Origin of the sequence: Ensifer sp. 22521 (genome assembly GCF_052044795.1) — a bacterium.
Classification (GTDB): domain Bacteria; phylum Pseudomonadota; class Alphaproteobacteria; order Rhizobiales; family Rhizobiaceae; genus Ensifer.
Genome location: NZ_JBQENM010000037.1, coordinates 1 through 53,339, shown reverse-complemented (window position 1 = coordinate 53,339; position 53,339 = coordinate 1). Strand labels below are relative to the sequence as shown.

The following is a 53,339-nucleotide window of genomic DNA, read 5'->3' as shown; positions in this document are numbered from 1 at the left end:
TATCGTGGCCGTCGATCCTACCAGCGGCCGGCAAGTTCAGACGACTTCCCCTAAGGACAATATCGCTCGGTGGAGTTTCGCGTAATCTCAGCTGCGACGAGTTGCTTGAGCAGCCGCGCTTGGTTGCCGCTCCGGTCACCAGCGCAAAACCTAGGAAGGAGCATGACAATGAACCGTATTGCGACTTTTTCTATGATTGCCAGCCTCTCCGCCCTGAGCTTCGTTGGAATCGTGCACGGTCAAGGTGCCGCAATGGACTGGCCCAAAGAGATTGAGCAAACTGTGCGCAGCTACAGCGGCGACAAGATCAATGTCGTCGATGTAAGCACACTTGCGGAGCAGAACCAAACGCGCATGTGGGTCGAGCATGCCACGCCGGAACAACGTGCGGCGCTGCTCGAGGCGGTCAAAGCGAACAAGTCCTTGGCTGAAAAGCTGAAGGCGCAGAACGTCGAGATGGACAACATTGGCGGCGCTGAACAGGCGACTGACGGCGGGCTGACGATCTACGTTCGCTAACCCTCCCCGGGGTCAGTAAAGCGGGGTGCGGAACACCGATGGTACTCGCGCCGCACCCCGCTCCATCCGCGGCGGGCATAATTGCAATTATAGGACGCCCCTCACGCTAAATATGCCTTCCCCGTCGACTCCCGCAAGCTCGCCGACTATGGGGCCGGCTGCCTCAGGCGTAACGTCGAGCACCATCTCGTCTCCCACGGTTGGCGACATTCGCTCTTCCTTGAATCGCCGACATAGCTTCATAAATGGCGACTATCCAGGAAATGGCGGACCTTGCGTACGACCGAGGCCTGGTTCAGAAGGACCCCATTCCAGTCGATACATTATTCGATTTTGGAAGCCCAAAACGTGGACATCACGGCAACAAGCCGTAGCGGGCTCGTGGGAGCACGGTTCTGTCCGCCCCTAAGTCGACGTCCACGCTGTGAACGGCAGGTTTGCGCACCCATGTCGGTCGTAGAGTTCGTCATCGCGCGCGCCCGAAAACGGACATAGCTCCGCGGCGGCGTCATGTCTCCTGCGCGCCAATAGTGGTCGCCGAGGCAAGTCCTACAATCCTACAGCCGAGACAATCTGCCAAAAGACGTGTTTGGTATGTTTCACGCGTAGTGGTTGGCGTTCGCGTCGAGCTTGACACGGGCCACGTACAGGGCAATTTCATGACTACCATAATGGCACCTCAATCTGGCCTGCTCTCCAGATTACTCGAGCTTTGGTATAGGGACAAATGCTGCCCCAAACCGGGCGGTGAACCAATTTGCACCGAAACGCTGCAGCGCGCACATTGAGTCAGGACATCAACAATGAGACACGGAATCACAAAATTTTCATTCCAGCAGGTTGATGTCTTTTCCTCCAAAGTTTTGCTAGGCAATCCGCTGGCGGTTGTCATTGGAGCAGATTCTTTAACCGCATCTGAGATGGCTGCTTTCGCGCGCTGGACGAACCTTAGCGAAACGACTTTCCTTCTACAGCCGAACTCGGCAGATGCCGACTACCGCGTTCGCATCTTTACACCTGTTGCTGAGTTGCCCTTCGCGGGCCACCCCACTTTGGGGAGCTGCCACACATGGCTGTCTTCTGGTGGAAAGCCAAAGAGTGGCGAGATTGTCCAGGAGTGCGAGGTGGGACTAGTCCGCGTTCGGCGCAACAATGGACGACTTTCTTTCGAAGCCCCCGAACTGCGCCGAACAGGCCCTGTGGAACTCGACACACTGAAGCTAGTCCTCAAAGGCTTGCGGTTGACATCCGATGACATCGTCGACGCCAACTGGGTGGACAATGGCCCTGGCTGGCTCGCTGTCCAACTGCGCTCCAGAGCTGACGTCCTCGCGCTTCGTCCGGATTTCGCCATCCTGTCCGGATTACGGGTCGGTGTCGTTGCCCCCTGGGATCCAACAAAGGATGGGCGGGAAGCGGATTTCGAAGTGCGTGCCTTTACCGCGGCCGGTTTTGAAGACCCGGTAACCGGCAGCTTAAATGCAGGCATTGCTCAATGGTTGATTGGTAACGGCGTCGCTTCCTCATCATACATTGCCAGCCAAGGTACCGTCCTTGGACGGGAAGGACGTGTTCATGTGGAGCTGGTCGAAGATCGGATTTGGGTCGGTGGCGACGTTACAACTTGCATCGAGGGCGTCGCAGCCTTTTAAAGTGCTGGTTATAAGACTAGCTGGCCGCCACGATCGCATCGCTATCGATGATTTCCGCAAAGTCGGATTTGAGATGGGCTATCGTTACATCGAAAATCGCACGCGCGGATAGCTGCTCGTCCGGCATATCAAAGCCCATGACGGCATCACGGATGACGATCATCCTAAAGCCGAGGTCCGATCCAACTCGAACTGTGGTATTGACGCAAAAACCTGCAACTGCGCCCGTCACGACGAGGGTGCCGATGCCATTGTCGCGGAGATATTTTTCCATCCCGGTGGAAGCAAATGGCGAAGAAGTCGTCTTGACGAAAATCGGTTCGGCGTCGAGCGCTTCTGCGCAAGGCATCACCTGTTGAGCGGGTGAACCAAGGTGCATCGGGGATGTTGGATCAGGGTCGCTGTGGCGAACGTGGATCACCCTTTGTCCAGCCCTGCGGAATTCAGCAGCTAAGGCGGCGATCTTGGCCGGAGCATCACCGTGGACGTGATCGCGCCCTGCATCGAGACGATGCTGCATCAGCATCTGCATGTCGATAATTACAAGCGCTTGTTCCATTTTCCAATCCTCGCAGCCCCCGTGAGGCGACGAAAGGGGCCTACCATGGGCCAATCATGTCCGCAAAGGGCCAATCCCAGACCTCGATGGCAAGAGCTTAGATGTCCGCTTTCCGAGTTTGGGGTGTCCCAGCAGCGGAAGGTCGGCCATCGGCCCCAATTGAGACGCTCGGGTCGCACAGGCCAAGTATCCGCTCCTGACGCTTTCTGGGCATTCAGATCATGGGCAGCAACTCGAACTCTCCAACCGCCTGAGACGGACGGGAAGTCGGCAAAATGCCGCTCGGTTCGGATGTGTCCTATCCCTCGCCTTGAGTAGAATCGAACCCGCGGCCAGTCTTGTCGAGAGGCATGCGACTCCGTCCTTACCACTTTCAACACGAGGCGGCGGGCGCACCCGGGGATAAGCTCCCCAACATGCTTGCCGCCAGCGCTGGCCGGATACCGCGCATTGAGAAAGACGGGGTTTGTCTTCGACCTCATCCAGCAGGGCCCGATCATAGGGGGTCCTTCCACTTCTAAGCGGCGCGAGCGTCTTGAGCTGTTCGGCGATCATCGCAACTGACGGTCGTCGTGTTCACCTTGCGACAGCCGGATGTCCTGTAGGAATCGGAAGAGCGACCCCGCCAAGAAGCAAAGTGCCGCAACGAATAGTACGGCGGCGCCCGGTTCGTGACGATATCCCAAAAAGGCTACGACGAAGCCGAAGAGGAGCAGAAGCGTCACGCCGCTTCCGGCTAGAACTGCCAGGTACAATGCGCTGATTAAGAGGCGTTCACGCCGCCTCAGTTCCCCGATTTCCTTCTTCAGCGGGGCTCGGGCGACGTCACCGTCGTCGATCTCGCGGAGGTTTCTGATCCGCTCGGTTACGCCGGAAATCCGATTGACCAGGACCGCCACCATCGCCGCCACGCCATTTAGCATGAACGCCGGCGCGACCGCGTGATTGATCATCGTTGAAAGCTGATCGGGTTCGACTGACATACGGGCACCTTCGATCGGTACGGCACGAATGGACGACCGCGGCGCCGTGGTGGCGCTACGGAATGACATTGACTGCACGCGCAGCCACGAGCACGAGTGTCAGCAGTGAAATGGCACTTTCGAGCATCATCAGCCCCTTCGCACGCCGGGTGAGTGGCAGCACGTCGGTAGGACTGAAAGCGGTCGCCGTATTGAACGCCAACGACAGGTAATCGACGTAGAGCGGCCGCCAGTCTGGCGGCGCTAGTTCGGGAGCCGACGCCTGGGGAAACAGCCAGTCGGGTCTTCCCGCCATCCCACGCGCGATGCGCGACGGGCCACCCGCGTCGATCTGCCAGTAGAGTAGCGAGAAGGTGAGAACGTTGGTGACCCAAATGGTAAATGACGACGTCAAGAGCGAAACTGAGCGCGTCTCGGGAGGGTGCACGGTGATGATCCCGACCATATCTCCGAGTTCCGCCGCCGTATTCGCTGCGTAGACGCTGGCAAGCAGCATGACGGCGACGTGCTCGATCCGTAGCCACACAGCGTTGCCGGTCGATAGCGTTACTAGGACCATTGGAATGATAGCTGCTACCAGAACCACGTCCGATATCCATCGCGGCATGGCATAGACGTGATGCGGCAGCACCTCCAAGAAGACGAATACCGCAAGGATCGCCACCACCGGAGGCCAGCGTGGTTCGTCACGGCCTGCTTGGATGACATCGCTCATCGCTGCGCCGTCTGCGGACCTTGGGACATGCTGTCGTCACCCATGATGAAGAGAATGTTGGGTTTCCGGGTCTCCTGCGCGTGCATTGTAGCGGTACTCGCCAGCAGGCTGCCGGCGACGGCAGCCGCCTCTGTGAAGATCTTTGCAGTTCGTCTCATTTCTGATGCCTCCTTCAAGGGCCTCCGCGTGGATGGCCACGTTGGTTGAAAGACGTATCCAGGCAAAAAGAGAGACAATTCGGAGAGCTCCAAGTTGTGACGCAGCAAAATGGACAGAACATGGCGCTTCGTGGCGCGCATATTTGCCTCTCGACTTGCCGAACGAGGGCACTCCTACCTTCCATATGTATTCTACACTGTACTAGCGGGCGCAGATATTGCCCTTTAGGGAATCAGCATGGAAGCAATTCTCCTAGCGCGGCTCCACACGACGCATTAACTGCGGTACTGAGATTGGAGTGTGCACTTCAGGGTGCTGCCCAGATTTCGATGCGAACAAAATGTCCGAAGCCAACCGCGAATCTATCGCCTTGAACCGATCTGAACCACCGACCTCATAACTGGCAACGCATCTATTTTTGGCGGGATCCCGCCATATGAACGGGTTCGAAGCGATTACCCGCTGAGTGATAGGCTACCCGACGCGGTCTTCGCGAAATGTAATTGCCGATTTTGTGATGCCGGCTGCACCGCCGGAACTAGTATCCCGCGTCCCCGGTCAACGCGCTGCCTGTTCCGCCGTAAGTGCCCGTTCGCGGGTGCCGGAAACAATGATCTCCAGAATCTCGTGTTCGTCAGTGTGCTTGATATAGCGGTCGCCGACATACTGGCCGCGCTTCAGCACCATCACGCGATCGCCGACGGCAAAGATATCGACCAGCCGATGAGAGATGATAATCTGGGCTACACCCTGTCTCTTCAATTCCAGCATCGTTTCAAGCAGGCGGTCGGTCGCCATCACCGAAAGATTGGCGGTCGGCTCATCGAGGATTACGACCTGCGGCTCGAACGAGATGGCGCGGGCGATCGCTACGGATTGCTGGCGGCCACCCGACAAGCTTTCGACCTTCTGATAGACGGAGTTGACGTCGACCTTGAGCCGTTTCAGGACCTTGTCGGCCTCCGCATACATCTTCCGCCGATTGACGAACAGGCCTGTGAGCGGCCAGCGACCCAGAAAAATGTTCTGCCCGACGTCCAAGTTCCCGCACAGCGCGAAGTCCTGGTAGATCATCTCGATACCGACGTCTCGGCTCTCATGCGGACTCTTGAAATGCACCGGCTGTCCGGCGACGAAAATCTCGCCAGCGTCGCGCTGATATGCACCGGTCAGGATTTTCATTAGCGTCGATTTGCCGGCGGAATTGTCGCCGACGAGACCGAGGATCTCGCCGGGATAAAGCACCAGGTCGACCGAGCGTAGCGCCTGGACGGCACCGAATGCCTTTTCGATGCCCCGCATTTCCACGATCGGTGTGCCCTGGGGTTCAGCGGGCATGGGTGGCCTCCGATGCTTGTCCGCGTCGCGCCAAATAGGACCGCATGCGTCCGAAGATATTGGCCTGGCGCACCCAAATGTCGACGAGCACTGCCACGATAAGGATGACGCCGATGAAGACATTGATCCAGTGCTGCGGCATAGTGAACCCCTGGACATTCAATTGCAGCAGCGCCCGTACGAGCGTGATCGCTGCGGCGCCGGCAAGCGAACCGATGATGGTGCCGTAACCGCCGAAAATCGATCCGCCGCCGATGATAACCGAGGCGATGGCGTCCAGTTCGCGGAACTGCCCGGCGACGGGGTTGAAACTGCGGAAGTAGGCGACGTTGATGATCCCAGCCATGGAGGCGCAGAGCGCCGACAACAGGAGCGCGAGGAAGCGCACGCGGTGGGTGTTGATTCCCGCGTAAGCCGCGGCACGCAGATTGCCGCCGGTAGACAGGACCTTTAGCCCGAACGGCGTGTAAGCGAGCACGAGGCCAGCCATCAGGGCAACAAAGAACATCCAGATCGTCTGCACGCTGACGACTTCTGCGACGGTCCGAAGAAAGCCAGGCGGCAGCGACAAGCCGAAATGCAGGAGGACGTCGTTCGCCTTGCGGCCGAGCAGGTTGTAGCTTTCGGGCCAGCCCGTCAGTTGTTGGCCGGCGACGAACCAGGCGGCAAGGCCGCGGGCGATGTAGAACATACCCAGCGTAGCGATGAAGGCCGGCAGCTTGAAACCGACAGTGACGGTGGCGTTGACGAGGCCGGCTGCCATACCGACAAGCAGGCCCATCGCCACGGCGGTGATCGGGTCAGCGCCTAACACCTTCAGGAAATAGGCCGCGGTGCTGCCGGAAAGCGCAAGCACAGCGCCGACGGAGAGATCAATATCGCCGGCAGCGATGACATAGGTGAGCCCGACCGTGATGAGGGCAAGTTCTGTGTAGTTGAGCAGGATCGCGAACGTATTGGAGAGGTTCCACCAATAGTCGGGCCTGAGGGCGAGCCCCGTCAGCCACAACAGAACGGTCAGGATAATGGCAAGCGCGTCGCGGCGGGCGAGAAACTTGCCGAACCCGTTAGCCGTCAGCGCCAGGTCGCTCGCCATCGCTCCCTTGGTCTGGACGCCCTCCAGCGCCACGCCGCTCATTTCATAGGCGGGTGGCGGCGGGCGGCCACGCAGCCACGCCCAGAAGCGGCCCGCGACCTGGCGGCGGATGAGGTAGGGCTCTATCAGCACGGCAGTGACGAGAAGGAGGCCAAGGAAAACCAGCACCGCGCCCGCGGGCAAGGTAAACCTGGCATTGACCGCAATATTCTCGCCGTCGATGACGACGATGCGCGTGATCGGCCATCCCTCGCGCAAGACCTTGTCGATCAGCACGACGACCGCGGCCCCCAGGCAAGAGCCTAACACGCGACCGCGACCGCCTAAGATCGACGCGCCGCCAATGACCACGGATGCGATGACGGTGAGTTCCCAGCTGACGCCATAAAGGGGGGTTACGCCCTTATCCTGCGCCGCTGACAGGAGAGCCGCAAGGGTCGCGCAGAGCGACGAGATGAGGTAGGCGCGGATGCGCACCCAGCGCGTGGGAATACCGGCATAGACTGCCGCCTGTTCGTTGCCTCCGGTGGCGAGTGTCTCGTAGCCCCAGCGGGTCTTGCCAAGCACAAAGGCTCCGAACGCGGCAACGGAAGCGAAGACGAGGATCTGGTTGTTGAAGCCGAGGACATTTATTTCGCCCAGGTGGAAGAAGAGCGGAAATTCACCCGCCTTGCCGGAATAATAAATCGCCTGGCCGTGCGTGAGCGCCAGCACGAAACCGCGGCCGATGAAGAGGATCGTCAGCGTCGCGATGAATGCCGGCGCCTTCAGGATGGTCACGAGCACGCCGTTGAGCAGCCCGATCGCCATCCCCAGTAGCAGACAAAGAACGACCGAGGCCGTGATCCCGAGATCGAGAAAGCTCGGTGAAAAAAGCCGGGCGAACACCACCGCGACGATACCGTAGGTGGAACCTACCGACAGATCGAGGTCCTTGTTGACAATGACGAAGGTCATACCCACGGCGATGATCCCCACGCGAGAGGTGTCGCGCAGTAGGGCGTGAAGCGCGCCCGTCGAGGCGAAGAAGGTCGGATTGGCGACCACGCCGCCGACATAGAGCAGCACAAGGAACAGGAGGAGACCGGCCTCCCAGCCGCCGGCGAGCTGCGGAGGCGCGCGGCCGAGCGATGTCATCTCTACAGGCGCCATGGGTTTGTCCGGTTGACCTCTGCACTTGTTCGGGCGGCAGGACCGTTCAGCCCTCCCGCCCGTGTATCAGGCGGCTCGAGCGAAATCAGTTCTCGAAGCGCTTGCCGACATTGGCGACGGTCGCCTTCGTCACCAGTTGGGCCCGCGTGTCGAGATTGGCGGCCGAGATGCCGCGGTCGATCTGCAGGTAGAGCTGCATGACCGGCCAGAAGCCTTGCAGGAACGGCTGTTGTCCCAACGAGCCCGTAAGGTTCCCCGCGGCGATGCCCTCTTGCTGCGCCGGCCCCAGGTCGAAGCCGAAGGCGCAGAACTTGCCGGTCCATCCCATTTGCGCGACTGCCTTGACGAGGGGCGGCGTGAAGACATTGTTTGCAGTGAAGGCCCCGACGACGTCACCACGCGACTCGAAGAGCGACACGAGCGCGTTCACGGGATCGTTCGGGTTCGTGTCGATGCCGACATTCTCCGGCCCGGCGTCCACCTTGAAGTTTTCAAGCTTTCCGGCGTCTTTCAGTGTCTTGACGATGGCATTAAAGGCCGAGGTCACCCGATTGTTCACTTCGATATTGCCCATCGCGGTCGAGGACGGCAGCAGGATCGAGCCGCTGGTCTTGCCGCTGTCGAGCACGCATTTGGCAAGTGCTTCGCCACCGATCGCGGCCGCGGATGCGTCCTGACCGGTATGACTGATGCTGCTGCGGTTGAGCAGCGTCCCGTCAAAGGAGTTCGTCGTGGCGACCGGAATGCCCTTTGCTTCGGCTGCCTTTACGATGTCGTTGTAAGCGCCGATCTGCGGCGTCGTCATGATGATGCCGTCGATCGTCGGATCCTGAACGATCTGATTAAGGATTTCGATCTCGCGGGCCGGATCGTCCACCGGCGACTCCGACCCAAGCAGCAGGATCTTGGCACCGATCATGTTGCCGGCCACCGTGGCGCCAACATAGACGGGATCGAAAAAGCCGTTCCCGGCCGTGTGCGTCACGATACCAAAGGTGAGGTGGCCGTCGGCCGAATGGAAATCCTTGGTGCCGGGCGCCTCTTTTGCGGCGTCCTCGAAACTGTAGCCGCCGACCGCCTTCTCGACACTGCCTGATTGCGCGGATGCATACGAGACGCCAACCGATAGCGCTGCGACCGATGCTGCCGCGTGCAACAAAATACGCCTCATAACTGGTCCTCCCTTGAAAGGGGCAGAAGCCGTTCGGGCGCGCTAGTCGAGAGGGCCGAATGCCTCCTCCCACGACGCTAATTTTCCGCGTAATTCCATCGTAAGTAAATGGTGAACGCGTGGTGCTGGCGAATTTGTTTGCCGGCGTCGTCAGGTTGCTATCCACCGAAGATGAAGGTGGAATGAGAAGAAGCAAAAAAGCGGACTCGGCGGGCATCCGATCACGGAGGAGGAGGCGACGCAGGTTTCCGTCAATCCATTAGGAAACGCTGACCGCTCTGCGAGCTGGCGTACACGTTAATTATGCTCGGTCTTGTCGAGACAAGTGCAAGCGTCACCACCCTGCTTTGGGCATTCGATCCGATCCTCATCCTCAGTCTTGCCTGGCCCTTTCTCGGGGAGCGGATCGACCGTCCGCTCGTCGGTCTCGTCGCTGTTGCGACCTGTGGCGTCTTGCTGGTCAGCGGCTTCGTGAGCGGTTCATCCTTAATAGCGAATCTCGGCTCTGCCTCATTTTGGCGGGCGTGCTGTGCTGTCGTTCAATGACAATCGTATGCAATAGCGACTTCTTATGTTGAGAAAGGCCTCGGAGAAACTCGGCCCATGGGGTGACGATCCTTCTGCATTAATGAGTATGGGAACATATCTAGAAGTATGATTTTATTGCGAAATTTAATGTTTTTCGCAGAATTCACTTGTTATTTCACGACTGAAAAAACTTGCAAAGGCACGGCCATCGCCAAGCCCCATGAAAAACTCGCAGAATCACGGGCCGTCCTCAAAGAGCTGCAGGACGGCGGGCGACGCATATTCAAGTCAGATGAGCTGACCCGCGTCCACCAGGAGCGGCGGCTGCAGAACGGGTTCCTGCGCGATATCATCAAGGGCTGGCTCACGTCGACCTGCCCGCAGGCACAGCAGCAGGACACCACCCCCTGGTACACGAGCTTCTGGGAGTTCTGCAATGACCGGTTTGGCAAGGACTGGTTCCTGTCACCGGAGCAGTCGCTGCTTCTGCACGCGGAAGCGCCCACCATTCCGCCTCAGGTGGTGGTGAACTCCCCCAAAGGACCGAACAACAAAATCGACCTGCCGTTCGGCATTTCGCTCTATGACCTCAAGGTCAAGGAGATGCCAGCCGAACTGATCGCATGTTTAATTTGCTTGTCTCCGGCAACGGCGAGCCCGCTCCGCGTCGATTTCCGACACGCACGACGGATGGCCTACGGCTTCCGCGACACGCACAACAGCGCGCGAATAGGCATCTATGGGATGGTCAGCGGATGACCGTCATCAGAATGACTGTCAATTGGAAGTGTATCGAGCATAATAAAAGCGCCTTCACAGATGAATCACGCCGCGCCGCGCGGCGTGGGCGACCGCATCGGTGCGGCCGGTGGCATCAAGCTTGTCGATGACGCGGCCGACATGAAATTTCGCTGTATCGACAGAGATGCCGAGTTTGCGAGCAATCTCCTTATTCGAAAGGCCTTCTGCGAGAAGCGCCACGACTTCGCGTTCGCGGGAAGTCAGGCCCGCCTCCTCCGTGGCGGCCCGCGCCGTGGAGAGGACCAGCTCGCACATCTCTCCTTCCGGCGCCAGACGCACCCAATCGACTGACGTCAGCAACTCGCTCAACCGCTCCGCAAGCACCGGATCGTCGATGCGCACCGCGATCGTAACAGGGCCAGTGTCACTCATCGGCGGGGTCGGGTCGCGATAGTGACCGCCGCCTCGACATCAGCGCCCGCACGCCTGATCCCCAAGGAGACCGATCTGCCAATCGATTGATGGTCAAGGGTCCGCACGAGCGCATTCACCGAAGGAACGGCCTCACCGTTCCAGTGGACGATGATGTCTCCTTGCAGGACCCCACCAATAGCGCCGGGTCCATTTGGGTCAACACTCATGACCATCGCCCCCTGGCCGCCACCGGTAACGGCGACCTGATGGAGCCCGAGGCCGAGATAGCCACGCGGGACTTCGCCATGCGCCAGGAGGAGAACCGCCGCGCCTTCAACGGTTGCAGAGGGGATGACGAGGGTTCGGCCCCGGGGGCCGCGCACCGCCATTCCAAAGACATTGCCCTCCGCACTGATCGCCAAGCCCCCCTCCGCGCGACGTCGCAATCTCACGTCGAGCTCGATACGTGCATCGATTTTCCCGCCGCGCATCGATCGCCACGCAGGACCAACCGCAATCGCGCTGCCGAATGAAACAAGTGGCGCGCTCTCGGCGGCCGCGGCGACCACGACGAGTGCACCAGGTCGAGGCACCACTTGATCGAGCACAGCCGACGGCGCGTCGGCTCCCTCGACGCGAAGCAGCGCGATGTCAGTCGACGGATCGCGCCCCACCACGCTGGCTGTGTGTTGCGTGCCATCCGAGAATTCGATGAGGATCTGACCTTCGTTGGAAAGAGCTTCATCTGCGGTGATGATGAGCCCTTCGCGCCAGACGAACCCGGTAGCGAGCGAACGGGTTGAGGCAATTTCAACAATGCTCGGCGCCACCGCAGCGGCGGCTTCGACGATCGTGGAAGATAATTGAGCGAGGAAACTAGGTTCAGTCATGGGTGATCTCCTGTAAAGCCTAATGTGTGTCTCTACGGCGGTGATAGCCACTGCCCGGTCAGGTAGGCCGATCACGCTCGGCTTGCCCGCATGCCAACGCCTCGGCGCTCATCACTTGTCGACGTACGCGGCTGGCCCAATATTTCAACGCGATCTGGAAAGTCAGGATAGCGCCCGTGGCGTCGTAGTTGGGGAGCGAGTCTCATACAGGCAGTTTGAATAGATTACCCCGTCGGGGGCATAATTAGCCGGCTGCTCCTTGGCGTAACAGGTATTCGCCGGGGGGTCGTAGCCCCCCCAATTAGCCAGAACCAGCGGCCCAGAAAACTCTCCGGATATCCCCGTTCCTCGCATATCGAGCATCCGGCAGGGGCACGGGTTCCCTCGATTCCGCGCTGCTACCGGTCGGCAAATGCGCAGAAGTCCGGATGGTGGCATCATCGTCAAATCAGCCGTCGCTGTCTTTTTTTGATAGGCCCGATACATTATGCAATCTTCTTGGCCCAAGAGGTGAACGTCACGGCAACAAGCCGTGCAGGGCTCGTGGGAGCACGATTCTGTCCGCCCCTAAGGCGAGTTCCACGCATAAGTTTGCGAACGGCAGCATTGCGCCCCCATTTCGGCCGTTGAAGCAGACCTTGCACCTGCCGGAAAGCAGATTTTGTCTAGTTTCAAGGTAACGGCGCCGCCGATAGCGGAAGTAAGCGTCGTCGCCTTCATGTCTCGGCGAAGCTGCTTAAATGTTTCGCAAAGCATCCTGTTTTCATTCTGGGCTACGGGCTCATCGCCACCATGATGCGTCCAGCGGAAAATTCATGCGAGACTCGGTCTGGTTGACGCGTTTTGTGGAGGGTCTGAAGTAGCTTGGCACTGCGATCCAGACCGCCGTTCTCGCGCAGCGCATATCCGTTGATCAAGTCCTCGAACGCGTCGGGATTGTCCCCACCAGCTGTCACATCTCCGGCAGGCCAGCCTTTCGGAAGCCGTCGACAAAGTGGTCTCGTACAGATGCATCGCGCAGCGGCTGGGAGCTGAGCCAATGGCCGATCGTGAAATGAGGGTGGGCGATCAGGAACAATTCTGCTTCTCGCCGCGCCTCCTCACGGTGGCCCAACTGCGCAAGCGAAGCAGCCAGGAATTTGCGTGAGTTGGTACGATACGTGTCCTTCCTGCGGAGTGTAGCGGTTGCCGCCCCATAGTCACGCGCGGCGTATTGCGCCTGCCCAAGATGACAAAGATACCAGCAGGTTGGATAGGGATTGAGCCGCAGAGCTTTTTCGATCTGCGCTAGTCCGTCGGCAACCCTGCCGTCCAGCACGGACATGTCCGACATGGCGGCCCAGGTGTCGGCGTGGTTGGGGTCCAGCTCCAGGGCCTTGGCGAAGGCGGCCTCCGATTCCTCCCATCGCCGCTCATAAGCCAAAATGGTTCCCAGAACGTAACGGCAGCCGGCATCGTTGGGATCTAGGTCGACCGCCTTCTGCGCGAACGTCGCTGCCATCCGACGGTTAGGATCTTCGGGCTCGCCGAAATGAGTCCAGGCAAGCCAACGGTTATAGGCGAGCAGACTGAGCGCCTCGGCATATGATGGCTCGAGCTTAACCGCGCGTTGAAGCAGCATATAGGCCTCACGCTCAGTTTGCGGCGACTCTTCCGTCAGGAGGCGGGCGCGCACACACAGATCGTACGCCTCAAAGTTCTTCGGCCGATTGCGCTGCGTCGGGATGGTCAGCCGGCCGACGAGGGCTTCAACAATCTTGGCGTTAACTTCATCCTGTAATTCGAAAACATCTTCCACCGTCCTGTCAAACCGGTCGGCCCACAAGTGCTGGCCGCCAAGCGCGTCGATCAATTGGGCATTGATGCGGACACGGCCCATTGCGCGTCTGGCGCTCCCCTCAAGGACGTAGCGGACGCCGAGCTCCTGGGCGACCAGCCTTACGTCGACCGGCTTGCCCTTGTAGCCGTACACGGAATTGCGCGCGATGACGAACAGGCCAGCCGTACGGGAAAGGTCGGTGATCAGGTCTTCGGTCAAGCCGTCGACGAAAGGCGCGTCCGCTTCATCCCCACTCATATTCGTGAACGGCAATACAGCGATCGAGGGACATTCGGGCAGCGGCAATATGCTCTGCAGCGCATCCGGCCAATGCCACACGTGGACCGGGCGAGTCAGGTTCTTTAGGTAGCGTTCGCCTGCATCAAAGAACCGGTCGCCGATCTTGCCGACGATCTCGCCGTGAACTTTGGCTGAAATGCAGATACCTCCCGGTGCGGCCTGCGTCTCGAGGCGCGCCGCGACATTGACGCCGTCGCCGAGGACGTCTGAACCGTCGTCAATGACATCTCCCAGATTGACGCCTACACGCAAAAGCAGGCGCCGGTCTCCGGAAGCCTCAACAGCAGTGGTGGCCCGTTGCATTTCCAACGCTGCTGTGACCGCGTCCACCGCGCTAACGAATTCGATTAAGAATCCGTCGCCCATGACCTTGAAGATGCGACCGTTGTGGCGCATCACAGCCGGCTCGATAACGCCAGAACGGAGTTCCCTGAGGTTCGCCAGCGTTGCGACTTCATCAGCCTCCATCAGGCGTGAATATCCCACCACATCGGCAACGACGATGGCGGCAAGGCGACGCTGAAGAGACTGATCCGTCATGTGAGGACAAGCCTAACGACCGAGTTCGCAAGTTATTGTTCAGCGGCGGGTGAGTCAACAAATGGTCAGAGTAATGTCCAGGCGATCGCCACCTCCATCGAGCCGTCATCCTTCTTTGTGACCGACGGCGTCGAAGTGGACGACACGGAAATGAGTATCCACGAAAAGCGGATGGTTCTTGAACGCGTGGTGATGGGCGGCGAGCGGGGGCTTTCGGCGGACTGGCCGCATCTGGAGAGCTGGCCAGAAATGCCGACTTAGCGACGCGATCGACAGCAAGCTTCGCCGTTGTATCTGGTCAAGATAAACACAGGCGACCTGGAAACTGGACCGGAGAATCGAACGCGGCAACGGTCGTTCAACAGAAGACCGGGCGTCCGGGTCCAATTCGAACTGACCAGCGATGTGCGTGCCAGCCTATTGGCGTGGTTTGAGAGACGCGGTGGCACCGTCGATGAATACGCTTTCCCAAGTCGGGTCGATCACTCGCGGCACATGAGCACGCGGCAGTACGCCCGCCTGGTCGATGAATGGGTCACAGCGATTGGGCTTCGAGCATCGGACTAGGCACGCACTCGCTGCGAAGAACGAAAGCGGCCATCGCCATCCAGATATTGCTCGGGCACACCAAGATCGAGAACACGGTTCGATATCTCGGTGTGGACATCGAGGATGCGTTGCTTTTGGCTGAGCGAACCGAAATATGAACATGGAACGGTCATTCGCTCAAAACGGATGACCGCTTCGTGCGGCTGGTTCTTCATTCACGAGATCCGATTTGGGGCGGGAGCGGAACGGCGGCTACGGCCAGTCGAAGAAGGCGCATGAAGAGTTTCATGCCGTCTTGAAGGCTGGAACCGCCGCCTTGGGCGTGCTTGATCCCATTCATGGCAGCGACAATGAGATTGGCCAGCTGCGCAGGTGGCACTTCCAGAGGTTCAAGATCGATTTCGCCCTTCTGCGCAGCAGCCAGTATGGTTTGCGTCAGCAGGTTCAAAAGCTTCTGGCGCGCGTCGAGCGTAATATCGGCCGCCAAGGCCACGTTGGCGGCAAATAGCTCATCTGCATCAGCACTGCCGCCAAATGGCGCAATCAACTCCCGCTGAAAAACCGCCATGGCCTTGGCAATGCGATCAAAGGCACACCCGTCGCTCGCCAGCACCGCTGCCACTTCATCCAAAGCCTTGGCGTGGGCGCGAGCTGAACCGGCCCGAAACAGCTCTTCCTTGCTGCTGAAGCTCAAATAGAGCGAGGCGCGCGAGATCGACGCCGCACGGGCAATGTCCGCCATTGACGTCTTGCGAAAGCCAAACCGCACAAACACCGGCAAGGCTGCGTCCAGGATCAGGGTTATTTTTTGGTCGGGCTGCATGATGGGCAGATTGACACCTTAAGTCCAGACTGTCAAAAGACGATTGGACATTTAGGGTTCAGGTGTCTAATCGACATGGCCGACTGATGCGGTCAGAAGGACATTCGATGAAAAAAGAGACGAACGCTGCAAATGCAGCGGTGCTGGTTACCGGCATTGGTGGGTTTCTCGCCGGGCACGTCGCTTTTCAGTTGCTTAAGGAAGGCTATCGTGTGCGCGGTAGTCTGCGCCACATCGAAAAAAGTGACAGCGTGCGACGTCTGCTTGGCGCTCATATTGGCAAGGATGCTCTGGAGCGGCTCAGCTTCGTGCAGGCAGATCTTGATAGCGACAATGGCTGGCCTGCAGCTGTCGAAGGCTGTCGTTATGTCATTCATACCGCGTCTCCCTTTCCTCCTGGGTTTCCGGAAAATACGGACGCTTTGATCCAAACCGCCCGTGAGGGCGCTTTGCGGGTGCTCCTTGCGGCGCACAACGCGCGCGTCGAGCGGGTGGTCCTCACATCCTCGATAGGTGCCACCAACCATGGCGACGGGCAGGCCCCCTTCACCGAAGAAAATTGGACTGACCCGAACGGTCCGCGGGCAACGCCCTATTACCAGTCAAAAACTTTGACTGAGCGTGCTGCCTGGGCCTTTGCGCGCGACGTAGGGCTCGAACTGACGGTCATTAACCCGAGCATGATCCTGGGGCCGTTGCTCGGAGCGAATTTCGGGACATCCGTGGGACTGATCCATCATCTGATGACAGGACAATTCCAAGGTATTCCACGGTTTGGTTTCTCAGTGGTGGATGTGCGCGATGTGGCGCGGGCTCACCTGCTGGCGATGACGCAGCCCGAAGCCAAAGATCAAAGGTTTATCGTTGGCGGGCGCTTTTTCTGGCTCAAGGATTTGGTAGCTGTCCTGGCTGCGTCCTTCCCAGAGTACGTCTCACGGCTTCCTTCAGGTGAAGTTCCCGATGAGGTGGTTAGGGCGATGGCGGAATCCGACCCCCATGCACGAACCATCGTTCATGAACTCAATCGTGACCTGAGTGTCAGCGCAGCAAAGGCCAGGCATGTCCTGAACTGGCGGTCGCGCTTAGAGGAAGAGGCTATACGGGCTAGCGCCCAGAGCCTGATTGACCTGGGCTTGATCGCAGCCATGCCGCCGACAGCCGCAGCCTCCGTATAATCGTCACTTATTTAGAGATCGAGCGATCTCGCCTTTTTCAATTGGAGAATACCGTGACGACCCGATCCCCCGATACTGTCGAAACCTCCAGCACAATAGAGTTTTTGCGTGAAACGGAACGCGCCAGACTGCGCGCCCTCGTCGTCGCTGATCTCGACCGGGCAAGAAAGCTTCACGCACCAGACTTTCAATTGATCACGCCAATCGGCGTGGCCCTTTCCAAAGACGAGTATCTGGGGTCTATCGCATTGGGCAAAATTCGATACCTGACCTGGGAGCCTGCCGACATTGCGGTGCGCCTGTACGACACCGCTGCGGTCATCCGATATCGCGCCCAGTTGGAGGTCTTGTTCAGTGGGCACAAAGTCCCTCTCAGTGATTACTGGCACACCGACGTCTACGAACAGCGTGATGGCCAATGGATGGTCGTCTGGTCTCAGGCGACCAGCATCAGCGGATAGTCGGTGCCGCAGCCACGACAAGGGCCTGAAGTTTAGTGCAGACCGTCAAGCCGACTACGCAGCCAAATCGGCCATGTGATTGGTAGGTAATTGCAAGCAGCTTTGGGGTCTACGTTTTTGGAGAGCGAATGGCCGAATTGCGGTCGCTTACTGAACGGCAGTTTTCTGCCGGACGTTGCTCCGAAGGCGGCGCATTGACGCTGCCGGAGACCACCCCGTGCCCGTGCGCTTCCGAAGCGGATGACGTATGCCACAGAACAAGCGCAAGGAGCGCAGGCACTCCCCACAATTCCAGCATCGTTTCCCAACCCAATAGACGGGACAGACCAGCTGACGTCGCGGCCGCCGGCGTGGCGCCGCCCAAGGCGTTCTTGTAGCGGAAAAAAGAGAACATTTGACTGAAAAGTAGTCGGGTTACCATCCCGGTAGCTTTTCAGTTGCTCAGTTTCCTTCGGACCACGTCCCAATCAACATTGTCATGAAGCGCTCGGCCGCGGGCGAAAGCGTCCCACCGCGACGACGCACAATGCCGATCGTTCGTGAGATTTGAGGATTGCGAATAGGTCTCGTGACGAGGAACGGGTGCTCTTCCTGTGGTGTAGCGAGTTTTGGCAGAACCGAAATTCCAAGCCCGGCTTCCACCAAACCAAGCGATGTCGAAAGATGTGTGACTTCATAGGACCAACGCAGTTTCAGGTTCGATTTCGCCAACGCAGCGTCAAGAAGCGTGCGATTGCCGCTGGACCGGTGAACTGTGATCAGTTGATAGGGCGCCAGATCGTCCCATTCGAGTTCGCTCTTCGCCGCCAGCGGATGATCCTTGCGTGCCGCCAGCACGAATGGATCTTCGATGAGCCTGTCGAAGATGAGGTCGGGATCTGAAAAGCCCATGATATTGATGCCGAACTCGACTTCCCCACGGGCGACTGCCTGTAAACCGTCGGTAGCCGGCAGATCGAGAATGCGAAAACGAATATTGGGATACTCGGCGCTGAACTGCTTGATGACGGTTGGTAAAAAATAAAAAGCGGCCGTTGGCAGACATGCGATAGTCACAAGGCCGCTGCGCTGAGATCCGACATCGCGCACCGCAAACAGCGACGTGTCGAACTCCTCAAGCATTCGTCGCACCAACGGGATCAGCTCCGCGCCAAGGGCGGTTGTCGAGACATGACGGGTGGTGCGCTCGAGCAAGGGCGCCCCGATTGCAAGCTCCAGCTTCTGAATTCGACGGCTGAGTGCCGGCTGTGACAGATTGAGCGCTTCGGCAGAGCGGTGGAAGTTTTCCAGTTCGACGACCGCTAGAAACGCGCGGAGATCCAGTATCTCGCAATTAATGCTCACAACGCATCATTCCTTCTAATATTCGCATTTCACATATCAATCTTTTTGCCGCTTACTGCAACAAAGAAGCTGATTGATATTTAAATCACATCAGTAAGCGGACACAACCATGAACGATCTGATTTCCATTCCCTGCGTTCTGATGCGAGGCGGCACCTCCAAAGGACCGTTCTTTCTCGCCTCCGACCTTCCGTCAGATGAGCGTCCACGCGATCAAATTCTGCTTTCGGTCATGGGATCTGGTCATCCTCTGCAGATCGATGGTATCGGCGGCGGCAACCCCGTTACCAGCAAGGTTGCCATCGTCGGCCCGGCAACCATACCGGATGCCGATGTGGATTATCTGTTCGCCCAGGTCCGCATCGATCAGCAACTCGTCGATACCTCGCCGAATTGTGGAAATATGCTAGCGGCCGTCGGGCCGTTCGCGATCGAGGCCGGCCTGGTCAAGGCGGCGACGGGCGTAACCCGCGTGCGCATTCACAACGTCAATACCGGCAAAGTGATCGAAGCGGAGGTTCCGACCCCTGATGGCTGCGTTGCCTATATGGGGGATGCCTCGATCGACGGCGTGCCTGGCAATGCTGCGCCGATCGCGCTGACCTTCATGGACGCGGCTGGGGCACGCACGGGGAAGCTTTTTCCCACCGGCAACCCGCGCGACAGCATTGACGGTATCGATGTCACCTGCATCGACTGCGCTATGCCGATGATGTTGCTGGAAGCCACCGCCCTCGGTGTGACGGGCGACGAACCTGCAGCCGAGCTTAATACCAACGGCGCATTGCTCGAACGGCTCGAAACTCTGAGGCTCGAAGCTGGCCGGCGCATGGGTATGGGTGACGTCAGCAATCAGGTCACGCCAAAGCCGGTTCTAATCTCCAGGCCCAACAACGGCGGCGATCTCGGCGTGCGCTATTTCATGCCGCATCAGTGCCACCCATCTCTCGCAACGACCGGTGCGGTCGGCATAGCCACGGCCTGCATCAGCGACGGAACCGTCGCCTCGCGGCTGATCGGAGACCGCAAGCCACCGGTCGTTCTCGTTCTCGACCATCCAAGCGGCCGTTTGGAAGTGAAACTGGATACCCGCGATGGCAAGACAGTTGCTGGAATCCTGCGTACGGCCCGGCGCCTCTTCGAAGGCCAGGTCTTTGCAAAACCTATCGCGCAAATGGTTTGCGCGGCATAATCGAAAGTGGTTGCCGGGAGGGCGCCACGCATCAGGGAGGAATACACATGCGTAACCTATTGCTCGCACTTGCGGCAACGGTCGCTTTCGCCGGTTCGGCTATTGCGGAACCCGTCCGCATCAGCGTCGGGTCCTACAACCTCAACAACCTGCCCTTTCCGGTCGCAGCTGGCCTAGGTCTCTACGAGAAGGAAGGTCTTGAGGTAACCGTCGAAAACTTCGCATCGGGCGGTTCCAAGACGCTGCAGGCGCTCGTTGCCGGCTCCACGGATATCGCCGTCGGCTTCTACGACCACACCATCCAGATGCAGTCGCAGAACAAGGCTGTTGTCGCCTTCGTGCAATTGGCCCGCAATTCCGGGCTCGTGCTTGCCGGTGGAAAGAACGCTGCGTTCGATCCCGCCAAACCTGAAACGATCAAGGGCGCGAAAATCGGTATCACAGCGCCGGGCTCGTCTTCAGACTTCTTCGTCCGCTATTATCTGCAGCGCCACAGCCTATCGGCTGATGACGTCTCGTTGATCGGGGTCGGCTCCGGTTCAGCTGCTGTTGCGGCGCTCGAGCAAGGAAAGGTTGATCTATTGGTCAACTACGATCCGGCGGCAACCTTTATCGAAGCCAAGGGTGTCGGCAAGATTTTGATCGACGCCCGCAGCGACGCCGGTGCCACGCAAATCTACGGTGGGATCTACCCGACCTCCGTCCTTTATGCGACGCAGGCCTATATCGATGAGAACCCGGAAACCATCCAGAAAGTCACAAACGCGACCGTGAAGGCGCTGGCCTGGATGAACACACACAGCGCTGAAGAGATCGTCGAAAAACTGCCGAAGGAATTCATCTCCGGTGACCGGGGCACCTATGTGAAGGCTGTCGAGAATGCCAAACTGATCTTCTCGGTCGATGGCAAATTCAGCGAGACCGACACTCAGACACCCCTCGCCGTCTTGAAGAGTTTCAACGAAAAGGTTGCTGCCGCGACTATCGATCTTTCCAAAACCTACACGAATGCTTTCGTGGACAAAGTCAACGACAAGACCATCAATTAATCCAGGAGGAGGCCATGGCTTTGGCTGTCGTAAAACCCATGTCCGTTCCGTCGGGCGAGCTAAACAAGAGGCCAATGGTATCGATTGACGCCGTCACGATGTCATTCGGCTCCTATGTAGCGGTGCAGGACGTGAACCTGACAGTTGCCGATGGCGAGTTTCTCGCCATCGTGGGACCAACAGGCTGTGGCAAAAGTACCGTGCTCAACGCCATTGCTGGTCTTCTGAAGCCTGCCAGCGGAACAGTGGCGATCGACGGCGCTCCGGTTAAGGGCGTCCAGAACGATATCGGCTATCTCTTTCAGCAGGACGCGCTGCTGCCCTGGAAGACATCGATCGAGAATGTCGAGCTGGGACTGCTGTTCAAAGGTGTGCCGAGTTCAGAGCGACGCGAGCGTTCTATGAACTGGCTTGCGAAAGTCGGACTCAAAGGGTTCGAGCATCGCTATCCGCATCAGCTTTCGGGCGGCCAGCGCAAGCGCGTCCAGATGGCGCAGGCCCTAATCTCCGGCCCCAAAGTCATCCTAATGGACGAGCCCTTTTCGGCCCTCGATATTCACACACGGCACCTCATGCAAAACGAACTCCTGCGTCTGTGGCAGGAAGAGCGCAGGGCTGTCGTAATGATCACGCATGACCTCGAAGAAGCAATAGCCCTCGGCGACCGGGTCGCAATTCTTGCAGCCGGCCCTCGTTCACGGGTTATCGAAAGCTTCCCGGTGGAACTCGAGCGCCCTCGCGACGTCGCGGAAATTAAACTCGATCCACGCTTTATGGATCTTTATCGAAATATCTGGGCGTCCCTGCGCGGCGAAGTGGAGAAAAGCTATGAACGTCGTGACTGAACGCATCATCCAGCTCGGGATGCTAATCTTTATCCTCGGCGGCTGGCAGCTTGGCGTGACCGCCGGCTTCATCGATGTCTTCTTCTTTCCAGCCCCGCTCGACATCTTCAACCAGATGATCAGCTGGATTGTTGACCCCAGCTTCTATCGTCATGTGTCAATCACACTGACGGAGACTGTGCTCGGCTACATCATCGGCACAGGCCTTGGCGTCGCAGCCGGTGTATGGCTGGGTCTTAGCCGCAGTGCGGCACGGATTTTGGACCCCTTCATCAAAGGCCTGAACGCCATTCCGCGCGTCGTGCTTGCCCCAATTTTCGTGCTTTGGCTTGGTCTCGGCCTATGGTCCAAGGTAGCGCTCGCAGTAACGCTTGTCTTCTTCATCACCTTCTTCAACGCCATGCAGGGCGTCCGCGAAGTCAATCCGGTCGTCCTCGCAAACGCAAGGATTCTCGGGGCCAAACGTTCCGATCTGTTGCGGCATGTCTATTTTCCGGCGGCAGCCAGCTGGATTTTGTCCTCCCTTCGCACGTCAGTCGGCTTCGCGGTGGTCGGCGCCATCATTGGCGAATATCTCGGCTCCTCTGCCGGGCTCGGCTATCTGATCGCGCAGGCGGAAGGCAACTTCGACGCGGTTGGAGTGTTTGCCGGCATCATCATCCTGGCCGCGTTCGTGCTCATCATCGACCGAATTCTTGATGTTCTGGAAGGCCGGCTGATCAAGTGGAGACCGAATACCGCAGAAGAAAGAGCGACGTAACTATTAATCGGATCAGTTTCCATGTGAGAAGAATTGGGGTGCCGCCATCGGCGGCCCCTTCTTAGCACGGTTCTGTCCGCCCCTCAGGCGACGTCCACGCTTAAGTTTGTGACCGGCAGCATGCGCCTCCAAGTCGGACACTGAGCAGAGCACGGTGGTATCACAGAAGCGGACATGATACATGCCGCCGAGCTGCAGGTTTGCACCACTTCCAGACCTTACCTCGGAAGCTACGATCGACGCGTTTGGACCCAACGCTGCCATTCGCCGATAGCGCCCGACGGCTGGTCGATCGAAGATTCCGTGCGTTTCGCGGGTTAGCAAAGCGTGTCATCGGTAAATCGCGGTTCATCGCCCGGCTTGCCGCACGCGACCCAGTCGCGCTTCGCCCGCAGATAATTGGTCAGCTCGGCCAATTCAATTGCCTTCTGCTCAAGCCTGACGAGCTGGACGTCCATGATCTCGATCTCACGCGCCGGCGATAAGCCCTCGCGTTGCAGTTCCGTGGCGATCTCCGCGATCTCCTTGAGTGGCAGACCCAGTGATTGTGCGAAACGGATCATCCGAACCGTCGAGGCCTCCTGATCGGTGAAGATCTGATAGGGATTGCGACCACCTTTGGCGCCGAGTTGCGGCCTGAGCAGACCTTTGCGGACATAAAAGCGGACAGTGTCCTGGCTCAATCCTGTCCGCTGGGCGAATTCTCCGATCAGCATATTTTACACCTTAAGCTGTTGACCATGGACCTTAGTCCAGCCTTATATGATGCGTTCCCTCAATTGTGGAACACTTTCATGCTGAACTATCCTAATAACGAGTCCCATGAGCCGACTGCCTTCGTGACTGGGGCAACCGGCCTTCTGGGCAACAATCTGGTCCGCGAACTAATCGCCGACGGCTGGGGCGTGCGCGCGCTGGTTCGCTCGCACGAGAAAGCAGCAATGCAGTTTGCCGGGCTGGATTTAGAGATCATAGCCGGCGATATGCTCGACGTGTCGGGTTTTGCGGACGCACTTAGGGGCGTCGACGTGGTTTTCCACACAGCGGCTTATTTCCGCGACTCTTACAAAGGCGGGAAGCATTGGGACGCGCTCTACGCGTCCAATGTCGCGGGTACGCGTGGCTTGCTCGATCACGCTTATCGTGCCGGAGTGCGGCGCTTCGTCCATACCAGCTCGGTTGCAGTGCTGCGCGGTGCAAAGGGACAAACCATAGACGAGTCCATGTTGCGGGACGAGCGGGACGCCGATGATTATTACCGCAGCAAGATCCTGTCGGACCGCGTGGTGCTTGATTTTCTCGACAAACATCCCGATTTTTGGGCGGCCATGGTGCTTCCGGGCTGGATGCACGGGCCGGGGGATATCGGGCCGACGTCGGCTGGCCAAACAGTGCTGGATGTGGCGCTCGAGCGCTTGCCCGGCGTTCCCCCCGGCTCCTTCTCGGTGGTCGATGCGCGCGATGTGGCGCGGGCGATGATCCTCGCTAGCCACAGGGGGCAACGCGGCGAACGTTACCTCGCCGCCGGACAGCATATGACCATGGCCGATTTGTTGCCGTTGATCGCACAAGCCACCAGGGCAAAGGCACCGACCCGCCGCATTCCACTCTTCTTGCTTTACCTGATCGGCGCCGGCAATGAGCTCTACGCGCGGATGACTGGCGAGCCTGTACTCTTGAGTTGGGCCATGGCGCGAACAGTTGCCACGGAGAATGACCGATCTCGCTACGATTGTGCGAAGAGCACACGAGAATTGGGTCTGGAGTTCCGGCCCGTGAGCGAAACCCTGCGTGATGAAGTGGCCTGGTTCCGTACGCACGGCTTCTTGCCTAGCTGAAGTTCGCGATACGGCGCTAAAGGGCTACAGCCAAGACAGAGGTTTCAGCCAAAGCCCCTTGAAGGTCGGTGACATTCGTTGAAATCGGTCTTAGTGCCCTTTTCGCCTTAGAAATCGAGCACGGATACGAAGGCGTCGATCCATTTTCGCTTCGGTTAATTGTGGCCCGATCTATTGGGCGATCGCAACGCGATCACCCACACTTACGCTGGCTCATCAGTGGGCGTCACCTCAGATGTAAAGGGGCATCAACGTGAACAGGAGTGGGGACGATTCTCCCAGAGTTTGACCGCCACCGCGTGCTCAGGTTTCGGCTTGGCCAGCACTCGACGGGCGGCATGCGTGGCGGTGCGACGGCAAAAAAACAAGGCGTCCGGCGGTCTGCATGGGGATTACAACCCCGGAACATTGCGATTGTCGTACCATCTGATCCGGCATTCGTCGCGCTCGCCACCCAATTGCTGTGACGCCGCCTCGGCATCAGATGCGCCACGATGGCCGTTATGGTGCCGTGCCCAACTCTTTGAACAATACACGTGCGTAGAAATCCACACACACTCCAACCCGTGCGGTGACCTCCTCATCGCTATCGTTCCATGGTGTTTCAAGGCCGATAGCGGCCCTGCGCAAGGGCTCAGCAACCAGAGCAGCAAGGATCATCCGGGCAGATCGGATGACATCAAATGACTGGACATCGGCTTGGTACTCGCGCAGCCAGTTCGCCACGGCCAGCACTCCCCGCTCGACTCCATTTCGATTATAGATTTCTGCCAGCCGTTCTCGACCCTCCTTTTCAGCACAGATGAGACGGAAAAGGGCTACAGCTTCCTTGGATAGGGCGATCCGATAAATCCTGCTCAATAGCTCCCGCAGGCTCCCCGGATCAGGACGCGGCTCGCTCGGCCGGTGATCTCCACTCGTTTGGAGTTGCTCAGTCCAGGACGCTACGATTTTCCCGACCAGTTCCTCACGATTGGCCGCCATAGCGTAAACAGTCTTTTTGGCAACTCCTGCGCTACGCGACACCGCATCGATGCTGAACTTGGCAAATCCCTGATCAAAGAGAAGCTGTGTTGAGGCTTGGAGAATTTTGCGTTCCACCTCAAGCCGATTACGGGCCGGACGCCCTCTCGCTCGCTTTTCCAAATCTTGATCCCCTTGACCAACGTCGTACGAAGGGTATACCCATCGAATTTAGGAAACGCCACACGTTTCCTAAATATAGGAGATAGGAAATGCAACAGGATTTGGAAGCAGCAATCCCTGTCGCGCTGCTGCACGCCGACCCAATTAGACTCGAAATGGGTATCGAGCGCTTCGGCTCCGGCACCCTCACGGTCGCCTGCAGAACGATAATGCCAGGGTGCAACGGAGCGATGCTGGAATGGTGGTTCAAGTATTTTGAAACCGACGAACACCTTCGCTGGTGGCATCCGATTGATCACAAGCGCCATTTCGGTTGGGACGAGCTTTGGAAAAAAGGTGAGAACTACATCGGCGCGACGATCAGGGCGACGGAGTCGCTAGGAGAGGTTCCTCCGGTCAAAGCAACCATCAAGTTCCTAAGCCCAGCTGCATACTTCAGTGCCACGGACATCGATGCCGCAAAGCGGGTGGGCGGCGTATCCGCACTTTTCTACGCCGGAATTGGCTTTGGCGATGATGTTGAGACTGACGAGCATGGAGTTCCAATAGGCGGCCGGATGATGCACGTCACACGGGACACGCCCGATGGCCTCGTTCTGCGAAGCAGATTCGTTCTTGGTCTCGATAGCGACAAGGGCGGCCACGCTGTCCCGGACGAGATCGGACTGGGGCTGATGCGCCATTGCCATTCGGAGTTCTCGTTCCTCGCGAAGGCACTTCCGTCTGCATATTATGGTGATCTCGCAAATTCTCGACCTGCCGACAACTGGTAGGTTCGCCCGGACGCTGCTTATGCTGACTTGTCCGGTTGAAAGCGGGGGCAGTTCAGCTATCGACCTCATTCCGGAAGTTTGAACCACGAGATAACTTCTCAAAATTTTTCAGTGGCACGGTGACGTTCGCTTCCATCTGCCAACGGCGGCTGTCTATGCAGATTTCCGGGAATGAACGATGGATATGGCCGGAAGCAAAGCGCGGCCAGCCAGCTCGGGGCGTTCTATCCGCCAACCCACGCTTCGGTGTGATCTTGAGGGGATCTGAACCGGGATCTGCTGCCAATTCCACACCTGCTCACGACTTGACGGATGCCCTGACCGGCAATCGAACCCTGCTTACGATCGCCATTGCGCTCTCGCTCGCCATGATGGCGCCGGTCGCCTGGCTCGTCGGCCTGTCGATCAAGGACAACAAGGAACTGATGCTCGGCACGGAATCGGTATTCCGATTGCCCTATACGCTCATCAACTACGTCAACATCGTCCACTCATCGCAGGCCTTTGGCTGGTTTTTCAACAGCGTGGTGGTTGCGATCGGACAGACGGCGGGCGTGCTGATCCTGTCTTCACTTGCCGGCTATGCCTTTGCCCGCCTCGAATTTCCGTTGCGCAAGACGATATTCGTCATCGTGCTCTTCGGTCTTGCTGTGCCCGAACAGGCAGTCATCATTGCCCGTCACCAGATGTTCAACTGGTTTGGCCTTCACAACACCTATGTCGGACTGATGCTGCCTGGCATGTCGTCTGCCTTCGGGGTCTTCCTGATGACCCAGTTCTTCAAGGCTATTCCCAAGGAGATCGACGAGGCGGCGCTGCTCGACAATGCCTCTCCGCTGCGCATTTTTTGGAAGGTACTCTTGCCGCTGACGCTGCCGGCCCAAGCGACGCTCGGCATCTTCACCTTCCTGCATGCCTGGAACGACTACTGGTGGCCGCTGATCTCCGCCACGAGAAAGGAGATGTTTACGCTCACCATCGGCATCGCCTCGTCCCAGACCAATTTCGCCCAAAGCGAAGGGCTCGGCTTTCCGCGCTGCGTCTCATGGCGGCGCGCGAGCGCATGCTCGATGGCACGGTGGAGATCGACCATTTTCATCTCGGTGGGCGACCGAGAATAAATCCGGACGATCCACCGCCTGGACGAGGCCGAAAAGGTCTACCGAATACCCAGAAGACGCCTGTCATGGTGATAGTGCAGCGACCAGATGACGTCACACCCGGCACTCCGGCCGGTGACGCGCGTGCTGCGGTGGTGACGGGTCTTTCGCTTCGTGCAGCGGGGCGCGCGCGGCCGAAGCGCAGATCGACCCCGACGCCTACTTGATGAGCGATGAGGCGACAGCGTTCATAGCCCTTGGCGAGAACTATGCCAGGCATGACACCGTGAAGCATTCCAGCCGCGAATACGTTCGCGACGCCGTTCATGTCAATTCGGTCGAAGGTTTCAATTCCCGCGTCCGCCACACAATTGCCGGCGTCTTTCATCATATCAGCCCGCAGCATGCCGACCTGTATTTCCACGAGATCGGTTTCCGCTGGTCCCAGCGCGTCATTACTGGCCGGGCTGTGTGGAAAAGCCGAAATGGCAGGGAGCGCATGAAAACAATGTGGTCACGGGTACCGCCGGCGCTGCAATTGCTGCAGGTCTTCCGCGCTGCTACCGGTCGGCAAATGCGCAGAAGTCCAGATGATGGCATCATCGTCAAATCAGCCGTCGCTGTCTTTGTTTGATAAAGGCCCGATACATTATGCGATCTCCTTGGCCCAGAACGTGAACATCCTAGGATCCGGACCCAATAATTGGCTCTCCCTGAGCGCTGGGACAAGATTCATTGCCGCAACGAAAGGGCGGTGAGATGTCTGATTTCTTTTGGTTTTCCGATGCGCAGTGGGAACGGATCGAACCGCTCCTACCAACGGATGTGCGGGGCAAGCCACGCGTGGACGATCGTCGCGTGTTGAGCGGAATCGTCCATGCGCTGCGATGCGGTGGCCGCTGGGCGGACTGCGCCGACGTCTATGGATCGAAGAAGACGCTCTACAATCGCTTCGTTCGCTGGTCCGAGCGCGGCATCTGGGAAGGCATCTTCAGCGCACTCGCCGGAGCCGAGGATGCGCCGGACCGATTGTTCATCGATAGTAGCTGCATCAAGGTCCACCGCTGCGCAGGCGGCGGAAAAGGGGGGGCTTGGCTCATGGTATCGGCCGCACGAAAGGCGGACGGAAGCTCCATGCCGTCTGCGACGCCAAAGGTCGCCCTCACGTCCTGCTCCTGACGCCCGGCATTCACGCATTGCAAATCTGTGTCCGCTTGGAGCGTTGAAGAGACAAACAAGCTTCTCCACTGGCGGTTCAATTAGCTCACTGTCGCGAGCTCACGCGCAAGTTCCAAGAACGCCCTGACCCCGGCTGACAGATTTCGGCGCCCAGGGTAGTAAAGGCAAAGCCCCGGATATGGTGGCGTCCAGTCTTCCAGTACACGGACGACGCGCCCCGCCTCAATGTCCGGGAAAATGTCTTGCTCGAAGATGTAGCCTATACCGGCGCTTTCCAGGACAGCGGTTCTTGTGAGGCTAGCCTCGTCCAGCGATATCGGGCCGCGTGCATCGATTTGCACCTGCTCCCCGTCCTTCTCGAAACGCCACCGAAACAGGGAGCCATCGGGCAGGCGAACGCGAATGCATCGATGGCTGAGAAGGTCGGGAGGGACCACCGGCTTCCCATGCCTCTCGAAGTATTCAGGAGACCCAACCACAGCATGTCGCTGGGGCCGGCCGAGCGAAACTGCAATCATGTCGCTGGGAACGAGGCCCGCAACCCTGACTCCCAGATCAAACCCGTCCTTGACGATATCGACCATCTTTCCTTCAGTTACAATATCGACATTCATGTCGGGATAGCGGCGCAGGAACTCAAGCACGAGCGGTGAGATGATTGCGCGCGCCGCGAACGGCGCCGCGTTGATCCGTATTGTTCCGGAAGGTGTCTCACGTTGCGCACGCACCGAATCCAAAGCGGCATAGAGATCCTGGAGCGACGGCGCCACCTGCTGCACAAAGAGCCTGCCGGCATCCGTCAGCGACACGCTGCGTGTGGTGCGGTTGAACAATCGCACCCCAAGCTCCGCCTCAAGCCTGCCTATTGTGTGGCTCAACGCTGTCGTAGACATGCCGAGATCGATGGCCGCTGCGCGGAATGTGCCGCGCCGGGCAATAGCGATGACCGCTTCAAGTTCCTTCAGGTTGGCTTGTTCCATTGTCCCGATCTGTTCATTGCTGCATGCCGGCTTATCCCACTTATCTACGCAATGGTCGAGCGCTACTATCGGGTCAGCCAATGAGGAGAAACACAATGGATATGCCCGATATCGCGAACATGTACTTTGACGCTGACAGCGGCAGCAACGCGGATGCGCTGTCGGACACCTTTGCGATCGAAGCCGTTGTCGAAGATGAGGGATCGCGCCATCAAGGCGTCGTCGCCATCCGTGAATGGTGGGTGGCTGCGAAGAAGGCGACGCAGTACGTTTCTGAACCTTTGGAATCCACCGTTGACGGCAACAAAGTGCTCGTCCGAGCCAAAGTTGGCGGCCAGTTTCCCGGCAGTCCGGTGACGCTCTCATATGCCTTCACCATCAAGGACGGCAAAATCGCTAGGCTGGAGATCCGGTGATGACAGACTTTCTCAACCTGAGAGGCAAACGAGCCCTCATTACTGCTGGAACCAAGGGCGCCGGGGCTGCGACCGTCAGCCTGTTTCGGGAACTCGGCGCGCAGGTGTTGACGACCGCGCGGGCGCGTCCTGAGAACCTGCCGGAAGAATTGTTTGTCGAGGCCGATCTCACGACTGAAGAGGGGTGCGCGGCCGTCGCGGGCGTTACACGTCAACGTCTCGGCAACATCGATATCATCGTTCATATGCTGGGTGGCTCGTCAGCAGCCGGCGGTGGCTTTGGGGCGCTAACTGATGCCGAGTGGCACAAAGAAATGTCTCTCAATCTTTTTCCCGCTGTTCGACTCGATCGCGAACTGGTTCCAGGCATGGTCGAACGGGGAACCGGTGTGGTTGTGCATGTCACGTCCATCCAAAGAGTGCTGCCTCTCCCGGAAGCGACCACGGCTTATGCTGCAGCCAAGGCGGCACTCTCGACTTATAGCAAGGCCATGTCCAAGGAGGTATCGCCCAAGGGCGTCCGCGTCGTGCGAGTGTCTCCGGGTTGGATCGAAACGGAAGCGTCCGTTCACTTGGCCCAGCGCTTGGCGGACAAGGCGGGTACGGATCTTGAGGGTGGCAAGAAAATCATCATGGATAGTTTGGGCGGCATACCTCTCGGACGCCCTGCCAAGCCCACGGAAGTGGCAAACCTGATTGCCTTCCTGGCATCGGATCGCGCTGCATCGATCACAGGTACCGAATACACCATCGATGGAGGAACTGTGCCAACAGCTTAGGATCGAGACGCCTTCACAGATCAAGCGGGCGCGTCCCATCCGCCGATCTGTGAATAGATGGCGTCGCGGAGATGCCGGACGTCGCGATTCAAGGATGCCAACTCCTGGGGCGTCTGTGTAGAGGTTGCGAGCAATGTGTCGCTGAGGCAGCCGGCCCTGTGCTGCAACGTGCGTCCCTCGTTCGTCAATGCAACGACAACCTGCCGCTCATTGCTCAGATTTCGTGTCCGTCGCAGCAAGCCTGATGCTTCCAGCCGCTTCAGAAGCGGCGTAAGCGTGCTGGATTCCAGAGCGAGGGTATGGGCGATGGCACCAACCGTCTGCTCGTCGTCGCGCCAGAGAACGTTGAGCACGAGGTACTGCGGATATGTCAAACCCAACTCGTCGAGCACCCGCTTGTAGGCACGCTGGATAGCGATGCCAGCGGTGTAGATTGCGTAGCAGAGCTGATCGTGAAGCGGCGGTGGGTCGTTATGTCGTTTAGTCATTTTGAGCTCCTGTCGGCTCAGGATTAGCAAAAAGTACTGCAAAAAACAATATTGCGATAAATGATGTTGACACGAAAAATTAAATCTGACAGGTAATATTTATTGCAATAACAGTTATCGCATACACCAAGAGGAGAAAGCCATGACCACCAGGACCAAATTGGCCACTGTCGCAGCCGTAGCCGCAATATCCGCCGCAGTGCCTGCGAACGCTGGGGACACCATCCCTGCTAACCAGGCCGTGAAGAACGTTGTACTCGTTCACGGTGCTTTCGCCGATGGTTCCGGTTGGAGGGGCGTCTACGACAATCTCACGAAGCGTGGATATCGTGTCACCATCGTCCAGAATCCGTTGACCTCCCTTGCAGACGACGTTGCCGCCACCAAGCGTGCGCTTGAGCGGCAAGATGGACCGGCCATTCTGGTAGGCCATTCATGGGGTGGAACAGTCATTACGGAATCCGGCATTGATACGAAGGTCGCGGGACTGGTTTACGTCTCCGCGCTCTCACCGGACGCAGGCGAGACGACGGCCCAGCAGTATGAAGGTTTTGCCCCGGCATCTGAATTCGTCATCGAAACCACGAAAGATGGATTTGGGTATGTTAACCCTGGAAAATTCAAGGTTGGGTTTGCGCATGACGCCAGCGATACCGACGTCGCGTTCATGCGGGATTCGCAGGTCCCAATCAACATGTCGGCGTTTGCCACGAAGCTGGAAAATGCTGCCTGGCGAACCAAGCCAAGCTGGGCCGTCATCGCCACAGAGGACAAAGCATTTGATCAGGCCATGCTGATCCATATGGCAGAGCGGATTAAAGCCAAGATCACCAAGGTCTCAGCAAGCCACGCTCTGTTCATGACGCAGCCAACGGTGGTCGCAGACACCATCGACGAAGCGGCGAAAACTGTTTCGGCGCAGTAAGGATGGTCATTCGAGCTTTATCATCGGGACAGGCATTACTGTTCCGATGATCGGATGCTGGAACGTCCTCACTTCCCACCACGCTCGGCTCTACACCCAGTATGTAAAACCGTCGATCTCCAACTGAGATCGATTGCATCTCCGATGCCAATAGCGCTCACGGCCATTTCTTACGATTTCAGCCCACCAATTCACAAAGGTAACCCCGTGGATCAGAACACGCATGACATAAACCGACATGAAAATCCGGCACCACTACATCGTGAGGTTCCAGTCGATTTTGACTTTATAGTATGCGGAGCCGGATCCAGTGGTTCCGTCGTTGCTGCTCGACTGGCAGAATGCGGAAACGCACGCGTCTTGCTTCTTGAGGCTGGCGGAGATGATGCGGCCGAGTCCGTTGTAAACCCGTCGCAATGGCCGCTCAATCTCGGTACGAACCGTGACTGGGGTTTCGTTGGAGAGCCGGCGCCTGAGCTCTACGGTAGGCGGCTTCCTCTCAGCATGGGCAAGGGTCTGGGTGGTGGGTCGAGTATCAATGTCATGGTCTGGGCGCGAGGCCACAAGGAAGACTGGAATCATTTCGCGGCTGAAGCGGGCGATGAAGCCTGGGGTTATGAATCGGTTCTCGGCTACTATCGGCGGATTGAAGACTGGCGCGGCACGCCGGATGCGGTACGCCGCGGCGCTGGAGGGCCGGTATATGTCGCCCAGCCACGTTCGCCACAGCCAATCGCAGAGGCTCTGCTGGACGCTGCATCGGCGATGGGCATTCCGGTATTCGACACTCCAAACGGCGAACTGATGGAGAGTGCCGGAGGTGCATCGATCGCAGAACTGCGCATCCGGCATGGCAAGCGGGAGTCCGTATTCGGATCTTATGTTCGTTCGCTCATGTCACGACCAAACCTTACGGTCGTAACCGACGCGTTGGTCACGCGCCTCATCTTCGATGGCAAACGGGCGACAGGCGTCGAGGCTCTCGTCAACGGTCAGCGGCGTGAGTTCACTGCGCGATGCGAAACGGTATTGTCGCTGGGTGCGATCAACACGCCAAAGGTGCTGATGCAGTCAGGCATTGGCCCGAAGGACGAGCTGAAAGCTCACGGGATATCTGTCGTGCAGCATCTCCCTGGTGTGGGTCGAAATCATCAAGATCATCTCGCGTTCGGCTGCACGTGGGCATATCGAAAGCCGGAAGGCGTCGGCGGGGGAGGCTGCGAAGCAAAACTCTATTGGAAAAGCGACTCCCGCCTCTCTCAGCCGGACATTCTTCAGTGCCAGTTGGAGTTCGCCGTACCTTCGCCAGCAGAGACAGGTCTGGAAACCCCGGCGCATGGCTGGACGATGTTTTCAGGGCTTGCGCAGCCGAAAAGCCGTGGCCGGCTGAGGCTCTCCGGCCCCAATACAAACGACCCTATCCTGATTGAAACAAATTCTCTCAGTGAGCCGGAAGACATGGCTGCCGCCTTGGCGGCGGTTGAGCTGTGTCGCGAACTCGGAAATAGCGACGCCTTCACGCCGCTGGTCACGAGCGAGGCAGCTCCGGGCACACGCGACCGGGCAGGGATGATCGATTTCATCCGAAAGTCGGCCGTCACTTACTGGCACCAGTCCTGCACGGCCAAAATGGGACGCGACAGCATGTCCGTGGTCAACAACGAGCTCAAGGTCTACGGGATTGAAAGTCTTCGTATCGCAGATGCCTCGATCATGCCGCGTATCACCACCGGAAACACGATGGCACCGTGTGTCGTCATCGGAGAGCGCGCAGGCGATTTGATCAGGAAGACGCATGGTCTTGCTGACTGGAGTGGTGTCGCTCCATTCGACTGAAGATGCTTTAGAAGAGCTCGGCGGCCCGCACACACTGGCGGTCGAGCACTTTATGCCCTCTTGGGTTGACCGTTCGGCGTGTTTCAAGACCTTCTACTAGCACCTCAATAGACGAGCGGCTTACAGAGTTGTGTTCAGCATATTGACGGCAGCGTCGCGCGCCCACGCCAGTCGTTGAGGTCGATTGGGCTTCGCCCCGAAAACAGCCAGTCAGCCAATGCATAATCAACCAACGCAGCCCGGGTCCGGAGCCCGGCGAAGGCTGGGTCGCAGTAAGTCGAACGTGTGGGCAATGTCGTTACGCTCGGCGGCTCGCAGTAGAGCGACCGTCGAACGCAATTCATTGATTAGGCTTCGCCCGTGTTTTAACGGTCGAGACCCCAAACGTCCGGGTTCCGTTTGAAGTACTCAGTCAGCATTTCGGTAAGCACACGCACTTTCCGCGTGGGATGCTGACCCGGCGGGCGGACGACATACGCCGCCCCCGGAGGGACCGGATAGCGTGTCAGGATCGGGACCAGACCGCCGGAGGCCACATATCCATATGTGATGCAATCGGGGAGCCAGGCGATGCCGAGACCTGCCGCCGCCGCAGCGGCAAGCGCCGTGGCGCTGTCGGCCTTGAACCTGCCCTGCGGCTGAACCGTGACGATCTTGTCGCCATCCATGAACTGCCAGGCTTCCGTTCCCTGCATGAGGGCCTGATGGGTAACGAGTTCGTCCAGGGTCTCAGGTGACCCGTGCGCTTTGATGTAATCCGGGCTGGCGACAAGCTTGCCATGGATCGGCCCAACGCGCTTCGCGATCAGGTTTGAGTCTTGGAGGTAGGCACCCCGAATCGCGCAATCAAAACCCTCTGCAATGAGGTCGACGAAGCGATCGCTGTAGGAGGTATGGATGTGAAGCTGCGGGTGCTGGCGCGCCATGTCAGCAAGCACGGGGGCGAAGTGGGTCGGGCCGAACGTAAGCGGCATGGCAACCCTCAGGCGGCCGCGCAACTCACCGGTGGGGAGTATCGTTTCCTTGGCGGTGTCAATCTCGGCGCTGGCTCTGGCCGCATGGTCCCTGAACGTGATCCCCGCTTCCGTGAGCGCGGCGCCGCGGGTCGTTCGTGCAAGAAGCTGGACGCCAAGCTCCGCTTCGACCCGGAAGAGTCGCCGGCTGACGATCGATTTGGAGACGCCGAGCCGGCGCGCGGCGGCCGATACGCCCCCGGCATCGGCCACTGCGACGAATGTCTGTAGGTCTTCGATGTCCATTCCGGCGTTCCTTATTTCGCGACACAGCTCGCCCGAATATGGCACTACCGCACTACCAAAAGGAACAGCAAATTGCGTCCAGGCAACGGCACCCGCTGGCGCATGTCTCCCGTGAACCCATTGCCGTCCATAGCGGCAGAAAAAGGAAGTCTTGATGCCCCCTCGTAACGGCCTCGATTCGCTTCTTCGTCCCGAAGATTCAGTTCTCGTTCTGATCGATCACCAACCTTATCAACTCGCGAACCTGAACAGCCACGATCCGCATATGGTGGTCAACAACACGACCGCGCTGGCGAAGCTAGCAAGAGCCTTCAATGTTCCGACCATTCTCACCAGCGTGATCGCGGCGCGCGGTGGACTTCTCTTTAAGCAGATCACCGACGTATTTCCGAACCAGGAAGTCATCGATCGCACCTGGGTGAACACCTGGCAGGACGAGAATGTGGTGAGCGTCGTCAGGGCGACCGGCCGCAAGCAACTGATCATCGCCGGCCTGTGGACCGAGGTCTGCGTCGCAATGCCTGTCATCCAGGCCGCCGGCGAAGGCTGGGACGTCACCGTGATCACCGACGCGTCGGGCGGGATTTCGAAGGAGTCTCACGAAGTTGCCATCCAGCGCATGGCCGCGGCCGGCGCGAACGTGATGACCGTGATGGCGCTCGCTGGCGAATGGCAACGCGATTGGGCGCGCACCGAGCATGTCGAGGAGCTGACCGAGATTCTCATCCAGCACTTCGGCGGCAGCGGCATCGCGTATCTTTGGGAGCAGCAGCTTCTCAACACGCCGGTGCCAAGCGAAGGCTGACCCAGGCCGGGTAGCCAAAGCCGTCCTCGTCGCCGCCCTTCCGCCGCTGATGCTGAAGACCGACGACAACCCCGAAGGCACGCCGATGGAGGTCTTCGACGGCTTTCGGACGGCACCGGCCGGCAACCGTGCACAGTCTTCCGCGACGTCCCGTCAGGCCCGTTCTCCGGCTTCAACCGCGAGGACGGGGCGGTCCATGAAGGCGTGCTCCAGAACTGGTAGCGGCGCACGGGATGCTGACAGTGAACGCTGATGTGCTGAACGCCGACCTTCTGGAGTTCATCACGAAGAGAAGTGGCTGCGGGGCGTGGCTCGCGGCCCCGTCCCGTAGTTCGAGTCGACGCTTGAAAAGGTGTGCGTGCGTCGGTGGAGCACAAGAACTGGCAATGTCACGTTGTTTCATCAACGCCCGGACATGGCTTTTGTCTGGAACCTCAGACTGTTGCGCCGGCCACGGCATTCCACTGCGCTATCGTGCGGATCCGCTGAATGTGGGTGGCGAGGGCTGAGCGTTTCTGGTGCGGCGGGACGACGAGATTTCGGACTGCTGAAAAGACTGAGATGAACGTTACAGCAGATCGAAATCCCTGCATCATCCGTTCTCGTTTTCGAAGTGGCACGTGAGAATTCTCCGCGCGATTGTTCAGCCCCTTGTGCGAGCGATGTTCGACAGCCGACATCACCTCGCGTCTTGCCGCTCCATTTGAGCGCAGCTTGTCGGTGACGATCCGCTTCGGCGCTAAGCCTTGCTTCTTCAGCAGCCTGACCAGCAATCGCTTGGCAGCTTTGGTATCGCGCCGCGCCTGGACGATCTCGTCGAGAACGTAACCGTCCTGGTCAACGGCACGCCAAAGCCAATGCTTGCGGCCGCCGATGGAAATCACGACCTCTTCCAGATGCCAGATGTCCTTTCACGACGGCTTCTTTCTGCGCAACTGCTTCGCGTAAGCCGCGCCGAATTTGCGGCCCCATCGCCGTATCATTTCGTAGGACACGAATGCCACGCTCCAACAGCTTTTCCTCGACCAACCGCAGGCTCAAAGGGAACCGAGCGGTGGTTCTTGTGGCTGATGGTCGGTTCGCTCATCCCCGCCAAAATTCCTCCAACCTTTAAGCCACAGACAACGTGACATCACCCCGGCAGCTATCGGTAATGTTCCGTATGGGGAGGCTCGCTAGTGGCTTTCCGTGTCGCGAAGTCCTTCCGCCTGGACCCGACGAAGCGGAAACCGACAAAGAGCGAGGACTATGTCGCGTACGGCGTTTCCGGCCGGTATGGGGTCCAGTAGCGGAGGTCTAATGCCACAAAAACTAGGGAGGGTGCGCACTGCACAATGCGGAACTCACCTATCTATCGGCGGGGGCAAGGGTGTGACAGCGCGAGAGCTGATCACCACGTCTCACCCTGATTGAGCAGCTTCGCCCGAAGCGATCGCGAACGCCGCCTTGATACAAATCGAGGTCCGGACTGTCGATGCTACTCGGCTTGGAGCGGAACCGCGTCGCAGCAACGATCCCCCAGCGCATTCGCTCTGGATTTTTCGTTCCTATCCTGATTGGCTGGTTCATGAGCTTTCGCATTTGCTTATCAGGCGATACTGTATTTTCTTGGCGGAGGGGCAAGCGTGGAACGTCGCCTTACCACAATAATGGCTGCCGATTTGGTCGGCTATTCTCGTCTCATGGCGGCGGACGAGGAAGGCACCATTTCGCGGCTGCGCGATGCGCGAACCTACGTGATTGACCCGGCGATTATGGAAGGCGGTGGCCGCATCGTCAAAACCATGGGCGACGGGCTCCTAGTCGATTTCCCATCGCCAGTGTTGGCGGTAAGAGCGGCTCTTCTAATGCACCGCAGCTTGATCTCGCACGAGTCTCTTCAAGGGGAAGACCGACGTCTGCGTTTCCGGATCGGTATTCATCTGGGAGACGTGGTGATCGATGGGGACGACATCCTCGGCGACTGCGTCAACATCACTGCGCGTTTGGAAACCATCGCACCCGCCGGAGGCATCTGCATATCTCGTGCAATCTACGATCATGTGCAAGGCAAGATAGACGCTGGGATGACGTGGCTCGGGCCACAGTCCGTTAAGAACATCCCCGAACCAATTGACGTGTGGCAGGTCGAGGTGGACGGCACGGCGCCGAGCCCGGTTCGGCTCTCTGGCCAGGAACGTGCTTCGATCGCGGTTCTCCCATTTCAGAATTTTTCTGCCACGCCCGATCAGGACTTCTTTGTCGACGGACTGGTCGAAGACGTCATCACGGAACTAGGTCGCTTTCGATGGTTGTTCGTGATCGCTCGCAACTCGACTTTCGCCTACAAGGGAACAGCCAAGGACGTACGCAAGATCGCCCGGGAACTTGGTGTGCGCTATGTCGTGGAAGGATCGGTTCGGCGGTCAGGTGATCGTTTGAGGATCACTGTACAGCTAATCGACGCGATGTCCGGAGCACACATCTGGGCCGAGCGGTGGGATCGTCCGATCGCCGATTTTTTTGATGTGCAGGATGAGATAACGCGCCGGATTATCGCGGGCATCGAACCAGAACTGGGAGCGCACGAACGGGGCCTCGCCCTCGCCAAATCGACGGACAACCTTACTGCTTGGGAACTTTGTCACCGCGGCCTTGCTGAATTGCTTTCCTTCGAAGCAGGTTCTCAAGCCACTGCCGAGAAGTTCCTTCGACAAGCGCTCGAACACGATCCGAATTTCGCACTTCCCTACGCCTATTTAGCTCGTCACCGATACGCACTCGTACTTTGGGGGCGTGCCGCAGACGTGCCTGTCGCTATCAAGGAAGGACTATCGTTCGCCACGAAGGCCTTAGAAATCGACAGGCGGAGCGATATCGCGTACGCGATGATGTCGCTCCTTCTTACGGTGGACGGGCGAGCGGCTGAGGCCATGCCTCTCGCTGAACAGGGCCTTGTATTAAATCCCAACTACGCGTTTCTTCACTTCGCACATGGAATGGCAGCCGTGCGGCTCAGGGACGCCGATACGACGATTAGAGCCGCACAAAATGCCATCGATCTCAGTCCTCACGATCCGTCTATGTTTGCGTTCAAGACACTACTCGGTATTGGCTTGATGCTGAGAGGCCAGCCCGATGACCTCTCAACGGCCCGGATGCATCTACGGGAAGGCGCGTCCTTCGAACGCACAACCTATTATCCATTCATTGGGGCAGCGTTGCTCGCCCTCAGGGCGGGCAATACCGATGAAGTGAGTATCTGGATCTCTGATGCTTTGAAGAAATTTCCAAACCTGAATGCGGAATACGTCCGAGAGGCGGCCCACCCATTCTATGAAGGCAGTCCTTACTGCGACTACCTCGACAGGTTGATCGAGCAGGGGCTCCCCCCGGGAGAGAAGCGTCTGATCGAAGAATAATCGCGTCGGACTGCCAGCACGAAAGCACAAATGTATGGCTCTTACGCCAAAGCCGCCACCCGTCCGGGGGCGGCCTTTGATCACCAGCATTTTACAGTGATTACTGTGCAGCCTCTTCGATGAGGTCCGCAACGGCTTGAGGCTGCGACACCATCACAACATGGGATGCACCTTTGATCACGACAGTGTGCTTTGAGCCTGCCCGTTCGGCCTTGAAGCCGAGTGCCTTCGCTGGGATGTCCGCTTTTTGACCTCGCGATAGACAGCAAGCTGCGAGGATGCGACCTGGTGAAGATCAAAATCGGTACGCTCGTGACCGGTCCGGAATACGGACCCGCGCAATGGTGTTTCAACAGAAGACCGGCAGGCCGGTCCAGTTTATAGCGCGGCGATCAGGATGATACGAATCTCACCTTGATTGCCGCCGTGCACCAGTTCGAGATCACGCCTGATACTCGAGCAAGTCTGCTGGCGCATCTTACGAGACGTGACGGAACGGTGGACGACTTCGCTTTTCCCAGTCGTGTTGATGCCAACCGTCATTTGACTGGTGGATGAATGGGTGTCGGCGATCGGGAAGAATATGGCACGCATTCGCTGCGCAGAACCAACGGCGCGAACGACCGCGATGGTCTGCTGGTTGTTCGTCGGTTCGGCGACCTTCGCATCCGTATTCGCCTATCTCGGCGGCCAACAGCTCATCAGAGACTTCGTGACCGGCCTGGACATGTCGCCGCTGATGTTCCTGATCCTGGCCAGATCATCATCTTCATTCTCGGCTGGCCTCTGGAATGGACTGAAATCATCGTCATCTTCATCCCGATCTTCATTCCGCTGCTGCCGCATTTCGGGATCGATCCGCTGTTCTTCGGTATCCTCGTGGCAATCAACCTGCAGACGGCCTTCCTATCACCACCCATGGCGATGTCGGCATACTACTTGAAGGGCGTCTAGCCTCCGCATGTCAAACTGACCGACATCTTCCGCGGCATGATGCCGTATATGTTGATCGTCATTCCCTGCATGGTGAACATCTATCTGTTCCCGAGCATCGTCTACATCCTGCCGAATCTACTCTAAGGAGGACAGAGATGACGCAGTGTCTGGCCCATCCCGAGAGGATAGACCGATGAACAGAAGCCGGTTTTTTGCAATATTTGCATTCGTGACGCTTGTCGCGTTCTGCGCGGTCATCCTGGCGTTTGTTCCACGGTTCGATTTGGCCGCTGCACTGCTGATCGGGATTGTCCCTGCGGGGTACGACATCTGGGATTAGCTCTTTCGGCGACGCCCGTCGAAATCGTCTGGATAGACCGCAATCGTTCAACCGCCGCCCTTTCGTGACGGCAATCCGCTGCAAAAAGCCCGTCTCATCGACCTACGGGCTCTCGGCTTGGAAATTGATCATCCATGGCCCCTCCCTGTGAAAGCGAGAGCCACCGTCGTTACGCGAACTTCCGGTTAACTCGCGTGGCTGGGCTTCGATAGTTTTACATGCCCAAACCCAACCCCTTCTTCAGTCCTCGTGTAAGCTCATACTTTTGGCTCAACTCCGCCCTGTGCGCGCGATCAACGATGCGAGCGACCTCGTTGATGCGCTCGATCTTCGTGGTGTCAGCCAGCTGAAGTCGGTCGAGTTCCTTCTTGAACGAACGCGGGTCTGAACTGCCAAAGCGCTGTTCAAGCGCGTGCACGATCTGCTTTGCCTGTTCCAGTGCGTCTCGTCCCTCGGGATTGCGAGCAAGCTCTTCCACGAACTGCGCCTTCTGGGCCTGGGGTAGGTTATCGAGTTGCTTCAGGATGCCCTCACTGCGCGGCATGAGCCCTGGGACTTCGACCACGTCGCGCTTTTCCCGCTGCCAGGTCTCAGCGTCGCGCTCCGCTTCAAGTCGCCGCGTCCAGGTCTGGGCAGCAGCTTTGACGTGGTTGCCAAAAGCGCTTGCGAATTGGCGGGCAGCCTTGCGCTCTTTGTTCTCGCCAAACAGCCCTGCCCTGCCCTGCAGCGCACCGAACTGCTCTGGCCGCTCTGCGATAGTTTTGGCAAGCGCCTCTCCGGTTACACTCTGCTCGACGATCGCCGAACCGATCTTGGCGCTAGCTGCATCTGCATCGATGTAAATGCGTCGCCCGAGCGACCGCACCGACTCCATTTCGCGATCGAAGTTAGGCTTGGCTCTTTCTCGAGCTATCTGGTCGACCGCGCGGGAGTAAGTGGTGAGTGCCGGGACAAGAGGCTCGACCGTCCGGCGCTCATCGGCGTGTCTTTCTGACGCAGCAGCGTGGACGGCGTTCGAAAGCTCACGATCGCCAGTCTTTCTCGGTGAACTTCTTTGGGACGTGTGTTCCTGTGCGGGGCCAATCTGGATCTCGCTACTTATCCCAAGCTGCTCTGCCAATCCTCGCCGCTCGGCAAAGGCGCCGGTGTAGTCAAGTGTCGTTTCCTTCGCCCCAGATCGTCCCATACTTGCTGCCAGCGCCGTCATGTCCTTCAGCTCGTCGCAGCCTATGTAAAGCCGCACTTCCTCCCGATGACGCGTCATCGCAACGTAAGAAAGATGACGGTCCATGGTTCTCGAGGCCATGACGAAAGCACGATCAACGGTCGATCCTTGCGACTTGTGAATCGTGGTGGCGTAACCGTGGTCAAAGGATTGGTAACTTCTGACCGGTATGGAGATCGAGCGAGCGCTCTTGCTGCTGCCAGCTCCGCCGTCGAGACGTAAATGTAGTGCGTCCGGCTCGACGGCGATCACGTTACCGAGCATACCGTTCTTCACACCCAGATCGCGGTTGTTTTCAAGAAGGACGATTCGATCGCCGCGGGCGAACGCCCGCTCACCGTCATTCGTCCGATAGACGATTTCCTGCCCGAGCGAAGCGTGCTCTTCGACTCCTTTCGCCAGAAGCCCACGCTCCTGAAGGCCGGAACGGATCTCAGCATTGATCGCCCTCACATCGATGCGCCGATGGGCAAGTGCGATGCGGGAGCCGGCTGGACGGGCTTCGTTGTCTGCCAGGTAATCCTGCACCAGTGCCGCTCTTGCCTGATCTCGGTTTTCGCGAAACTCGACCGCATCGTGCTCAGCGTAAAGCGCAAGCCCCTCCCCTGTGCGATGGGTGGCAAAAGCGATCGAGGCGTCGCGCTGCCAGGCTGTGCCCTGACGTCGGATTTCAGAGAGTTGCACCGCACCGATTTGTTCGACAATCGCGCGGAACGGAGAACCGGCGCCGATCGCTTGCAGCTGTTCGTGATCACCTACAAGAACAAGTTTAGCGCCGGAGGCTTCTGCCTGTCTGACGAAGCGTGCTAGCTGTCGGCTGCCGAGCATACCGGCTTCATCGATGACGAGAACGTCTTTGCTGGTAAGCAGGCCTTTGCCGTTCTGCCAACCGTACTCCCAAGAGGCGAGCGTACGCGCCGCAATGCCGGATGACTCTTCCAGACCTTCGGCTGCCTTGCCGGCAAGGGCAGCACCATGAACGCGGTAACCTTGCGTGGTCCAGGCGCTCCTCGCCGCCGCGAGCATCGTCGACTTACCCGCTCCAGCAAATCCTATCACGGCAGCAATCTGCTCCGACCCCGTGATGTGACGCACGGCGAGACGCTGTTCGTCGCTGAGCCCTACGCGCGCGTTCGCCTCGTCTCGATCCGCTGTTCGTTGCTCCTGCTGAGGCTTGGACGCGGATAGATTGGCGCGAAGGGCCGCATCCTGAATGTCCAGCGCTCGCTCGACATGTTGAAGACGAACAGGGTGACTGGAGCGGTGCCCCATCCGCTCTGAACGTGCTGCCATCGCGTGTTCGGTCTCGACCATCTCCCGTGTCGAATAGCGCGCAAGTTCAGTCTCGGTTTCGGGCTTCAACTCAACGAGTGTCGGTGATGCCATGACAGCCGCAAAGGCATTGTGGAAACCCTGTGGATCGTCAATGTAGCGATGCAACGCCCGCGCCACGTCATGACGATCGAACACGCTCTTTTCGCCGGTGATGATGGTGAGTACCTGCTCAGGTTTTCTCCGGATCAATTGTGCGTTCAAGCGTGCCGCCTTTGGATCAATTTTGTCGCGCGACACCCCCAAGCCACGACGGTCCATCTGCGAAGCGTGAACGCCCATGTGCTCCGTTGGCTCGATCTCCAGACCGCGCTCTACATGCGAGCGATGATCGACGCGAACGTCCAGTCCGAGCCGCGTCAAATGACGGTTGGTATGATGTTCGAACAGTTCTCTGATCTCGCGGAGCTGCATGTGCGAGGTCGGCTGATTGTTCTCGAGCAGCCACTTGTTCTCGCGCTCGATCAGCGTCTTTTCTGCGAGCCCCTGCTCCGTCACCACCCGCGTTGTCATCACTACATGAGCGTGAAAGTTGCGGACGTCAGTTTCGCCCTGCGGCTGATGGATGGAGAAGTCGACTGCCGCACCGTAACGGTTCGCAAGCTCGCGCGCGAAGTCACGTGTTAGCGCCAGGCGGTCGGCGGCATCGATTTCATGCGGAAGTGCCACTTCGAATTCTCGCGCGACGCGAGCATCTTTGCGATGCTCCGCCTTCTCCACCGCATTCCAGAGCACTGAACGATCGAGTGCCCAGGCGGCGTTGACACCATCCGGAAGAACGATTTCCGAATGCTCGACGCCATGCTTGCGCGTGAAATCATGCACCATGCCATCGCGCTCATTCAGCATCTTTGTCGCCGTCCGATAAGCGATGACCGCGACCGCGCTGCGGCCGCCGCTTCGAGCGATCGGCTTCATGCTGCAATGGTAGATGGCCAAACGACACTCTCCAAAGTCGCACAACCATACCAAGCGCTGAGTTGCCATGCAACTCGTAAGTGCGCCCTTATAGTCTTTACTCGCTTCGCTCCCTCCGTCCGGGATCATGCAAGATGCACCGTTCCCCTGCTAATTCCGGGGTTGTGCATTCCGCAATGTCGACTACCCTCCCCGTACAACGCGCAATGGCAGAAACTCTGGTGACCACAAGCATTAGGAGAATCGCATGGCACACAAGTCGATCTCACAGCGCCTCGCCGAACTGGAAGAGCGCAAGAAGACGCTCAAAGCTCGGCTCGGAAAACAGGAGCGCGCCCAGGACACACGTCGCAAGATCCTGCTTGGCGCGCTGGTGCTTCACCGGCTGGAGCAGTCGAACGATCCCGATTTTACGCGTCGTCTGAGAGACTGGCTTCGAGGAGAGTTGCCCGGCTTTCTCACGCGTGACGGTGATCAGGATCTCTTCGCCGACCTCCTCAACCCGCTAACGACCAGCGCAGGCACGGGAGGATCCGCAGAATGAATGGAGTGACACTCGCCTGGCTAGGATTCGAAAACATGAAGCGGGAGGCCGCGCGTTCGCCATCGCCGTTGCAACTATAGCTATTAAATGGCAAAAAGACATAATCTCGTTAATTGCAAGATATCAGATCAACCTGAGAGATGGGAACGTCGATGATCAACAATCAAGCGTCTGCATCATGACGTGCTGCAAGGCACGCACGGCGGCCAGATCTGATGGTCGCCCATGGGAAAACATCACTTCGTGATCGCTCATGCGATCGCGCTCCTAACCGACGGAGAGTAGAAGGATTAGGCCATGTCACGCAAAGCCATAAGGGCCAAACTTGCCGAGGTTCCAGACCGCCGTGGCAACTGCTAATGACCAGTGCTCGTGAAGACGCGCCGGCGCTCAGTTCCGAGACGAACTACGCCCTCACCCGCATCTTCCAACTACTGCCCCACCTCGGCAGCCTCACCGTTCAAACCACGCATGGCGAGATCCGCGTGACGCGGGACTTTGCAAGCGGCTATGCGGCTGAAGTGGATCGGACCCTTGCCGAGATTTTCCGGAATGATCCGGCTGTAACGGGTATCGTTGTTCCGGCCACCGGCACGGCGCCGGGGCATACCGCCACACGCGACAATCCCTATTGGTCACCGGACGGCAAAACACTGCCTGCCATTGATGCGGCCTTGGCGTCGGGCGAGATCACACCTCAGCAAGCGATCGACAGAATAAAAGCCGTCAGCACACGGAGTTAGAAATGGCCCGAAAATCCATTGACCCGTCCTTGGCCGAGCTGGCGGCAAAACGTTCTGCTCGCAGGGCGCGGTTGTCGAAACCGGAACGAGCCAACGATACGCGCTCGAAGGCGCGGCTTGATGCGTTCTTCCTGCCGCGATTTGAAAACGCAAGCGATCCGGAATTCACCAACCGCCTCGGTGACTGTTTCCACCGCGAGCTTCCTGGCCTCCTCACCCTTGATAGTGACGAGGCGTTGTTTGCGGATCGCTTCAACGCGAAGCACGCTTGCGACTCGCGAACCTGCTTGCGGTTGCGCTGAGCAAGAGCGGCTTGCAGTTCGCCGCTATCTATATGGGACTTGTTATCGTTGCCGGCCGGACCGATTTTCTTGGAGGCCGGGTTTCAGGAAGGCACGTGGGTATGGGGCGTTTTCAACATCGCGTTCATGATCTTCTGCTCTGCACCGTTGATGGGCGCGCCGCTCGGCCGATCGAAGACGAAAGCCGAAGCTTCCTAAAGAGCGGACTTGCGCGAACGAAGTGAGGAGTTAAGTGGCGTTCGCCGCCTCGGCCAGTTCGCTCAGCCGCTCCTGACTGACTGTCTCAACGAGGCGGAGAAGATGCTCCGTCCGCTCAAGAAGCCAATCGAGGGCTTCCACGGTAATCTCGAAGTGCTTCGAATAGCGCGCCTTAACATAGGCTTCGTTCAGAACGTTGTACCAGGCGGCAAAACGGTGCTGATCGCGCGGCCAAGCTTCGACCAGCCGCTGGTCGCGATCCTCGGCGAGACCGCGGAGGAATTTGAGATTGTGCGACGGCGGGCTGTAGTTGGTGAGCGTGAGGAGCAGGCGTGAATAGGCGGTCTCGACTGCCTGATGTAACAAAAAGGCGGCATGATTTGCCCAATGATTGGATATTGCGACACGCGCCAACTCAAGAAAGCGCTTCGCACTTTCGTCCTGTCTTTCGGAATGCTCCCTAGCCACCCGGAGTGCATCGGCCGGCGAGAGCCGTTTCGGTTCGGCCAGTGGCCGATCATCGAGCTCGTAAAGCACGATGCCCTCGCGCAGAATGTCTACGAAGAAATATTGCCCGTCCGCGAGGAAGTTGTTCACCTCCCGGGCGCCATGAACAATCAACCCGACCGGCGTCGAAACGCTCCTGTCCCACATCAGACGATCGGTCGCCTTGTCCCAGTATTCCGGTTCTGCGAGCTTCTTCGAATTGACGATGACGAGGATGTCGTAGTCGGAGCGGTAACCCTTCATCGTATGCGGTTCATCGACCCACGTTTCGCGGGCGTAGGAACCGAACAGGATAATCTTCAGGATCCGCCCGCGCTTCTTGAAGTCGGCGGAGCCTCCTTCAAGCGCATCGGCAAACTCCTCGTGGATGATCTCCACAATGCGGGCAAGCTCGCGCTGTTTCTTCTCGGGAAGATGTTCGAGGCTCGTTTTCATATGCAACCAGTAGGATAAAGATGACTCGCCGTCTACTACAGGAATTATCAGGCAGGCGCGCGTCTCCTTGATTGCGCAGGCCTCCGTGGCTGGCCGCACTTCAAGTTCCGGCACACACGCTATAGATGCTCAGGAACTGACGTCGTTGGTTCGTGCTGTCGAATGGCGTATCCTTGAGTGGGGACATCCTGGATTGGCGGGGGCTGCGATGGATCAGAAAGCAGACGCGACGAAACTTCCCCGAAAGAGCTCCCGACCGGTTCTGGCGCGCGAACGAGAAGTCGCGAAGACGAAGGCGATCAACGCCCGTCTCACCCGACCCATCGCCATCCTTCCGGCCAATCGGCGACCCCATCCGACCCTTTGCGCTTGGGCTTTGGAATGACATCCGCCCTCTCCTGCTACCGGATATCAGCGTGTCGACGCTGCGCAAGGCAATGGCAACCTATGTGCATTCGCGGAGTTATCAAATCGCGATCGCGCGGGCAGATTCCATGCGCCATGATATTGATGGCGAGCCGGTCGGTCCTATTTCGGATGGCGACCGGCTGGATGCGCTCAGGAAGTATGAAGGCTTCAAGGCGCGCGATGGATCCAGCGAGCCAAAGTCGGCATTGCCGGCTCAACTGACAAAGACAGAGGCGATCCGGATGGCCCTTCTCAGGCGGAAGGAAAACCCGCGCTAGACGGGAGCAGCGTCTCCTTACTTCGCAGCTTCGGCTGTGATAGCGTCCACCGCGTCCTGAGACCGGTCCATCACGAAAATGAATCGATTACGTCCAATCGATTCAAAACTCTCGTTGGACGCGCGCGGCGCGACGCGCGACTCTGAGCGCATGATTACGCAGCCCTATCGCCTCTACATCGAACGCAAGGACGCGACCCGAAACATGGCCCGGTTCTATTCGCTCGAAATCGGCAGCAACCTCTTCGGCGAAATCTGCCTCACCCGTCGTTGGGGACGCATTGGCGCACGCGGGCAATCGACGGCCCATCAGTTTTCGCGCGAGGAAGACGCGATCGACCTGTTCCTTGATTTGGCAGGCCGAAAGCTCAGGCGCGGATATCGCCCGCGGATGCGGGCGCGATGAGCAATACAGAGCACTTGATCTTGTTGCCCCGCTTGCGGGGCGGCCGCCGGCAAAAAACCCTTTCAGGCGGGATCCGCGAAGCCGCAGACCCAACCTGGAAGAAAATGCGGTGAGCGATGCGCCTCACGCGGCGGCCGGATCGCTTTCGGTCGCGAGCGGCGCATTCGAACTCGGCTGCAGTCCGTGCAGATAGGCAACCGCGCGTTCGGCACGAGTTGCCATCTGGAACACGGCGCGCTTCTCGTTTTTCAAGCACTTGAGCCAGGAGGCAATATACGCCGCATGATCTTCGCGCGCGGTTCAATTGCGATGCCAAGGTCAGCCGAGAGAAAGACGCTGCCGAGTTCGGCAACATATCCTGACAGTCAATGTGGCGCAGTCGGCCCGTAGCTGATGAGGTGGAACGGCCCTTCTCAAACGGCATCAAGTGCCTAACGTGGTCGTGTTGAAAAGCCACCAGAAGGAAGGACCGCTCCATGGAAAATTTTACCACAGTCGGGCTTGATCTGGCCAAATCCGTTTTTCAGGTTCACGGCATTGCGTCGGATGGAAGTGTGGTCGTGCGTCGCGCTCTGCGTCGTTCCCAGGTGCTGGACTTCTTTCGAAGATTGCAGCCTCGCCTGGTCGGCCTCGAGGCCCGCGGCAGCGCGCACTATTGGGCTCGGGAGGTTCAGACACTTGGACACTCGGTTCGGATGATGCCGCCCGCCTACGTGAAGGCCTATGTCAAACGCAACAAGACTGACGCAGCGGACGCCGAAGCCATCTGCGAGGCCGTCACGCGGCCGACCATGCGTTATGTGCCTACCAAAACCCAGGGCGAACAGGCTGCGGGAATGGTGCTCAAAGCGCGGGATTTGTTAGTTCGACAACGCACCCAGTCGATTAACGCCTTGAGAGCGCACCTTGCCGAACTGGGAATTGTCAGGGCGGCCGGTTTAGTCGGAATTGTCAGCCTTGCCGCCATAGTACGCGACGAGGGGGACATCAGATTGCCAAGCGCGGCTCGAATGGCTTTGGAAGAGCTGGTCGAGCAAATCGAGACCGTGACGGCACGCATTGAAAGGCTCGACAGACAAATTCTAGCGGCGGTGCGAACAGACGGCGCCGCTCGACGTTTAACAGCAATTCCCGGCGTAGGGCCGATCATTGCGGCAACCGTTCGGGCAGTCGTGCCGGATCCTGCCGGCTTCCGAACCGGGCGCGATTTTGCTGCCTGGGCACGCGCGCATTCCAGCGGAGGAAAGGAGCGGATCGGTTCAATTTCAAAGCGAGGGAACCAACAATTGAGAACGCTGCTTGTCGCCGGAGCGACGTCGATACTCAAGCTGGCACGGCGTGGCCTCCAACCATCGCCGTGGATAGCGGCCATAATGCTGCGTCGGCCCTTCAAGGTCGTCGCTGTCGCACTCGCCAACAAGATCGCGCGCATCATTTGGGCCTTGCTCGTTCGCGGCGATACCTATCGGGGAGTCAAGATGATCACGAGCTTTCCGGCCGACCAGTCGGAGAGTCAGGCAAGGTGCCAATCGTGATAACCCAACGGGACGACATCCCGAAGCAAATCAGACCGTAAAATCGCAAGCGCACGAAAGCGCGAGAAGCTGATCAGGCGGTTTGCTCCGCGGACCTCATCGTGGCCAAGGCCGAAAAGCCAAGAAACAGGCCGGACATATGACCGCACCGTTCTTATTTGGGAAATACACGAGGGAAGATCTTGCCAAGCGGGCCGTTCCACATAGGCGATTTTGGCAAGGTCCTTCGAGTGGGGATCTGTCCCAAACTGCGCGACAGTCTCTCGCTCACCGTCAGCCTGTCAACCATGGTTGTCGGTTTTATGCGCTACAGCAGAGATCAGAGCTTTGCCGTGCTCGTACGCAACCGGACGTTCCTTATTGGCGTCACGACACGAAAGTAGCGAATCTGTCCGACTTTTGAGAACGTATGCGGAACCTATGCCTGCTTGACAGCGGATACGGTTAATTCGTCAAATGCAGATGACAGATGGAATGACTTCCGCGAGGGAGCTACTTCCGCTCTCGACCTCTCCAGCCATTCCCATCATTCGTTGCGAAGGTCGCAAAAGCGAGGGTTTGCTGCCGTTCACGCCGTCGCCTGCGGCATCGCCGAGTGCAATTGCCACTGTCAATCGTGTGGGCATTGCCTGCCATTCACGGCGAGCCGGGCCAGCATACTTGGCTTGACAACCCAACCCACGGAATATGGGATGTCGGAAATAGTACACCGGTTTCTCAAGGCTTCGGACTGGCAGGCGGCGCGCTGGCAATGGATCATGACCGGGTTGCGGCAACGAAACGTTTGCTTATGCGTGGCAGCAGGACTATCGCGGCTCGCCAGTTCTGGATGGAGTAGTTGTTATGGCCAACGCCGACGCTGACAGGGGCGCCGATCCCACGCAACCGGCCGCCCAAGACTCGCCTAGCCAGCCCAATCTTAAAATCTTGATGCTTGGCGCACTCGGTGTCGTCTACGGCGACATCGGAACAAGCCCTCTCTATGCGCTTCGCGAAGCGCTTCTGATAGCCGCGTCCGACGGCTCGGTGGTGCGCGAGGACGTGCTGGGAGTCCTTTCGCTGATCATTTGGGCGCTGACACTGATCGTGTCCGTTAAGTATGTCAGGTTCGTGCTGCGGGCCGACAACAAGGGTGAGGGTGGTACGCTCTCTTTAATGTCTCTTGCACGCCGCAGTTTTCCGGCGCGTTCGACCGCAATGTTGGCACTAGGCGTCGTTGGCGCGGCACTGTTCACGGGCGACTCCATGATCACGCCGGCAATTTCGGTCCTGGCGGCTGTGGAAGGCCTTGAGACTGTGACGCCGGCCTTCGAGCCCTATGTCGTGCCCATCACGCTGCTTATCCTCGTTGCACTTTTCGCCGTTCAGCGCTTTGGAACGGGCGCAGTCGGAGGCGTTTTTGGTCCGATCACCGGTACCTGGTTTGTCGCGATCGGAATTTCGGGGTTGAGCCATATCATCGCCAATCCCGACGTGCTGTGGGCGATCAATCCCTATTACGCGGTCCATTATCTCGCCGCCAATCCGGCACTCTCGCTTGGCACGATCGGCGCTGTTTTCCTGGCTGTGACGGGTGCGGAGGCGCTTTACGTCGATCTCGGCCACTTCGGCCGCAAACCGATCGTCCTGGCGTGGCTTTACATCGCTTTTCCTTGCCTTCTCCTCAACTACACCGGACAGGGCGCTTTCGTTCTGACGCGTACCGCCTTGCCAGCAAACGTCTTCTTCGACATGCAGCCGGGTTGGGCGCTGTTGCCGATGGTCGGTCTGGCGACCGCTGCCACGATCATTGCCAGCCAGGCGGTCATTTCCGGCGCCTATTCGCTAATTGGCCAGGCGGTGCAGATGAAGCTCCTGCCGCGCTTCAGCATTCTGCACACGTCGGAGACGCAGGAAGGTCAGATCTACCTTCCGCGGGTTAACTGGATGCTCGGCGTTGGCGTCGTGCTGCTGGTACTTGGCTTCGAGAGGTCCGGCAATCTGGCTTCGGCTTACGGCATTTCGGTCACCGGTGAGATGGTGGTGACGGATCTGCTTCTCTTTATCGTTATGCGTAGAATCTGGAACTGGTCCTGGGCCGCGGCGCTTTTGGCTTCGATACTATTCCTGATCGTCGACCTGGTATTCCTTGGCTCCAACATCATCAAGGTGGTCGACGGCGGATGGGTCACGCTAGCCATTGCTCTCGTGGTGTGCCTTATCATTTGGACCTGGGTCCGCGGAACGCGCTATCTGTTCGACAAGACTCGCAAGAGCGAAATTCCCCTCGATTTCCTTGCCGAGCAGATGGTGAAGAAGCCGCCTCAGCTTGTACCCGGCACCGCCATCTTCTTGACCAGCGACCCAACGAGCACGCCGACGGCGCTGATGCACAGCCTGAAGCACTACAAGGTGCTGCACAAGCAGAACGTCATTCTGACCGTGGCAACCGCCCAGGCGCCCACCGTTCCCGACAGCCAGCGGATCAAGATGGAGCCGATCAACGATCTGTTCATGCGGGTGACGATGAAGTTCGGCTACATGGAGCAGCCGAACATTCCGAAAGCCATGGCAATTTGGCGCAAGCAGGGCTGGAAGTTCGACATCATGTCGACCTCCTTCTTTCTCTCCCGCCGGTCGCTCATACCATCGGCCACTTCCGGCTTACCGCTCTGGCAGGCTCGGCTGTACATCGGGCTGGCCGGCACCGCCGCCGACGCGACCGAATATTTCCAGATTCCCACCGGCCGCGTGGTCGAGATCGGGACTCAAGTCATCGTCTGATCTGACCTCAGCAGCCTCGGTCGATGGTCCTTAACGTCAGCGGCGACACACCTCCCGAAAACTTAGCGTCGCTCGTCGGCGAACCCATCAATGTCGGGCGGATCAAGGCAAGCTGGAATGACATCCTGCGCCTCGTCACGACCGACATTATCAAACACATCAGCCCGCTCGGGTGGCAGCATATCAGTCTCACCGGCGCGACATCATCTATCCGTTGGTGCATCTCGCCGTCGCCGGTAGCGATGCGAGAACCGAAGGCCCCGGCCGCCGGCCGCGAGGCAGCGGTTCGCGCTGCCACGTTAGCGGCCGCTTTTTATGCGAGGGCGTACCCGAATCGGGGCCCCCACGGGGTCGGGAACCAACTTCGACAAAGAGCGGCGATTGCGTTGTGGAAATCGCCCGGATTTAGGCCCTGCTCGCTGAGACGCCAGATGACAAGAGGGATCCCGTTGGGCGAGAATTCCCGCGTCATCATGAGGGGAAAACAATGACAACAACCAATGAGATTGCAGAAAAGATCGCGACCGAACATGGCTTGACCAAAGTCCAGAGCAAGGCGGTTGTCGAGGCAGTCTTCGCCGCCGTCACCGCTGCCGCCACATCCGGCGCCGAAACATCGATCCCGGGCTTTGGCAAGTTCAAGGTCAAGGACACGCCTGAGCGCGAGGCGCGCAATCCGGCAACCGGTGCGACGATCAAGGTTGCTGCTGCGAAGAAGTTGTCCTTCGCGCCGGCCAAAGCTCTCAAGGACGCGCTGAACGGCTGATGCGC

At 58.6% G+C, this 53,339-nt stretch carries 51 protein-coding genes and 6 pseudogenes; 32 read left to right on the top strand and 25 right to left on the bottom strand.

Going from position 1 to position 53,339, the window contains the following annotated elements; translation table 11 throughout:
- Positions 1-168: 168 nt before the first annotated feature.
- Positions 169-519 (top strand): hypothetical protein, encoded by a 351-nt coding sequence (locus ACTJKE_RS33395; RefSeq protein WP_058328599.1) that lies wholly within the window; start codon positions 169-171, stop codon positions 517-519.
- 803 nt (positions 520-1,322) lie between these two features.
- Positions 1,323-2,171 (top strand): PhzF family phenazine biosynthesis protein, encoded by an 849-nt coding sequence (locus tag ACTJKE_RS33390; RefSeq protein WP_197423500.1) that lies wholly within the window; start codon positions 1,323-1,325, stop codon positions 2,169-2,171.
- 16 nt (positions 2,172-2,187) lie between these two features.
- Here ACTJKE_RS33390 and ACTJKE_RS33385 read toward each other — a convergent pair whose 3' ends face one another.
- The 7 genes from ACTJKE_RS33385 to ACTJKE_RS33355 all read right to left on the bottom strand — a co-directional run bounded on the left by ACTJKE_RS33385 (position 2,188) and on the right by ACTJKE_RS33355 (position 9,344).
- Positions 2,188-2,730, bottom strand: coding sequence for an isochorismatase family protein (locus ACTJKE_RS33385; RefSeq protein WP_440661592.1), 543 nt, complete (start codon positions 2,728-2,730; stop codon positions 2,188-2,190).
- A 551-nt stretch (positions 2,731-3,281) separates the two neighbouring features.
- Complete coding sequence (locus ACTJKE_RS33380) at positions 3,282-3,683, bottom strand: DUF2721 domain-containing protein (RefSeq protein ID WP_245296195.1); 402 nt, start codon at positions 3,681-3,683, stop codon at positions 3,282-3,284.
- An 85-nt stretch (positions 3,684-3,768) separates the two neighbouring features.
- Positions 3,769-4,428, bottom strand: a complete 660-nt coding sequence (locus tag ACTJKE_RS33375) for a hypothetical protein (RefSeq protein WP_440693666.1) — start codon at positions 4,426-4,428, stop codon at positions 3,769-3,771.
- Positions 4,425-4,586 carry a hypothetical protein gene (locus ACTJKE_RS33370; RefSeq protein ID WP_156414656.1) on the bottom strand — a complete coding sequence of 54 codons (162 nt, stop codon included), beginning with the start codon at positions 4,584-4,586 and terminating at the stop codon, positions 4,425-4,427. The genes ACTJKE_RS33375 and ACTJKE_RS33370 overlap by 4 nt, the downstream gene beginning before the upstream one ends.
- Before the next feature lie 559 nt (positions 4,587-5,145).
- Positions 5,146-5,925, bottom strand: coding sequence for an ATP-binding cassette domain-containing protein (locus ACTJKE_RS33365; protein WP_058328594.1), 780 nt, complete (start codon positions 5,923-5,925; stop codon positions 5,146-5,148).
- Positions 5,915-8,173, bottom strand: coding sequence for an ABC transporter permease (locus tag ACTJKE_RS33360; protein WP_440693664.1), 2,259 nt, complete (start codon positions 8,171-8,173; stop codon positions 5,915-5,917). Before ACTJKE_RS33360 ends, ACTJKE_RS33365 begins: the two co-directional genes overlap by 11 nt.
- Positions 8,174-8,258: 85 nt before the next feature.
- Positions 8,259-9,344 carry a substrate-binding domain-containing protein gene (locus ACTJKE_RS33355; protein ID WP_113513412.1) on the bottom strand — a complete coding sequence of 362 codons (1,086 nt, stop codon included), beginning with the start codon at positions 9,342-9,344 and terminating at the stop codon, positions 8,259-8,261.
- A 285-nt stretch (positions 9,345-9,629) separates the two neighbouring features.
- On the opposite strand from ACTJKE_RS33355, the gene ACTJKE_RS33350 reads away from it, so the two are divergent.
- Together ACTJKE_RS33350 and ACTJKE_RS33345 are read left to right on the top strand one after the other, a co-directional pair.
- Positions 9,630-9,890 carry an EamA family transporter gene (locus tag ACTJKE_RS33350; RefSeq protein WP_440639154.1) on the top strand — a complete coding sequence of 87 codons (261 nt, stop codon included), beginning with the start codon at positions 9,630-9,632 and terminating at the stop codon, positions 9,888-9,890.
- 129 nt (positions 9,891-10,019) lie between these two features.
- The gene (locus ACTJKE_RS33345) at positions 10,020-10,631 is read left to right on the top strand and encodes a hypothetical protein (RefSeq protein ID WP_440693662.1); all 612 of its coding nucleotides are present in this window, start codon (positions 10,020-10,022) and stop codon (positions 10,629-10,631) included.
- 54 nt (positions 10,632-10,685) lie between these two features.
- Here ACTJKE_RS33345 and ACTJKE_RS33340 read toward each other — a convergent pair whose 3' ends face one another.
- From ACTJKE_RS33340 to ACTJKE_RS33320, 5 genes are all read right to left on the bottom strand, one after another.
- Positions 10,686-11,045, bottom strand: coding sequence for a helix-turn-helix domain-containing protein (locus tag ACTJKE_RS33340; protein ID WP_058328593.1), 360 nt, complete (start codon positions 11,043-11,045; stop codon positions 10,686-10,688).
- On the bottom strand, positions 11,042-11,917 hold the full coding sequence (locus ACTJKE_RS33335; RefSeq protein ID WP_440693660.1) for a S1C family serine protease: 876 nt from the start codon (positions 11,915-11,917) through the stop codon (positions 11,042-11,044). The genes ACTJKE_RS33340 and ACTJKE_RS33335 overlap by 4 nt, the downstream gene beginning before the upstream one ends.
- A gap of 952 nt (positions 11,918-12,869) precedes the next feature.
- Positions 12,870-14,576 (bottom strand): adenylate/guanylate cyclase domain-containing protein, encoded by a 1,707-nt coding sequence (locus ACTJKE_RS33330; protein ID WP_440693658.1) that lies wholly within the window; start codon positions 14,574-14,576, stop codon positions 12,870-12,872.
- Between the two features lie 563 nt (positions 14,577-15,139).
- Positions 15,140-15,340 carry a hypothetical protein gene (locus tag ACTJKE_RS33325; RefSeq protein ID WP_082663641.1) on the bottom strand — a complete coding sequence of 67 codons (201 nt, stop codon included), beginning with the start codon at positions 15,338-15,340 and terminating at the stop codon, positions 15,140-15,142.
- Positions 15,337-15,948: a TetR/AcrR family transcriptional regulator gene (locus tag ACTJKE_RS33320; protein ID WP_058328589.1), complete on the bottom strand. Its 612-nt coding sequence runs from the start codon at positions 15,946-15,948 to the stop codon at positions 15,337-15,339. The genes ACTJKE_RS33325 and ACTJKE_RS33320 overlap by 4 nt, the downstream gene beginning before the upstream one ends.
- 107 nt (positions 15,949-16,055) lie before the next feature.
- Here ACTJKE_RS33320 and ACTJKE_RS33315 point away from each other — a divergent pair, with 107 nt between their 5' ends.
- A complete protein-coding gene (locus tag ACTJKE_RS33315) occupies positions 16,056-17,123 on the top strand; it encodes an SDR family oxidoreductase (protein ID WP_058328588.1) in 1,068 nt (355 codons plus the stop codon).
- Positions 17,124-17,176: 53 nt separating this feature from the next.
- Complete coding sequence (locus tag ACTJKE_RS33310; RefSeq protein ID WP_057248381.1) at positions 17,177-17,584, top strand: nuclear transport factor 2 family protein; 408 nt, start codon at positions 17,177-17,179, stop codon at positions 17,582-17,584.
- Between the two features lie 441 nt (positions 17,585-18,025).
- Here the strand turns inward: ACTJKE_RS33310 and ACTJKE_RS33305 are convergent, their stop codons facing one another.
- A complete protein-coding gene (locus ACTJKE_RS33305; protein WP_440639145.1) occupies positions 18,026-18,928 on the bottom strand; it encodes a LysR family transcriptional regulator in 903 nt (300 codons plus the stop codon).
- A gap of 109 nt (positions 18,929-19,037) precedes the next feature.
- On the opposite strand from ACTJKE_RS33305, the gene ACTJKE_RS33300 reads away from it, so the two are divergent.
- The 4 genes from ACTJKE_RS33300 to ACTJKE_RS33285 are packed head-to-tail and all read left to right on the top strand — an operon-like array spanning position 19,038 to position 22,774.
- Positions 19,038-20,120: a 4-oxalomesaconate tautomerase gene (locus tag ACTJKE_RS33300; protein WP_058328586.1), complete on the top strand. Its 1,083-nt coding sequence runs from the start codon at positions 19,038-19,040 to the stop codon at positions 20,118-20,120.
- Between the two features lie 47 nt (positions 20,121-20,167).
- Positions 20,168-21,169: an ABC transporter substrate-binding protein gene (locus tag ACTJKE_RS33295; protein WP_440639143.1), complete on the top strand. Its 1,002-nt coding sequence runs from the start codon at positions 20,168-20,170 to the stop codon at positions 21,167-21,169.
- Positions 21,170-21,183: 14 nt separating this feature from the next.
- Positions 21,184-22,014 (top strand): ABC transporter ATP-binding protein, encoded by an 831-nt coding sequence (locus ACTJKE_RS33290; RefSeq protein ID WP_058324019.1) that lies wholly within the window; start codon positions 21,184-21,186, stop codon positions 22,012-22,014.
- Positions 21,998-22,774 carry an ABC transporter permease gene (locus ACTJKE_RS33285; RefSeq protein WP_113513406.1) on the top strand — a complete coding sequence of 259 codons (777 nt, stop codon included), beginning with the start codon at positions 21,998-22,000 and terminating at the stop codon, positions 22,772-22,774. Before ACTJKE_RS33290 ends, ACTJKE_RS33285 begins: the two co-directional genes overlap by 17 nt.
- Positions 22,775-23,091: 317 nt before the next feature.
- Here ACTJKE_RS33285 and ACTJKE_RS33280 read toward each other — a convergent pair whose 3' ends face one another.
- Complete coding sequence (locus ACTJKE_RS33280; RefSeq protein ID WP_058328583.1) at positions 23,092-23,490, bottom strand: MerR family transcriptional regulator; 399 nt, start codon at positions 23,488-23,490, stop codon at positions 23,092-23,094.
- Between the two features lie 78 nt (positions 23,491-23,568).
- Between ACTJKE_RS33280 and ACTJKE_RS33275 the strand changes: the two genes are divergently transcribed.
- Positions 23,569-24,612 carry an SDR family oxidoreductase gene (locus ACTJKE_RS33275; RefSeq protein WP_440693656.1) on the top strand — a complete coding sequence of 348 codons (1,044 nt, stop codon included), beginning with the start codon at positions 23,569-23,571 and terminating at the stop codon, positions 24,610-24,612.
- A gap of 501 nt (positions 24,613-25,113) precedes the next feature.
- Here the strand turns inward: ACTJKE_RS33275 and ACTJKE_RS33270 are convergent.
- A complete protein-coding gene (locus tag ACTJKE_RS33270; RefSeq protein WP_440693654.1) occupies positions 25,114-25,758 on the bottom strand; it encodes a TetR/AcrR family transcriptional regulator in 645 nt (214 codons plus the stop codon).
- Between the two features lie 89 nt (positions 25,759-25,847).
- Here ACTJKE_RS33270 and ACTJKE_RS33265 point away from each other — a divergent pair, with 89 nt between their 5' ends.
- Positions 25,848-26,531 (top strand): DAPG hydrolase family protein, encoded by a 684-nt coding sequence (locus ACTJKE_RS33265; protein WP_058328580.1) that lies wholly within the window; start codon positions 25,848-25,850, stop codon positions 26,529-26,531.
- Positions 26,532-26,583: 52 nt separating this feature from the next.
- Here ACTJKE_RS33265 and ACTJKE_RS33260 read toward each other — a convergent pair whose 3' ends face one another.
- The gene (locus ACTJKE_RS33260) at positions 26,584-26,817 is read right to left on the bottom strand and encodes a hypothetical protein (protein ID WP_440693652.1); all 234 of its coding nucleotides are present in this window, start codon (positions 26,815-26,817) and stop codon (positions 26,584-26,586) included.
- Between the two features lie 19 nt (positions 26,818-26,836).
- On the opposite strand from ACTJKE_RS33260, the gene ACTJKE_RS33255 reads away from it, so the two are divergent.
- The 3 genes and pseudogenes from ACTJKE_RS33255 to ACTJKE_RS33245 all read left to right on the top strand — a co-directional run.
- Complete coding sequence (locus ACTJKE_RS33255; protein WP_440693650.1) at positions 26,837-27,652, top strand: carbohydrate ABC transporter permease; 816 nt, start codon at positions 26,837-26,839, stop codon at positions 27,650-27,652.
- Positions 27,565-28,265 (top strand): annotated as a pseudogene (locus ACTJKE_RS33250) (IS1595 family transposase); the annotation flags it as partial. The gene ACTJKE_RS33255 and the pseudogene ACTJKE_RS33250, both read left to right, overlap by 88 nt.
- A 125-nt stretch (positions 28,266-28,390) precedes the next feature.
- Positions 28,391-28,794 (top strand): annotated as a pseudogene (locus ACTJKE_RS33245) (IS5 family transposase); the annotation flags it as partial.
- A 96-nt stretch (positions 28,795-28,890) separates the two neighbouring features.
- On the opposite strand, the gene ACTJKE_RS33240 reads toward ACTJKE_RS33245, so the two are convergent.
- Positions 28,891-29,790: a LysR family transcriptional regulator gene (locus ACTJKE_RS33240; RefSeq protein ID WP_057217558.1), complete on the bottom strand. Its 900-nt coding sequence runs from the start codon at positions 29,788-29,790 to the stop codon at positions 28,891-28,893.
- Positions 29,791-29,885: 95 nt separating this feature from the next.
- Here ACTJKE_RS33240 and ACTJKE_RS33235 point away from each other — a divergent pair, with 95 nt between their 5' ends.
- Entirely contained in the window at positions 29,886-30,206 is a 321-nt protein-coding gene (locus ACTJKE_RS33235; RefSeq protein ID WP_058329624.1) for a nuclear transport factor 2 family protein, read from the top strand.
- Positions 30,206-30,985, top strand: a complete 780-nt coding sequence (locus tag ACTJKE_RS33230) for an SDR family oxidoreductase (RefSeq protein ID WP_440693648.1) — start codon at positions 30,206-30,208, stop codon at positions 30,983-30,985. The genes ACTJKE_RS33235 and ACTJKE_RS33230 overlap by 1 nt, the downstream gene beginning before the upstream one ends.
- A 20-nt stretch (positions 30,986-31,005) precedes the next feature.
- On the opposite strand, the gene ACTJKE_RS33225 is transcribed toward ACTJKE_RS33230, so the two are convergent.
- On the bottom strand, positions 31,006-31,473 hold the full coding sequence (locus ACTJKE_RS33225) for a MarR family winged helix-turn-helix transcriptional regulator (protein ID WP_058329626.1): 468 nt from the start codon (positions 31,471-31,473) through the stop codon (positions 31,006-31,008).
- 142 nt (positions 31,474-31,615) lie between these two features.
- Here ACTJKE_RS33225 and ACTJKE_RS33220 point away from each other — a divergent pair, with 142 nt between their 5' ends.
- The gene (locus ACTJKE_RS33220) at positions 31,616-32,398 is read left to right on the top strand and encodes an alpha/beta fold hydrolase (RefSeq protein ID WP_058329622.1); all 783 of its coding nucleotides are present in this window, start codon (positions 31,616-31,618) and stop codon (positions 32,396-32,398) included.
- Positions 32,399-32,605: 207 nt separating this feature from the next.
- Positions 32,606-34,234 (top strand): GMC family oxidoreductase, encoded by a 1,629-nt coding sequence (locus tag ACTJKE_RS33215; RefSeq protein WP_058329621.1) that lies wholly within the window; start codon positions 32,606-32,608, stop codon positions 34,232-34,234.
- Between the two features lie 365 nt (positions 34,235-34,599).
- Here ACTJKE_RS33215 and ACTJKE_RS33210 read toward each other — a convergent pair whose 3' ends face one another.
- Positions 34,600-35,493 (bottom strand): LysR family transcriptional regulator, encoded by an 894-nt coding sequence (locus tag ACTJKE_RS33210; RefSeq protein WP_058329620.1) that lies wholly within the window; start codon positions 35,491-35,493, stop codon positions 34,600-34,602.
- 154 nt (positions 35,494-35,647) lie between these two features.
- On the opposite strand from ACTJKE_RS33210, the gene ACTJKE_RS33205 reads away from it, so the two are divergent.
- Both ACTJKE_RS33205 and ACTJKE_RS33200 read left to right on the top strand, forming a co-directional pair.
- Positions 35,648-36,298: a hydrolase gene (locus ACTJKE_RS33205; protein ID WP_058329619.1), complete on the top strand. Its 651-nt coding sequence runs from the start codon at positions 35,648-35,650 to the stop codon at positions 36,296-36,298.
- A 4-nt stretch (positions 36,299-36,302) separates the two neighbouring features.
- Positions 36,303-36,517, top strand: a pseudogene (locus ACTJKE_RS33200) (alpha/beta fold hydrolase); the annotation flags it as partial.
- 215 nt (positions 36,518-36,732) lie between these two features.
- Here ACTJKE_RS33200 and ACTJKE_RS33195 read toward each other — a convergent pair.
- Positions 36,733-37,431, bottom strand: a pseudogene (locus tag ACTJKE_RS33195) (IS6 family transposase).
- Between the two features lie 492 nt (positions 37,432-37,923).
- Here ACTJKE_RS33195 and ACTJKE_RS33190 point away from each other — a divergent pair.
- Complete coding sequence (locus ACTJKE_RS33190) at positions 37,924-39,699, top strand: adenylate/guanylate cyclase domain-containing protein (RefSeq protein WP_440693646.1); 1,776 nt, start codon at positions 37,924-37,926, stop codon at positions 39,697-39,699.
- Positions 39,700-39,799: 100 nt separating this feature from the next.
- Here the strand turns inward: ACTJKE_RS33190 and ACTJKE_RS33185 are convergent.
- Both ACTJKE_RS33185 and ACTJKE_RS33180 read right to left on the bottom strand, forming a co-directional pair.
- Positions 39,800-39,940 (bottom strand): annotated as a pseudogene (locus tag ACTJKE_RS33185) (alpha/beta hydrolase); the annotation flags it as partial.
- Between the two features lie 137 nt (positions 39,941-40,077).
- A complete protein-coding gene (locus tag ACTJKE_RS33180) occupies positions 40,078-40,293 on the bottom strand; it encodes a hypothetical protein (RefSeq protein WP_440693644.1) in 216 nt (71 codons plus the stop codon).
- A gap of 16 nt (positions 40,294-40,309) precedes the next feature.
- On the opposite strand from ACTJKE_RS33180, the pseudogene ACTJKE_RS33175 reads away from it, so the two are divergent.
- Positions 40,310-40,779: pseudogene (locus ACTJKE_RS33175) on the top strand (TRAP transporter large permease subunit); the annotation flags it as partial.
- Between the two features lie 49 nt (positions 40,780-40,828).
- Positions 40,829-40,975, top strand: a complete 147-nt coding sequence (locus tag ACTJKE_RS33170; protein WP_197423541.1) for a hypothetical protein — start codon at positions 40,829-40,831, stop codon at positions 40,973-40,975.
- Positions 40,976-41,189: 214 nt separating this feature from the next.
- Here ACTJKE_RS33170 and traA read toward each other — a convergent pair whose 3' ends face one another.
- Positions 41,190-44,471: a Ti-type conjugative transfer relaxase TraA gene (gene traA, locus ACTJKE_RS33165; RefSeq protein ID WP_440693642.1), complete on the bottom strand. Its 3,282-nt coding sequence runs from the start codon at positions 44,469-44,471 to the stop codon at positions 41,190-41,192.
- 226 nt (positions 44,472-44,697) lie between these two features.
- On the opposite strand from traA, the gene ACTJKE_RS33160 reads away from it, so the two are divergent.
- The 3 genes from ACTJKE_RS33160 to ACTJKE_RS33150 all read left to right on the top strand — a co-directional run bounded on the left by ACTJKE_RS33160 (position 44,698) and on the right by ACTJKE_RS33150 (position 46,039).
- Positions 44,698-44,994, top strand: a complete 297-nt coding sequence (locus tag ACTJKE_RS33160; protein ID WP_058329614.1) for a hypothetical protein — start codon at positions 44,698-44,700, stop codon at positions 44,992-44,994.
- A gap of 359 nt (positions 44,995-45,353) precedes the next feature.
- Positions 45,354-45,737: a hypothetical protein gene (locus tag ACTJKE_RS33155; protein ID WP_440693640.1), complete on the top strand. Its 384-nt coding sequence runs from the start codon at positions 45,354-45,356 to the stop codon at positions 45,735-45,737.
- A 2-nt stretch (positions 45,738-45,739) separates the two neighbouring features.
- Positions 45,740-46,039, top strand: coding sequence for a mobilization protein (locus ACTJKE_RS33150; protein WP_440693638.1), 300 nt, complete (start codon positions 45,740-45,742; stop codon positions 46,037-46,039).
- A 228-nt stretch (positions 46,040-46,267) separates the two neighbouring features.
- Here ACTJKE_RS33150 and ACTJKE_RS33145 read toward each other — a convergent pair whose 3' ends face one another.
- Complete coding sequence (locus tag ACTJKE_RS33145; protein ID WP_440693636.1) at positions 46,268-47,179, bottom strand: nucleotidyltransferase and HEPN domain-containing protein; 912 nt, start codon at positions 47,177-47,179, stop codon at positions 46,268-46,270.
- Between the two features lie 152 nt (positions 47,180-47,331).
- Between ACTJKE_RS33145 and ACTJKE_RS33140 the strand changes: the two genes are divergently transcribed.
- On the top strand, positions 47,332-47,865 hold the full coding sequence (locus ACTJKE_RS33140; protein WP_440693634.1) for a ProQ/FINO family protein: 534 nt from the start codon (positions 47,332-47,334) through the stop codon (positions 47,863-47,865).
- A gap of 150 nt (positions 47,866-48,015) precedes the next feature.
- Positions 48,016-48,270: a WGR domain-containing protein gene (locus ACTJKE_RS33135; protein ID WP_440693632.1), complete on the top strand. Its 255-nt coding sequence runs from the start codon at positions 48,016-48,018 to the stop codon at positions 48,268-48,270.
- A gap of 123 nt (positions 48,271-48,393) precedes the next feature.
- Here ACTJKE_RS33135 and ACTJKE_RS33130 read toward each other — a convergent pair whose 3' ends face one another.
- Positions 48,394-48,543: a hypothetical protein gene (locus tag ACTJKE_RS33130; protein WP_440693668.1), complete on the bottom strand. Its 150-nt coding sequence runs from the start codon at positions 48,541-48,543 to the stop codon at positions 48,394-48,396.
- Positions 48,544-48,746: 203 nt separating this feature from the next.
- On the opposite strand from ACTJKE_RS33130, the gene ACTJKE_RS33125 reads away from it, so the two are divergent.
- The 3 genes from ACTJKE_RS33125 (at position 48,747) to ACTJKE_RS33115 (ending at position 53,334) form a co-directional block, all read left to right on the top strand.
- Positions 48,747-49,805: an IS110 family transposase gene (locus ACTJKE_RS33125; RefSeq protein WP_440693630.1), complete on the top strand. Its 1,059-nt coding sequence runs from the start codon at positions 48,747-48,749 to the stop codon at positions 49,803-49,805.
- A gap of 843 nt (positions 49,806-50,648) precedes the next feature.
- A complete protein-coding gene (locus ACTJKE_RS33120) occupies positions 50,649-52,568 on the top strand; it encodes a potassium transporter Kup (RefSeq protein WP_440693628.1) in 1,920 nt (639 codons plus the stop codon).
- Between the two features lie 412 nt (positions 52,569-52,980).
- Complete coding sequence (locus tag ACTJKE_RS33115) at positions 52,981-53,334, top strand: HU family DNA-binding protein (RefSeq protein WP_440693623.1); 354 nt, start codon at positions 52,981-52,983, stop codon at positions 53,332-53,334.
- The last annotated feature ends 5 nt before the right edge of the window (positions 53,335-53,339 follow it).

Coding starts and splice junctions, on each gene's coding strand:
- ACTJKE_RS33275 (WP_440693656.1), top strand. CDS start 23,569: ATGCTGAACTATCCTAATAACGAGTCCCATGAGCCGACTGCCTTCGTG.
- ACTJKE_RS33355 (WP_113513412.1), bottom strand. CDS start 9,344: ATGAGGCGTATTTTGTTGCACGCGGCAGCATCGGTCGCAGCGCTATCG.
- ACTJKE_RS33345 (WP_440693662.1), top strand. CDS start 10,020: ATGTTTTTCGCAGAATTCACTTGTTATTTCACGACTGAAAAAACTTGC.
- ACTJKE_RS33155 (WP_440693640.1), top strand. CDS start 45,354: ATGACCAGTGCTCGTGAAGACGCGCCGGCGCTCAGTTCCGAGACGAAC.
- ACTJKE_RS33365 (WP_058328594.1), bottom strand. CDS start 5,925: ATGCCCGCTGAACCCCAGGGCACACCGATCGTGGAAATGCGGGGCATC.
- ACTJKE_RS33335 (WP_440693660.1), bottom strand. CDS start 11,917: ATGACTGAACCTAGTTTCCTCGCTCAATTATCTTCCACGATCGTCGAA.
- ACTJKE_RS33220 (WP_058329622.1), top strand. CDS start 31,616: ATGACCACCAGGACCAAATTGGCCACTGTCGCAGCCGTAGCCGCAATA.
- ACTJKE_RS33375 (WP_440693666.1), bottom strand. CDS start 4,428: ATGAGCGATGTCATCCAAGCAGGCCGTGACGAACCACGCTGGCCTCCG.
- ACTJKE_RS33280 (WP_058328583.1), bottom strand. CDS start 23,490: ATGCTGATCGGAGAATTCGCCCAGCGGACAGGATTGAGCCAGGACACT.
- ACTJKE_RS33145 (WP_440693636.1), bottom strand. CDS start 47,179: ATGAAAACGAGCCTCGAACATCTTCCCGAGAAGAAACAGCGCGAGCTT.
- ACTJKE_RS33395 (WP_058328599.1), top strand. CDS start 169: ATGAACCGTATTGCGACTTTTTCTATGATTGCCAGCCTCTCCGCCCTG.
- ACTJKE_RS33240 (WP_057217558.1), bottom strand. CDS start 29,790: ATGGAACAAGCCAACCTGAAGGAACTTGAAGCGGTCATCGCTATTGCC.
- ACTJKE_RS33205 (WP_058329619.1), top strand. CDS start 35,648: ATGCCCCCTCGTAACGGCCTCGATTCGCTTCTTCGTCCCGAAGATTCA.
- ACTJKE_RS33125 (WP_440693630.1), top strand. CDS start 48,747: ATGGAAAATTTTACCACAGTCGGGCTTGATCTGGCCAAATCCGTTTTT.
- ACTJKE_RS33235 (WP_058329624.1), top strand. CDS start 29,886: ATGGATATGCCCGATATCGCGAACATGTACTTTGACGCTGACAGCGGC.
- ACTJKE_RS33150 (WP_440693638.1), top strand. CDS start 45,740: ATGGCCCGAAAATCCATTGACCCGTCCTTGGCCGAGCTGGCGGCAAAA.
- ACTJKE_RS33360 (WP_440693664.1), bottom strand. CDS start 8,173: ATGGCGCCTGTAGAGATGACATCGCTCGGCCGCGCGCCTCCGCAGCTC.
- ACTJKE_RS33370 (WP_156414656.1), bottom strand. CDS start 4,586: ATGAGACGAACTGCAAAGATCTTCACAGAGGCGGCTGCCGTCGCCGGC.
- ACTJKE_RS33390 (WP_197423500.1), top strand. CDS start 1,323: ATGAGACACGGAATCACAAAATTTTCATTCCAGCAGGTTGATGTCTTT.
- ACTJKE_RS33325 (WP_082663641.1), bottom strand. CDS start 15,340: ATGAAGAACCAGCCGCACGAAGCGGTCATCCGTTTTGAGCGAATGACC.
- ACTJKE_RS33295 (WP_440639143.1), top strand. CDS start 20,168: ATGCGTAACCTATTGCTCGCACTTGCGGCAACGGTCGCTTTCGCCGGT.
- ACTJKE_RS33230 (WP_440693648.1), top strand. CDS start 30,206: ATGACAGACTTTCTCAACCTGAGAGGCAAACGAGCCCTCATTACTGCT.
- ACTJKE_RS33135 (WP_440693632.1), top strand. CDS start 48,016: ATGATTACGCAGCCCTATCGCCTCTACATCGAACGCAAGGACGCGACC.
- ACTJKE_RS33340 (WP_058328593.1), bottom strand. CDS start 11,045: ATGAGTGACACTGGCCCTGTTACGATCGCGGTGCGCATCGACGATCCG.
- ACTJKE_RS33290 (WP_058324019.1), top strand. CDS start 21,184: ATGGCTTTGGCTGTCGTAAAACCCATGTCCGTTCCGTCGGGCGAGCTA.
- ACTJKE_RS33225 (WP_058329626.1), bottom strand. CDS start 31,473: ATGACTAAACGACATAACGACCCACCGCCGCTTCACGATCAGCTCTGC.
- ACTJKE_RS33385 (WP_440661592.1), bottom strand. CDS start 2,730: ATGGAACAAGCGCTTGTAATTATCGACATGCAGATGCTGATGCAGCAT.
- ACTJKE_RS33160 (WP_058329614.1), top strand. CDS start 44,698: ATGGCACACAAGTCGATCTCACAGCGCCTCGCCGAACTGGAAGAGCGC.
- ACTJKE_RS33320 (WP_058328589.1), bottom strand. CDS start 15,948: ATGCAGCCCGACCAAAAAATAACCCTGATCCTGGACGCAGCCTTGCCG.
- ACTJKE_RS33170 (WP_197423541.1), top strand. CDS start 40,829: ATGAACAGAAGCCGGTTTTTTGCAATATTTGCATTCGTGACGCTTGTC.
- ACTJKE_RS33180 (WP_440693644.1), bottom strand. CDS start 40,293: ATGCGTGCCATATTCTTCCCGATCGCCGACACCCATTCATCCACCAGT.
- ACTJKE_RS33300 (WP_058328586.1), top strand. CDS start 19,038: ATGAACGATCTGATTTCCATTCCCTGCGTTCTGATGCGAGGCGGCACC.
- ACTJKE_RS33120 (WP_440693628.1), top strand. CDS start 50,649: ATGGCCAACGCCGACGCTGACAGGGGCGCCGATCCCACGCAACCGGCC.
- ACTJKE_RS33210 (WP_058329620.1), bottom strand. CDS start 35,493: ATGGACATCGAAGACCTACAGACATTCGTCGCAGTGGCCGATGCCGGG.
- ACTJKE_RS33330 (WP_440693658.1), bottom strand. CDS start 14,576: ATGACGGATCAGTCTCTTCAGCGTCGCCTTGCCGCCATCGTCGTTGCC.
- ACTJKE_RS33285 (WP_113513406.1), top strand. CDS start 21,998: ATGAACGTCGTGACTGAACGCATCATCCAGCTCGGGATGCTAATCTTT.
- ACTJKE_RS33380 (WP_245296195.1), bottom strand. CDS start 3,683: ATGATCAATCACGCGGTCGCGCCGGCGTTCATGCTAAATGGCGTGGCG.
- ACTJKE_RS33265 (WP_058328580.1), top strand. CDS start 25,848: ATGCAACAGGATTTGGAAGCAGCAATCCCTGTCGCGCTGCTGCACGCC.
- ACTJKE_RS33315 (WP_058328588.1), top strand. CDS start 16,056: ATGAAAAAAGAGACGAACGCTGCAAATGCAGCGGTGCTGGTTACCGGC.